Annotated in this window: 44 protein-coding genes (1 of these 44 running past the window's edge); 22 read left to right on the top strand and 22 right to left on the bottom strand. The window is 67.7% G+C overall.

Annotation, left to right across the window (positions count from 1 at the left end; all coding sequences use genetic code 11):
- Positions 1-388: 388 nt before the first annotated feature.
- On the top strand, positions 389-1,336 hold the full coding sequence (locus DES47_RS24550; RefSeq protein WP_133703414.1) for a DUF3616 domain-containing protein: 948 nt from the start codon (positions 389-391) through the stop codon (positions 1,334-1,336).
- A gap of 5 nt (positions 1,337-1,341) precedes the next feature.
- On the opposite strand, the gene DES47_RS24545 is transcribed toward DES47_RS24550, so the two are convergent.
- The 3 genes from DES47_RS24545 to DES47_RS24535 are packed head-to-tail and all read right to left on the bottom strand — an operon-like array spanning position 1,342 to position 4,483.
- Positions 1,342-1,995 carry a ferredoxin reductase gene (locus tag DES47_RS24545; protein WP_166652152.1) on the bottom strand — a complete coding sequence of 218 codons (654 nt, stop codon included), beginning with the start codon at positions 1,993-1,995 and terminating at the stop codon, positions 1,342-1,344.
- A gap of 30 nt (positions 1,996-2,025) precedes the next feature.
- On the bottom strand, positions 2,026-2,985 hold the full coding sequence (locus tag DES47_RS24540; protein ID WP_133703412.1) for a fumarylacetoacetate hydrolase family protein: 960 nt from the start codon (positions 2,983-2,985) through the stop codon (positions 2,026-2,028).
- Between the two features lie 22 nt (positions 2,986-3,007).
- Positions 3,008-4,483, bottom strand: coding sequence for a 4-hydroxyphenylacetate 3-hydroxylase family protein (locus DES47_RS24535; protein WP_133703411.1), 1,476 nt, complete (start codon positions 4,481-4,483; stop codon positions 3,008-3,010).
- Positions 4,484-4,634: 151 nt separating this feature from the next.
- Here DES47_RS24535 and DES47_RS24530 point away from each other — a divergent pair, with 151 nt between their 5' ends.
- A complete protein-coding gene (locus tag DES47_RS24530) occupies positions 4,635-5,468 on the top strand; it encodes an IclR family transcriptional regulator (RefSeq protein WP_133703410.1) in 834 nt (277 codons plus the stop codon).
- A 15-nt stretch (positions 5,469-5,483) separates the two neighbouring features.
- Here the strand turns inward: DES47_RS24530 and blaOXA are convergent, their stop codons facing one another.
- Complete coding sequence (gene blaOXA / locus DES47_RS24525) at positions 5,484-6,305, bottom strand: class D beta-lactamase (protein WP_133703409.1); 822 nt, start codon at positions 6,303-6,305, stop codon at positions 5,484-5,486.
- Positions 6,306-6,373: 68 nt separating this feature from the next.
- Entirely contained in the window at positions 6,374-7,822 is a 1,449-nt protein-coding gene (locus DES47_RS24520; RefSeq protein ID WP_133703408.1) for a hypothetical protein, read from the bottom strand.
- A gap of 189 nt (positions 7,823-8,011) precedes the next feature.
- On the opposite strand from DES47_RS24520, the gene DES47_RS24515 reads away from it, so the two are divergent.
- Positions 8,012-9,667 carry an FAD-dependent oxidoreductase gene (locus DES47_RS24515; RefSeq protein ID WP_133703407.1) on the top strand — a complete coding sequence of 552 codons (1,656 nt, stop codon included), beginning with the start codon at positions 8,012-8,014 and terminating at the stop codon, positions 9,665-9,667.
- Positions 9,668-9,673: 6 nt separating this feature from the next.
- Here DES47_RS24515 and DES47_RS24510 read toward each other — a convergent pair whose 3' ends face one another.
- Entirely contained in the window at positions 9,674-10,222 is a 549-nt protein-coding gene (locus DES47_RS24510) for a PaaI family thioesterase (RefSeq protein WP_133703406.1), read from the bottom strand.
- Positions 10,223-10,294: 72 nt separating this feature from the next.
- On the opposite strand from DES47_RS24510, the gene DES47_RS24505 reads away from it, so the two are divergent.
- Together DES47_RS24505 and DES47_RS24500 are read left to right on the top strand one after the other, a co-directional pair.
- Positions 10,295-10,756 carry a MarR family winged helix-turn-helix transcriptional regulator gene (locus DES47_RS24505; RefSeq protein ID WP_133703405.1) on the top strand — a complete coding sequence of 154 codons (462 nt, stop codon included), beginning with the start codon at positions 10,295-10,297 and terminating at the stop codon, positions 10,754-10,756.
- A complete protein-coding gene (locus DES47_RS24500; RefSeq protein ID WP_133703404.1) occupies positions 10,749-11,996 on the top strand; it encodes an MFS transporter in 1,248 nt (415 codons plus the stop codon). The genes DES47_RS24505 and DES47_RS24500 overlap by 8 nt, the downstream gene beginning before the upstream one ends.
- Here DES47_RS24500 and DES47_RS24495 read toward each other — a convergent pair whose 3' ends face one another.
- From DES47_RS24495 to DES47_RS24480, 4 genes are read right to left on the bottom strand one after another with little or no spacing between them, the layout of a single operon-like run.
- On the bottom strand, positions 11,997-12,890 hold the full coding sequence (locus tag DES47_RS24495; protein WP_133703403.1) for a LysR family transcriptional regulator: 894 nt from the start codon (positions 12,888-12,890) through the stop codon (positions 11,997-11,999).
- 6 nt (positions 12,891-12,896) lie between these two features.
- Positions 12,897-14,012, bottom strand: a complete 1,116-nt coding sequence (gene hisC, locus DES47_RS24490) for a histidinol-phosphate transaminase (RefSeq protein WP_133703402.1) — start codon at positions 14,010-14,012, stop codon at positions 12,897-12,899.
- A gap of 25 nt (positions 14,013-14,037) precedes the next feature.
- Positions 14,038-15,459, bottom strand: coding sequence for an aldehyde dehydrogenase family protein (locus DES47_RS24485; RefSeq protein WP_133703401.1), 1,422 nt, complete (start codon positions 15,457-15,459; stop codon positions 14,038-14,040).
- A gap of 16 nt (positions 15,460-15,475) precedes the next feature.
- Entirely contained in the window at positions 15,476-17,146 is a 1,671-nt protein-coding gene (locus DES47_RS24480; protein ID WP_208115106.1) for a thiamine pyrophosphate-dependent enzyme, read from the bottom strand.
- Positions 17,147-17,484: 338 nt separating this feature from the next.
- Here DES47_RS24480 and DES47_RS24475 point away from each other — a divergent pair, with 338 nt between their 5' ends.
- The 6 genes from DES47_RS24475 to DES47_RS24450 all read left to right on the top strand — a co-directional run bounded on the left by DES47_RS24475 (position 17,485) and on the right by DES47_RS24450 (position 23,516).
- Complete coding sequence (locus tag DES47_RS24475; RefSeq protein ID WP_133703400.1) at positions 17,485-19,056, top strand: ABC transporter substrate-binding protein; 1,572 nt, start codon at positions 17,485-17,487, stop codon at positions 19,054-19,056.
- A gap of 112 nt (positions 19,057-19,168) precedes the next feature.
- Entirely contained in the window at positions 19,169-20,146 is a 978-nt protein-coding gene (locus DES47_RS24470) for an ABC transporter permease (RefSeq protein WP_133703399.1), read from the top strand.
- Complete coding sequence (locus tag DES47_RS24465; RefSeq protein ID WP_133703398.1) at positions 20,143-21,054, top strand: ABC transporter permease; 912 nt, start codon at positions 20,143-20,145, stop codon at positions 21,052-21,054. Before DES47_RS24470 ends, DES47_RS24465 begins: the two co-directional genes overlap by 4 nt.
- The gene (locus DES47_RS24460) at positions 21,051-21,917 is read left to right on the top strand and encodes an ABC transporter ATP-binding protein (RefSeq protein ID WP_133703397.1); all 867 of its coding nucleotides are present in this window, start codon (positions 21,051-21,053) and stop codon (positions 21,915-21,917) included. Before DES47_RS24465 ends, DES47_RS24460 begins: the two co-directional genes overlap by 4 nt.
- Complete coding sequence (locus tag DES47_RS24455) at positions 21,914-22,981, top strand: ABC transporter ATP-binding protein (protein WP_243748448.1); 1,068 nt, start codon at positions 21,914-21,916, stop codon at positions 22,979-22,981. The genes DES47_RS24460 and DES47_RS24455 overlap by 4 nt, the downstream gene beginning before the upstream one ends.
- Before the next feature lie 40 nt (positions 22,982-23,021).
- Complete coding sequence (locus DES47_RS24450) at positions 23,022-23,516, top strand: MarR family winged helix-turn-helix transcriptional regulator (RefSeq protein WP_166652151.1); 495 nt, start codon at positions 23,022-23,024, stop codon at positions 23,514-23,516.
- A gap of 385 nt (positions 23,517-23,901) precedes the next feature.
- Here DES47_RS24450 and DES47_RS24445 read toward each other — a convergent pair whose 3' ends face one another.
- Positions 23,902-24,867: a porin gene (locus DES47_RS24445; RefSeq protein WP_133703394.1), complete on the bottom strand. Its 966-nt coding sequence runs from the start codon at positions 24,865-24,867 to the stop codon at positions 23,902-23,904.
- A 176-nt stretch (positions 24,868-25,043) separates the two neighbouring features.
- On the opposite strand from DES47_RS24445, the gene DES47_RS24440 reads away from it, so the two are divergent.
- The 8 genes from DES47_RS24440 (at position 25,044) to soxA (ending at position 31,176) form a co-directional block, all read left to right on the top strand.
- Positions 25,044-25,319: a 2Fe-2S iron-sulfur cluster-binding protein gene (locus DES47_RS24440; RefSeq protein ID WP_133703393.1), complete on the top strand. Its 276-nt coding sequence runs from the start codon at positions 25,044-25,046 to the stop codon at positions 25,317-25,319.
- Positions 25,319-26,497 carry an aromatic ring-hydroxylating dioxygenase subunit alpha gene (locus DES47_RS24435; protein WP_133703392.1) on the top strand — a complete coding sequence of 393 codons (1,179 nt, stop codon included), beginning with the start codon at positions 25,319-25,321 and terminating at the stop codon, positions 26,495-26,497. The genes DES47_RS24440 and DES47_RS24435 overlap by 1 nt, the downstream gene beginning before the upstream one ends.
- A 105-nt stretch (positions 26,498-26,602) precedes the next feature.
- Entirely contained in the window at positions 26,603-27,058 is a 456-nt protein-coding gene (locus tag DES47_RS24430; protein ID WP_133703391.1) for a (2Fe-2S)-binding protein, read from the top strand.
- Complete coding sequence (locus tag DES47_RS24425) at positions 27,055-29,229, top strand: xanthine dehydrogenase family protein molybdopterin-binding subunit (RefSeq protein WP_133703390.1); 2,175 nt, start codon at positions 27,055-27,057, stop codon at positions 29,227-29,229. The genes DES47_RS24430 and DES47_RS24425 overlap by 4 nt, the downstream gene beginning before the upstream one ends.
- Positions 29,230-29,299: 70 nt before the next feature.
- The gene (gene soxX / locus DES47_RS24420; RefSeq protein WP_243748447.1) at positions 29,300-29,647 is read left to right on the top strand and encodes a sulfur oxidation c-type cytochrome SoxX; all 348 of its coding nucleotides are present in this window, start codon (positions 29,300-29,302) and stop codon (positions 29,645-29,647) included.
- A 4-nt stretch (positions 29,648-29,651) separates the two neighbouring features.
- A complete protein-coding gene (locus DES47_RS24415; RefSeq protein ID WP_133703388.1) occupies positions 29,652-30,101 on the top strand; it encodes a SoxY-related AACIE arm protein in 450 nt (149 codons plus the stop codon).
- Between the two features lie 2 nt (positions 30,102-30,103).
- Positions 30,104-30,424, top strand: coding sequence for a thiosulfate oxidation carrier complex protein SoxZ (gene soxZ, locus DES47_RS24410; protein ID WP_133703387.1), 321 nt, complete (start codon positions 30,104-30,106; stop codon positions 30,422-30,424).
- Entirely contained in the window at positions 30,421-31,176 is a 756-nt protein-coding gene (soxA, locus tag DES47_RS24405; RefSeq protein ID WP_133703386.1) for a sulfur oxidation c-type cytochrome SoxA, read from the top strand. The genes soxZ and soxA overlap by 4 nt, the downstream gene beginning before the upstream one ends.
- A gap of 76 nt (positions 31,177-31,252) precedes the next feature.
- Here soxA and DES47_RS24400 read toward each other — a convergent pair whose 3' ends face one another.
- Both DES47_RS24400 and DES47_RS24395 read right to left on the bottom strand, forming a co-directional pair.
- Complete coding sequence (locus DES47_RS24400; RefSeq protein ID WP_133703385.1) at positions 31,253-31,720, bottom strand: cyanophycin metabolism-associated DUF1854 family protein; 468 nt, start codon at positions 31,718-31,720, stop codon at positions 31,253-31,255.
- The gene (locus tag DES47_RS24395; RefSeq protein WP_133703384.1) at positions 31,720-34,020 is read right to left on the bottom strand and encodes a cyanophycin metabolism-associated ABC transporter; all 2,301 of its coding nucleotides are present in this window, start codon (positions 34,018-34,020) and stop codon (positions 31,720-31,722) included. The genes DES47_RS24400 and DES47_RS24395 overlap by 1 nt, the downstream gene beginning before the upstream one ends.
- Positions 34,021-34,168: 148 nt before the next feature.
- Between DES47_RS24395 and DES47_RS24390 the strand changes: the two genes are divergently transcribed.
- Positions 34,169-36,391 carry a cyanophycin synthetase gene (locus DES47_RS24390; RefSeq protein WP_133703383.1) on the top strand — a complete coding sequence of 741 codons (2,223 nt, stop codon included), beginning with the start codon at positions 34,169-34,171 and terminating at the stop codon, positions 36,389-36,391.
- A gap of 43 nt (positions 36,392-36,434) precedes the next feature.
- Positions 36,435-39,002 carry a cyanophycin synthetase gene (gene cphA, locus DES47_RS24385; protein ID WP_133703382.1) on the top strand — a complete coding sequence of 856 codons (2,568 nt, stop codon included), beginning with the start codon at positions 36,435-36,437 and terminating at the stop codon, positions 39,000-39,002.
- Here cphA and DES47_RS24380 read toward each other — a convergent pair.
- The 6 genes from DES47_RS24380 to DES47_RS24355 form a co-directional block, all read right to left on the bottom strand.
- Positions 38,999-39,628 carry a protein phosphatase CheZ gene (locus DES47_RS24380; RefSeq protein ID WP_133703381.1) on the bottom strand — a complete coding sequence of 210 codons (630 nt, stop codon included), beginning with the start codon at positions 39,626-39,628 and terminating at the stop codon, positions 38,999-39,001. The genes cphA and DES47_RS24380 overlap by 4 nt on opposite strands.
- A gap of 230 nt (positions 39,629-39,858) precedes the next feature.
- Positions 39,859-41,253: a class II fumarate hydratase gene (fumC, locus tag DES47_RS24375; RefSeq protein WP_133703380.1), complete on the bottom strand. Its 1,395-nt coding sequence runs from the start codon at positions 41,251-41,253 to the stop codon at positions 39,859-39,861.
- A 71-nt stretch (positions 41,254-41,324) separates the two neighbouring features.
- Positions 41,325-42,575, bottom strand: coding sequence for a cytosine permease (locus DES47_RS24370; protein WP_133703379.1), 1,251 nt, complete (start codon positions 42,573-42,575; stop codon positions 41,325-41,327).
- A 3-nt stretch (positions 42,576-42,578) separates the two neighbouring features.
- Positions 42,579-43,664 carry a DUF917 domain-containing protein gene (locus DES47_RS24365; protein ID WP_133703378.1) on the bottom strand — a complete coding sequence of 362 codons (1,086 nt, stop codon included), beginning with the start codon at positions 43,662-43,664 and terminating at the stop codon, positions 42,579-42,581.
- Entirely contained in the window at positions 43,661-45,220 is a 1,560-nt protein-coding gene (locus DES47_RS24360; protein WP_133703377.1) for a hydantoinase/oxoprolinase N-terminal domain-containing protein, read from the bottom strand. Before DES47_RS24360 ends, DES47_RS24365 begins: the two co-directional genes overlap by 4 nt.
- A gap of 11 nt (positions 45,221-45,231) precedes the next feature.
- Complete coding sequence (locus tag DES47_RS24355) at positions 45,232-47,364, bottom strand: TonB-dependent receptor (RefSeq protein ID WP_166652149.1); 2,133 nt, start codon at positions 47,362-47,364, stop codon at positions 45,232-45,234.
- Between the two features lie 177 nt (positions 47,365-47,541).
- On the opposite strand from DES47_RS24355, the gene DES47_RS24350 reads away from it, so the two are divergent.
- A complete protein-coding gene (locus DES47_RS24350) occupies positions 47,542-50,214 on the top strand; it encodes a helix-turn-helix transcriptional regulator (RefSeq protein WP_133703375.1) in 2,673 nt (890 codons plus the stop codon).
- Positions 50,215-50,222: 8 nt separating this feature from the next.
- Here the strand turns inward: DES47_RS24350 and DES47_RS24345 are convergent, their stop codons facing one another.
- From DES47_RS24345 to DES47_RS24335, 3 genes are all read right to left on the bottom strand, one after another.
- Positions 50,223-50,645, bottom strand: coding sequence for a DUF6265 family protein (locus DES47_RS24345; protein ID WP_133703374.1), 423 nt, complete (start codon positions 50,643-50,645; stop codon positions 50,223-50,225).
- A 448-nt stretch (positions 50,646-51,093) separates the two neighbouring features.
- The gene (locus DES47_RS24340; protein ID WP_133703373.1) at positions 51,094-52,077 is read right to left on the bottom strand and encodes a peptide ABC transporter ATP-binding protein; all 984 of its coding nucleotides are present in this window, start codon (positions 52,075-52,077) and stop codon (positions 51,094-51,096) included.
- Positions 52,070-52,258 carry the 3' portion of an ABC transporter ATP-binding protein gene (locus DES47_RS24335; protein WP_133703372.1) on the bottom strand. The gene runs 810 nt beyond the window's last position, so 189 of the gene's 999 nt are visible here — the last part of the coding sequence; its start codon lies beyond the right edge, outside the window; the stop codon is at positions 52,070-52,072. The genes DES47_RS24340 and DES47_RS24335 overlap by 8 nt, the downstream gene beginning before the upstream one ends.

The following is a 52,258-nucleotide window of genomic DNA, read 5'->3' as shown; positions in this document are numbered from 1 at the left end:
GGCCGGCCACGACGGGCTGAAGCTTGGGCCGGTCCCTTCGGCCCGACCTCCAGCTTCTTTATGCCCGCCGTGGCCGGCCCCCCACCCCCTCTGCGGATACGCTGTTGGCAGCCAAACCAGAGTAGTGCCCGTGCCTTACGGATTGGCGAGCCTGCACGTCGGCTGCAGCAGGGGCGAGGGCGTGCCGGTCGCAGCGGGCATAGAGAAGCCGGAGTCCGGTCCGTCCAGGGTCGGGCAAGGCTTCAGCCGGCAGCGGCCGGCGCGCCCTCGGTCCTGCCGCCTCATGTTCAATGTGTCGAGTGTCGCGCGCAGCACGGTGGAGCAACTGAAGTGAGGCGGATCTAGCCGACAGTGGGCATACTGACAGGCCCCAGTGCTGGAGACCGCCATGTTCAATCGCCTTTGCTGTCTCGTTGCGCTGAGCGCCGCCCTGCAGGCCCAGGCCGCGCCCGAGGTCTATCGCGGCCTCTGCGACGCCTCGGCCGCGATGGCGCTGGACGCCAGGCACTTCGTCGTCGCAAATGACGAGAACAACATCCTGGCCATCTACCAGCGCGGTCGGCCCGAAGCGGTTTCGACGTTGCCGCTGGCCGACTTCCTGGCCAGCGGCGACAAGGAGTCCGACATCGAGGGCGCGGCCCTGGTCGGCAAGCGCATCTACTGGATCAGCTCGCATGGCCGCAACAAGAATGCCAAGGAGCGGCCCGAACGCTACCGCTTCTTCGCCACCGACATCGATGCCTCGACAAACCCGCCCAGCTTGAAACCGGCGCCCAAGCGCTACGAGAAGCTGCTGGACGATCTGGTCAAGGCCGACACGCTGAAGGCCTTCAAGCTCAAGGACGCCGCCAAGCTGGCGCCCGAGGCTCCCGGCGGGCTGAACATCGAGGGTCTGGCCGCCCTGCCCGACGGCCGGCTGCTGATAGGCTTCCGCAACCCGATACCGAACGGCAAGGCCCTGCTGGTGCCGCTGGAGAATCCGGCCGAGGTGCTTGAGGGGAAGGCCGCCAAGTTCGGCGAGCCGGTGCTGCTGGCCCTGCGCAACCGAGGGGTGCGCAGCATCGAGCGCGTGGCCAACGAGTTACTGATCGTCGCCGGGCCGACGGCCGACAAGGGCACGTTCTCGCTGTACCACTGGAGCGGCAAGCCCGGCGATGCGCCCAAGCTGGCCCAGGGCCTTGATCTCGCCGACCTGCGGCCCGAGGCCCTGTTCGACATCGGCGGCGGCCAGGCGCAGCTGCTCAGCGATGACGGCGGCATAGAGACCGGCGGCATGGCCTGCAAAGACAGAAAGCCTGCAGAGCAGGCTTTCCGAAGCATCACCGTCAAGCCCTGAAGGCCTCAGGCCGCGTGCGCCGACTCCTCGCGGTGGAAGCGCAGTTGGGGCCGCAGCGCGCGCTGGCGCTCCATCTCGGCCATCATCGGACCTGGCCCGCAGACATAGACGTGCGTGCCCTCGGCCGCCTGATCGAGCTGCTCGGCCAGCGACAGAAAACGCCCGGCCTCGTTGTCCACATGCAGCTGCACCCGCTCGCCATAGGCCCGCAGCGGCTGCAGAAAGGCCGCGCCGTCGCGTGAGCGCACGGCGTAGACCAGGCGCCAGTCGCGGCCCTGCTGCTGCAGCGCCTCCAGCATGGCCAGAAACGGCGTGATGCCGATGCCTCCGGCCACGAACAGCGTCGGCGCGCCATCGTCCTCATGCAACTTGAAGCTCTGGTGCGGCCCGCGAATGGCGACTTTCTGGCCCGCATCGAGCTGCTCGGTCAGCCAGGCCGAGCCGGCGCTGGCGCCCCGCTGCACGGCCACGCTGTAGCGCTCGCTCTGGCCCGGGCTGCTGACCAGCGAATAGCTGCGCCACTCGCCATTGGGCAGCGCGATCTCGATATGCGCGCCGCAGGCGCTGGGCGCGAACGGCTCGGCGGCACCGGGCCGCAGATGGATCAGGCGCACGCCGGGAGACTCCCAGCGCGTGTCGGCAACAATGGCATGGCGCATGGGCATCTCCATCCGAGGCTGGTGACCCGCTTACTTGCGGTTGTCTATGGTGTTGAACAGTCGGCCCAGGCCTTCGACCTCGACCTCGGTGTTCTTGTAGTCGGCCAGGAAGGTACCGATATTGCCCTTGGGGAATTTCTCGGTGCCCTTGCTGGCGGTGCCGCAGTGCACGCAGTCGCCCGGCTCCATCGTGAACCAGATGTTCGCCTCGGCCAGCACTCGCTCGACGCTGAAGTGGTAGTTGGCGGTGCTGTCCTCGCAGTACATCTCGCCGTCCACATAGCCGCGCATCATCAAGTTGTTCGGGTTGGCGATCTCGTCCTTGGTGGTCAGCCAGGGGCCCATTGCGGCGAAGGTGTCGGCCGCTTTGGAGCGCGAGTGGTAGACGAAGTAGAGGTAGTTGTCTTCCGCGCCGAACTTCTCGCGCCAGGCGAAGTGGTGCGGGGCGGTGAACTTGGGGTCCATATTCAGCGCGATCGAATCCTCGCTGAACTTGATGCCGCTGGCGGTGATGTCGTTGGTCAAGGTGTAGCCGAACACATGATCCATGATGCGGTCTTCCGGCACGTCCTTGGCCAGCTTGCTGAACACCACCACCGGCTCGGGCTCGGGGATCGAACGGCCATGGCGCGGCAAGATCACGATGGGCTTGTTGTGGCCGGTCAGCGCCGAGCGTGCTTTGGTGAAGAACATCGGCGACTTCATCGGCTTGAAGGCGTTCTTGTTCAGGTTGTTGTTGTTGACGGCGCAACCGAGGATCTTGGACGCCTTCGGGTTGGGCGCCATCCAGTCGGTGTTGCCGTCAAGCGCAATGACGGCGGCCTTGCCTTCTCGTGCGGCCGCTATCGCCGTGGCGGCCTTGTCCAGGCCGGCGTTGCCTGCGGTGATCAGGTCTTCCATATCGTGCACGGGCACGGCGACGGCGGTGTTGTCGTCCAGACGGGCGATGACGGTGGGTTTGCCGTTGAGGCGAATGGTGCCGAGTTTCATGTTCTTGTCTCCAGAATGAGGGTCAGGCCTTGCTGGCCTTGGCTTGCAGATCGGCCAGCAGATCCTTGATGCGGCCGGTCAGCGCGTCCTTCGGGTATTCGTTGTAGAGCAGGCCGGCCTTGCGCACCGGGTCGCCCTGGTAGTAGCGCTCGTACAGCGCCTGCCTGCCGGAGAAGGCCGAGATCGAGGCGTCGGCGGCCAGGCGCATCAGCGCGATGCGCTCGCCCGACTCCAGGGTCGAGGTGGCGAAGTACTCTTGCACCAGCGGCGCGATGTCGCCACTGAGCTCGGCGTACGAGGGCACGCCCACCAGGCTGCCGGCGCCAATCGTGCGTACCGTGTCAATCATCGTCGCGTAGCGGTCATAGAAGTGCAGCTGGGCGGCATGCAGCGGCCACTTGCTGGGCGCGAAGGTGCCGTAGCCGGTGGCGCCGGACTGCGCCTCAGCGCGCTCCACCATCGCCTTCTGCATCTCGATGAAGATCAGCATCTCCGCCAGTTGGCCCTGCACATTCGGGAAGCCATCGACCTTCACCGCCTTGGCCATATAGCAGGCCAGGCCGGCCATGAACTCGGCCTTGGCCAGCGCCCGCGTCATCGTCTGGTGCGAGTAGTGCTCGGACAGGAAGGTCTTCTTGTAGATCGCATTGCACATCACCGGGTCGCGATAGACGAAGGTGCGCTCCCAGGGCACGAACACGTTCTCGAACACGATCACCGCATCGCCCTCGTCGTACTGCGACGACAGCGGATGGTCGAGGAAGTGGCCGGCGTTCTGCGGCACGACGCTGGGCCGGCTGATGATCTTCACTCCCGGTGCCGCCACCGGCGTGGTGAAGGCGAAGGCGTAGTCGGCGGCCGAGGCGTCATTGGCCACCACCACCGAGGGCATGACGACGATCTCGTCGGCGAACTGGGCCAAGGTGCCCACCAGGCGCATGCCGTTGACATAGAAGCCGGCGTCGGTCTCCTTGACCACCTTCAGCGCGATGTCCTTGACCTGGTCGAACACCGCCTTGCTGCGGTCCACCTGCGGATTGACCTGCACATGGGTCATGGCCAGGTCTTCGCGGCAGCAGCGCGCGTAGAAGGCCTGGACATTGCGCGCCAGCTCACGGCCGCTGGCCGAGTTGTCGAACACCTCGCTGGCGGCGGCCAGCGCGGCCACGCCCAGGTTCATGAAGTCCGGCGTGCGGCCGAACATGCCGTAGGTGGCATCGGCCACCAGCTTCAGCGCCTGGCCGCGGCGCTGCACATCGGCCACCGAGCGCGGTTGCGCGTAGGAGGTGGCGATGCGCTGGTCGGTGGCCGGGTCCAGCGTGGTCAGCACCTCGCGGTAGCGCGGGTCGTGCTGCATGTCGTAGAGGGCCGCCACGCTTTGCGCGGCCGTGCCCAGGCGGGGGTCGTTGGTGACGTCCTTGACCAGATGGCCCTCCAGATAGACCTTGCGGTCGTCCCTCAGCCCTGCAAGGTATTGCGCGCCGGTTCTCAGTCCCATGAATCAGTCCTCATCAAGCCACTAGGGATGCGTCGCTCAGCTAAATTGTCTCGCTAAACGTGACGCGGTATCGCATAGTAGTTGTTTGATTCATATCAGATCGATCCGTGTTTACCCTATATTCACGGGCCGAGGCGCGATTGCACCCAGAATGGAGTCCGTCGCAAACCCCGAGATCAACGTGCCCTCCAGCCCCCCGACAGAAGCCGCCAAAGAAGCCCCCAGCTCAGCGCCCGCGCGCTCCTCCACCGTGCAAAGCGTCGAGGTGGCGGTGCAGATCCTGGAAGCGATTGCCGAGAGCGGCGGCGCGGTGCGCGTGACCGAGCTGTCCCGCGTGCTGCACATGACCAAGGCGCGGGTGTCGCGCCATCTGCAGACCTTGCTGAGCCTGGGCCTGGTCGAGAAATCGGCCGGCGTCGAGGGCTATACCTTTGGCTGGAAGCTGATGCAACTGGGCCGCGCCGCGGTGCGTGATCGCACCATCACCGAGCTGGCCAAGCCACATCTGATGGCGCTGCGCGACACGGTGGGCCAGACGGTGATTCTGTCGCTGCCGTCCAAGGATGGCAGCGTGGTCGTGCTCTGCGTCGAGAGCCACCAGGGTGCCTCGGTAGCCGTGCGGCCGGGCACGTTTCTGGAGTATCCGAAGTCACCGGCCGCGCGGCTGGCGATGGCACTGGCGGGCGATGCCGCCAAGTCGCTGGCCGGCAAGCGCGGCGCGAAAGACCCGCATGCGGCCGCGGCGCTGGCCTCGCTGGCCCGGCTCAACGAGGTCGGTGCCGACTACGAGCTCGACACCCAGGGCACCGGCCTGGGCGGTGTGGCCGCTCCGGTGTTCGATGACAGCGACAAGCTGGCCGGCGTGGTCTCGCTGGTGATGCCCACGCGCTTTGTCACGCCGGCACCGAGCGCCGAGATGCTGGCGGCACTGAAAGCCTGCGTCGAGGCGATCGAGGCCGAGTACAAGCGCGGCGGACCCGGCTGAGGCCGACTTGAAACCTCAGTCGAGATAGCCCAGATCCTTCAAGGCCGCCCGCACGATGGGCTCGCGCTGTTGGCCCAGCTCGTCGCGCGGCAGATCGATGTTCAGCGCGAAATAGGTCCGGCGCTCGCCCCGCTCCAGCCAGCCGACGAACCAGCCCAGGGCCGGGTCCTTGTCATTGCCGGCCCAGCCGGTCTTGGCATAGAGGCGGTAGCCGGGGCCGCTGTCGCGCAGCATCAGGCGGCGCGCCGCGGCCTCGGTGCGCGCCGAGATCGGCAGCCGGCCCTCGTTGAAACGGCGCAGGAAGTCGACCTGCTCGACCGCCGAGATGCGCAGATCGCCATCGAGCCAGAAGCCATCGACCTTGGGGCCGGCCACCGCATTGCCGTAGCGGAAGTCGCGCAGGTACTGCTGCATGCGCGCCTGCCCCACCGAGCGGGCGATGTGCTGGTGCACCCATACGGCCGAGACCTTGAAGGCCGAGGTCAGGGTCTGGTCGCGGTTCCAGTCCTTCAGCCAGCGTTCCTTGCCGTCCCAGGCGAAGACCTGGTTCTCGTCGGTGGCCACGCCCGACTCCAGCGCGATCAAACTGTTCGGGATCTTGAAGGTCGAGGCGGGCAGGAAGCGCTCGAAGGCACGCCTGGAGTCGGCCGCAATCCAGCGCCGATCCTGGCTGTCCAGCACCACCAGGGTGCCGGTGGCGCCGCGCGCCTTGAAGTGCTGCAGCAGGGCGGGTCGGTCGTCCCAGACCTCACGTTGATCGGCCGGCCCGGCATGGCTGGGTTTGCAGCCACCGAGGACCAGCAGCAGCGCAGCGAACAAGGGGCGAATGAAGGTCATGGCATCTCACTGAAGTTGGGGATATCCAGTGTCAGCGGCGCGGCCATTTCCGCCGCGCCGATCTGGCGTTACGCCTGTTGCCCGCGCTCGGCATTCAGACGGGCCTGCAGCGCATCGGCCTCGCGGCCATAGGCCTGGCGCGCAGCCACATCGCGCAGCTTGCGGCTCAAATGCCGGACCCGGTCGCACAGCTCCAGCGCGGCAAAGACATCGCCCTCGCGAGCGGCATGCTGGGCCCACATCAGGAAGAAGGCACAGCGCTGCGCCGCCGGAATCTGCGAATGCACGGCGCGGCAAGCGGCCCAGCGGCGCGCGGCCAGATCGGCAAAGCTGCTGCCCGGCAGGGCCTGGCCCTGGGCGGCCGCCAGCGCGGCGACCTCAGCAAAGTCAAGCGGCAGGGCCATGCGCAGCAGGAAGACCGTGTTCAGCAGCGAGCTGGCGCCCAGCTGCCAGCGTGCGCAGACGGCGTCACTGAGCAGCAGCCAGCCCAGGGCATCGCGCAGGTCCTGGCCGGCACCGCCGGCCAGTCCCGCCTCCAGCAGCTGCGCCAGCGCATTGGCCAGATTGGCGGCGGCGATCTGCAGCGCGTCCGGCAGGCCGGCTAAGGAGGCACAGCGCAGCGCCTCGGCCAGGCAGGCCAGTGCCTCGCCCGCCTGGGCCCGGCTCTGCCCGGCGATGGCCAGCTCGCGCAGCACCAGGCCGCGCAGGTTCAGGTATTCGCCACGCAGGCCCATGTCCCAGGCCAGCGCCTGTTCGCCCACCTGCTCCAGCTGCTCCAGCCGCTGCAGCGCGGCGCCGGCCTGGCCCAGGCTGCCATAGCAATGCCAGGCCCCCAGCACCTGCAGGCGCAGACCCAGCTGGGCGCGGGCCTGGGCCGGCATGCGCGCCTGGCGCAGGCTGGCACCGAGCTCGCGCAGCTCGTCCTGCAGCGCGGCCCAATCGCCCAGGCGCCGGGCAATGCGTGCGCGGCGCAGACCCAAGGTGACCGCCGCCATCGCATCATCGGTCGGCAGATGGGCGGCGGCGGCCTGCAGGGCCAGCCTGGCCGGATAGAGCTCTCCACGGTCGAGCAGGAAGTCGGCACGCGCCAGGCCCTCGACGCAGGCCAGCGGCAGGCACGCAGGCGCCGCCGGTCGGTGCGCCGCTTCACGGGCCTGGCCCAGCAGCGCCGCCAAACCGTCGGGCGTGACCGGCCGGCCGTCGATCAGGAACTCGCACTGCGCCAGCCGCTGGGCATCCAGCCAGAAAGGCCCGCTGCTGCGCGCCTCGGCCGCTATCAGCGCGGCCAGCGGCGTGGCCTCCAGCCGCTGCAGCAGCCGCCACAACTGGGTGCGGTGCAACTCGGCCAGGCCGCTGATGCGCTCTCGCAGATCGACCCGGCTGCAGGGCGCACGCAGCGTGGCCAGGCCCTCGCCATGGGCCTGCAACAGCGCGGCCAGCAGGCGCGACAACAGGCTGCCGCGCAACAGCAGCGCGTCAATTTGCAAGGCGTCGCGACGCAGATGGACCTGTATCAAGGGCGGCTCGATGGGGAGAAAAGCCCATTGTCGCGGCTCCGCCGGCGGCGGCTGCAACCCAGGCGCCGTAACAGGCGTTACACCGGGCTCAGACCTTGAGTTTTTCTCAAGCCGGCTGCAGAAAGCCTCGCCCCGCCGGCCACGGGCCTGCCTAGAATTTGTTGCACAAATCAATCAACTCGGAAGCCCATGCAGACCAAGACCCTGAAGACCGATGTGTTGATCGTCGGCGCCGGCCCGGTGGGCCTGACCCTGGCCATGACGCTGGCCGCCCGCGGCCTGCAGGTGCTGGTGGCCGAGCAGCGGCAACGCGGCGAGCCGCCCGAGGTCAAGTGCAATCACATCTCGGCGCGTTCGATGGAAGTCCTGCGCCGGCTCGGCGTGGCCGCCAAGCTGCGCGCCGCCGGCCTGCCGGAGGACTATCCGAACGACATCTCCTACCGCACCACGACCACCGGCACCGAGATCACCCGCATCAGGATCCCCTGCCGGCGCGACCGCTACACCGACACCAGCGGCCCCGACGGCTGGTGGCCCACGCCGGAGCCGCCGCACCGCATCAACCAGCTGTTCATCGAACCCATCATGTTTGCCCATGCCGAGGCGCAGCCGGGGCTGACGATACTGAACAGCACGCGCATCGAGGGCTTCGAGCAGAGCGCCTCGGAGGTGTTCGCCCAGGCCAGCGATCTGGCCAGCGGTGAGAGTTTCGCCATCGAGGCCCGTTACCTGGTCGGCTGCGATGGCGGACGCTCGGCGGTGCGCAAGGCGATAGGCGCCAGCCTGGTCGGCGACGCCGTGGTGCAACGCGTGCAGTCGAGCTACATCCGCGCGCCGGGCCTGATCGCTGCACTGCAGTCGCCACCGGCCTGGGCGATGTTCTCGCTGAACCCGGTGCGCAGCGGCAATATCTATGCGATCGACGGCCGCGAGACCTGGCTGGTGCACAACTATCTGCGCGATGACGAGCCCGACTTCGAATCTGTGGACCGCGACTGGGCGCTGCGCGCCATCATGGGCGTGGGCCCCGACTTCGAATTCAACATCATCAGCAAGGAAGACTGGTTCGGCCGCCGCCTGGTGGCCGACAAGTTCCGCGACCGCCGGGTCTTCATCTGCGGCGACGCCGCCCATCTGTGGGTGCCTTACGCCGGCTATGGCATGAACGCCGGTATCGCCGACGCCGAGAACCTGGGCTGGCTGCTCGCCGCGCGTCTATTGGGCTGGGGCGGTGAGGGCGTGCTGGACGCCTACGAGGCCGAGCGCCTGCCCATCACCGAGCAGGTCTCGCGCTTCGCGATGAACCATGCGCACGAGATGGCCAGGCGCCGCCGCGCCGTGCCCGCCGGCCTGGACGGCACCGGCCCCGAGGCCGAGGCACTGCGCGCCCAGGTCGGCCAGGACATCTACGACCTGAACGTGCAGCAGTACTGCTGCGCCGGCCTGAACTTCGGCTACTACTACGACAACTCGCCACTGATCGCCTACGACGGCGAGGCCGCGCCCGAGTACGGCATGGGCAGCTTCACGCCATCGACCGCGCCGGGCTGCCGCGTGCCGCATCTGTGGCTGGACGATGGCCGCTCGCTCTACGACGCGCTGGGCCAGGGCTATGCATTGCTGCGCGGCGATCCGGGCATGGACGTGCAGGCCCTGCTCGATGCCGCCGCGGCCAAGGGTGTGCCGCTGGCACTGGTCGATCTGCCGGCGCGGGACCGGCCGACGGAATACCGCCACAAACTGCTGCTGGCACGACCGGACGGTCAGGTCGCCTGGCGCGGCGATTCAATCGATGCGGCGCAGGCCAAGGCACTGATCGCGACGGTGCGCGGCGCCGCTCAGTGAGCCTCTCTACTTCAGATCGAAGATGAAGCAGGTCGTGGTCGCATGGGCATAGAGCTTGCCATCCGGGCCGACCAGGCGGCCCTCGGCCGTGGCCATGCGGTTGCCGCCATGAATGACGGTGCCGACGGCACGCACCAGCGGAATGCGCTCGCTCAAGGGCCGCACGATATTGATCTTCAGCTCGGCCGTGGTGTAGCTCTTGCCCACCGGCATCGTCGTGTGAACGGCGCAGCCCACCGCTGAATCGAGCAGGGTGGCGAACCAGCCGCCGTGCACCGAGCCCAGCGGGTTGTAGTGGCGAAACTTCGGCTTGCCCTGGAACACGGCGCGGCCGAAGTCCACCTCGATCAGACCAAAGTCCAGGGTGTCGGCAATCGGTGGGTAGGGCAGCTCGCCGGACAACATCGCGTTCATCACCTCCAGCCCGGTCTTGCCGGCCACCTGACTCGGCTCAGCCACGCCGCTGTGGCTCAGGCGTGCACGCACGACCGCCTCCTGCGCCTGCCATTGCTGCAGCACTTCGGCGGCATCATGTGTCTCGGTCACGGCTTGCATGGAAAACCCTTTCAGTTGTAGTTGCAACAATTGTAGCTACAATCATTTCCATTGTTCAAGCAGGGATCCGTCATGACGTCTCCGCCTCGCGCCGCCGCTCCGGTAGGCTGCACCAATCTGAAGCTGCGCCAGCTGACGCGTCGCGTCGGCCAGCACTACGACCACATCGTCGGCGCGGCCGGCGTGAAGACGACGCAGTACTCGCTGCTGTCCTATATCGTCAAGCTGGCGCCGGTGCGGCCCAGCGACCTGGCCAAGGTGATGGAGATGGAAGCCTCGACCCTGACCCGCAATCTGCAGCCGCTGGTCGCCGCCGGCTGGGTCGTGATCGGCCCCGGCGTCGATGGCCGCAGCCGCGTCGTCACCGCCACCGACACCGGCCGCGCCAAGCGCGCCGAGGCACAGGCCGAATGGAAGCGGGCCCAGCAGGCCCTGAACGAACGCCTCGGCGTCGACAAGGTGCTGCAGCTTCACGCCCTGCTCGACGAATGCCTGGGCTTGATGAGCGACACCTCCGGAGAATGCGATGACTGACACCCTCACCCCACAACGCCAGGTCGCCATCGGCCTGGTGCTGCTGGCCGCCGCCGGCACCTTCGCGCTGACCATGGGCGCACGCCAATCGATGGGCCTGTTCCTGGGCACGATCAACAGCAGCACCGGCCTGGGCCTGGGCAGCATCAGCCTGGCCTTTGCCTTCGGCCAGCTGTGGTGGGGCCTGACCCAGCCCTTTGCCGGCATGGTGGCCGACCGCGTCGGCGCCGGCCGGGTGATCTTTCTGGGCGTGCTGCTGGTGGCGGGCGGCACGGCGCTGATTCCGTTCATGCACACGACCTGGGGCTTGATACTGGCCATAGGCATGCTCGCCGCCGGCGGCGCCGGCATGGCCGGGCCCTCGGTGATGATGGCAGCGACCACGCGGCTGATACCGGCCGAGAAGCGGGGCATGGCCACCGGCATCGTCAACGCCGGCGGCTCCTTCGGCCAGTTCCTGTTCGCACCGCTGGCCCAGGGCATCACCGCCGCCGCGGGCTGGGTCGTGGCCCTGCAAAGCCTGGCCGCCATCACCCTGCTGGCCCTGCCCGCGGCCTGGATCCTGCGCGGCAACTCGCGCCATCTGGCGGCCAAGGCGGCACCCGGCGCCAAGGCGCAGACGACCCGCCAGGCCATTGCCGAGGCGTTGCGCAATCCGAGCTACCGGCTCCTGAGCCTGGGCTTCTTCGTCTGCGGCTTCCACGTCGCCTTCATCGCCACCCACCTGCCCGGCGTGGTCGCGGCCTGCCAGCTGCCGCCATCGGTCGGTGCCTGGTCGCTGGGCATCCTGGGCCTGTTCAATATCGTCGGCAGCCTGGCCATGGGCTGGGCGATCTCGTTCCAGGGCGGGCGCTGGCGCATGAAGTCGCTGCTGTCGCTGGTCTATGCGGTGCGGGCGGTGGCCGTGGCGCTGTTCATGGTGGCGCCCAAGACCGAGTTCACCTTCTTTGCGTTCGCGGCCGTGATCGGCGTCAGCTACCTGTCCACCGTGCCGCCGACGGCGGGCCTGGTGGCCAAGTTCTTCGGTCCGGCGAATATGGCGACGCTGTTCGGCGTGGTCATGCTGGCCCACCAGCTGGGCGGCTTCCTCGGCGCCTATCTGGGTGGCAAGGCCTTCGAATGGACCGGCAGCTATGACTGGATGTGGTACGCCGACATTGTGCTGGCCGTGGGCGCTGCCCTGGTGCACATGCCTATCCGCGAGGCGAGCAAGCCGCGCCTCGCTTCGGCAACCGCCTGATCAATCGCCGAGCTCGCGCTGCAAGGCCTGCATCAGCCCCACCGCCGCCGGCGGCAGGCTGCGCTCGGCCTTGCTGAGCAGGCAGATATTGCGGGTGATCACCGGGTCGATCAGCGGCAGGGCCACCAGGTCGGGGTGGCGGGCAAAGCCCAGCATGAAGGCCGGCAGTATGGCCGCGCCCAGGCCCTGCTCGGCCAGCGCGATGGCGGTGCTGAACATCGCCACTTCGTAGGCGAAGCGTACCGGGGTCAGGCTTTGCGACAGGGCCTGATCGACCAGATGGCGAATGCCATTGCCGCGCCGCACGGTGATCAGCGCATAGCCCTGCAGCTGCTGCCAGCTCAAACGCTCGCTGCGGGCCAACAGATGGTCGCGGCGCAGTATCAGGCTCAGCTGGTCGCGCAGCAGCACCTCGCTGCGCAGGGCCGGGCTCAGCGGCTGCTCGGGCGTGCCCAGCGCGAAGTCCACGCTTTCATCGAGCACGCGGGCCACGAGTTGGTCGGGCGCGCAATCGTCCAGCACGATCTGCAACTGCGGATGGCTGGCGGCAAAGCCGCGCATCACCGGCGGCAGCAGATAGCTGGCCAGCGCAGGCGTGGCGGCCACGGCCACGCGGCCCTGGTGCAGATTGTCCAGCGCGCTGACGGCACGGCCCAGCTGCTCTACCTCCATCAGCGCGCGCCGCGCCTGGGTGATGGTGGCGTGCGCCGCCGCGGTGGGCTGCAGGCCCTGCGGGCTGCGGTCGAACAGGCGCACACTCAAGCCATCTTCCAGCTGCTTGAGCAGCAGGCTGGCGGCCGAGGGGGTGATGCTCAGCGCCTGCCCGGCCGCGGCCAGCCGGCCCTCCTGGTAGATGGCCACGAAGGCGCGCAGCTGGCGCAGGCTGACGTTCATGGCCTCTCAGCTCAGCACTTGCTTGAGCGCCCCCAGGAAAGCCACATTGTCTTCGGGCAGGCCCACCGTCACGCGGATGAACTGAGGCAGCTGGTTCGCCCCCAGCGGTCGGATGATGACGCCGGCAGCCAGCAGCTGCTGCGCCACCTCGGCGCCGCTGCGGCCGGTGCTGCTGACGTCGATGGCAATGAAGTTGGCGTGCGAGCGGATGAAGGGCAGCCCGAGCGTCTGCAAGCCCTGCTCCAGCTGCGCCATGCCCTGTGCGTTGTTGCCGCGGCTGCGTTGCAGAAAGTCGGCGTCATCAAACGCCGCCTCGGCCGCCGCCTGGGCCATCGCGCTGGTGTTGAAGGTCAGACGCAGCCGGTTCAGCAGATCGGCCACGGCCGGATGCGCCACGCCATAGCCCACACGCATGCCCGCCAGGCCATAGGCCTTGGAGAAGGTGCGCAGCACCAGCAGGTGCGGATGCTCGGCGATCCAGTCGCAGCTGTGCAGTGCATCGGCGTCGGGCAGGAACTCGCCATAGGCCTCGTCCAGCACCACCAGGATGTGGCGCGGCACCGAGGCAACGAAGCGCTGCAATGCCGCGGCATCGAGCAGGGTGCCGGTGGGGTTGTTCGGATTCGCGATGAAGACGAGCTTGGTGCGCTCGGTGATGGCGGCGCGCATCGCGTCGAGGTCATGGCCGTAGTCGCGTGCCGGCACGCAGACCGGCGTGGCGCCGACGGCATGGATGGCGACCGGATAGGCCTGGAAGGCATATTGCGAATACACCGCCTCGTCACCGGCGCGCAGAAAGCAGCGCGCGGCCAGGTCCAGCAACTCGCTGGAGCCATTGCCCAGCACCAGCTGCTGCGCCTCGACGCGCAGCCGCGCGCTGAGCCGAGCCTTCAGCTGATGGCCGCTGGGGTCGGGGTAGTTGGCGGCGTCGGCCATCACTGCCTGCATGGCGGCCAGGGCCTTGGCGCTGACCCCCAGCGGATTTTCGTTCGAGGCCATGCGGTGCAGGCGCAGCGGCTTGGCCTGCTCGCGCTTGACCTCGGAGGCCGGCTTGCCAGGCACATAGCGCGGCAGGTTGCGGATGTAGTCGGGTGCCGAATCGGCGGGATTGCTGAGACTCATTGAGGATTCCGGTTGATGCTTGTGTTCAAGCCGCGCCTTGCAGCGACTTGAGGTGGAAGAATTCTTCTAGGCCCACACGGCCATACTCGCGCCCCAGGCCCGATTGCTTGACGCCACCGAACGGCGCCAGCAGATTCAGCGGGCTGCCGTTGAGCACCACCTGGCCGGTGTGCAGCCGGCGTGCCACACGCTCGGCCTGGGCCAGATCGGCCGACCAGACACCGCCCGACAGGCCGTACTCGCTGTCATTGGCCAGACCCACGGCCTGGTCTTCGCCGTCGTAGGCGATCACGCAGATCACCGGGCCGAAGATCTCCTCGCGCGCCACGCGCATGTCATTGCGCACATCGGTCAGCAGCGTCGGCCGGACATAGGCGCCGCGCTCCAGGCCCTCGGGGGCCGCCACGCCGCCGGTCAGGCAGCGCGCTCCCTGCGCCAGGCCGGAGGCGATCAGCCCGCGCACGCGGTCGCGCTGGGCCAGCGAGGCCACCGGCCCGAGCTTGACGCCCTCGGCCAGCGGATCACCGACGACCCAGTCGCGGGCCAGCTCAACCAGCAGATCTTGCACGCGCGCCAGCTGGCTGCGCGGCACGAGCAGTCTCGACAGGCAGGCGCAGGCCTGGCCCGAATTGGCCCAGCCCTGCTTCAGCACCACCGGCAGCGCCTCTTCCAGCTTGGCATCGGCCAGCAGCAGATTGGCCGACTTGCCGCCCAGCTCCAGCGCCACCTTCTTCAAGGTCGGCGCGGCAAGTGTGGCGACACGTCGGCCGGCACCGGTCGAGCCGGTGAAGCTGACCATGTCGACCTCGCGGTGCGAGACCAGCGGCTCGCCGACCCGCGCGCCGGTGCCCATGACCAGATTGAACACGCCCGGCGGCAGGCCGGCGGCGGCAATCACCTCGGTCAAGAGGCAGGCGTCCAGCGGCGTCAGCTCGCTGGGCTTGAGCACCACGGTGCAGCCGGCCAGCAGGGCCGGCGCGATCTTGGCAGTGATCTGGTGCAGCGGAAAGTTCCAGGGCGTGATGGCGGCCACCACCCCGACCGGATCACGCACGACCCGGGTGCTGCCCAGCACCTCTTCCTCCATTGCCTCCAGCGCGCGGGCGGCGAAGTCCAGGTTCTTCAGCGGCATGCCCAGCTGGGCCATGCGCGAGAACCACAGCGGCGCGCCCATCTCGGCGGTGATCAGCGCGGCCGCCTCCTCAGCCCGCGCCTGTAGGCCGGCACGGATGTGGTCCACCAGCGCGATGCGTTCCGCGCGTGGCAGGGCGGCCCAGCCGGCCTGTGCACGGCGGGCCGCCTGCACGGCCAGCTCGACGTCCTCCGCGCAACCGGCCGGCGCGCGGGCGATGACCTGCTCGGTGGCCGGGTTGACGACGTCAATCAGCTCCTTGCTGGCCGAGGGCCGCCAGGCGCCATCGACATAAATCAGGCTCTGTGTTTGCATGGTGGGCTCCCGGGGTTCAGGCCGCCACCAGCGGCTCGCCCAGCGGATTGGGCGGCGCCGGATGGGGGGCCTTGGAGAAGCTGTGTATCAGGTGCCAGGCGCCCGGCATGGCCGAGACCTTGACCTCGATGAAGGCCGGGCCATCGCTGCGCAAGGCCGCGGCCAGCTCGCTCTCCAATCCCTCGGGTGAGTCGACACTCACCGCCGGCAGGCCGAAGGCACGGGCCAAGGCCACGAAGTCGGGGTTGTGCAGATCGGTGCCGATCTCGCGCTTGAACACATTGGCCTGGATGCGCCGCACATTGCCGAAAGCGCCGTCGGCAAAGACGATGGTCACCAGGCGCGGGCGGTACTTGGCCACGGTGGCCAGCTCCTGCAGGTTCCAGCCGAAGCCGCCGTCACCGTTGATCGACACCACAGGCCGGTGCGGATTGCCCAGCGAGGCGCCGATGGCGGTGGCAAAGCCATAGCCCAGCGTGCCCTGATAGCCCGGAGTGATCAAGGTGCGGCGCTCGTAGATCGGGTACGAGATATTGGACATATAGCCCACCTGGGTCAGCTCACTGACCAGGATGCCGTTCTCGGGAATCAGCCGGCGCAGTACCTGGGCGTAGGCGCGCTGCGGCTGGATCTGGTCGAACTGCTGTTCGCACCAGGCCTTGACCTGGGCGACCGCGCCCTCGCGCGATTCGCGGGGCTTGTGGCCTTCGACCAGCTCGGCCAGTGCCGCCAGCACCGCGCGGGCATCGCCGCTCAGCGCCGTGCCTGGCTGGCGCGGAGCGCCGAGGTGGGCGGCGTTCAGGTTCACATAGGCATAGCGGCAGGAGGCCGACGCATGCGTGGGCCGGCCCATGCCATCGACAAAGCGGCTGCCGACGACCAGCACGAAGTCGGCGTGGGGGAACAGGCAGCGGCTGCCCAGCAGGGTGGTCGCCAGCGGATGGCGGCTGGAGATAGCTCCGCGGCCGTTCTCGCTCATCACCACCGGGGCACTGAGCCGCTCGGCCAGACGCTGCAGCGCTTCGCCTGCCTGAGCGGCCAGCGCACCGCCGCCGACATAGATGACCGGGAAGCGCGCCTGCTTAAGCTCCTGGGCGAGCTGCTCCAGCACGGCCGGCTCGACATCCAGCGTGGCGTCACCAACGGCCGGCGCCAGCAGTTCGATATCCGCACGGGCCTGCAGCACATCGGGCGGCACCTCGATGCCCACCGGCCGCGGCTGGCCGGTGCGCATCTGGCGGAAGGCCTCGTTGACCAGACCGGGAATGTCCTGCGGCTTGGTCGCCAGCGCATGCCATTTGGTCACTGTACCGAGCGTGGCCGACTGGTCGCGCACCTCGTGCAGCATGCCCAGATCGCGGCCGATATGGTGCGAGGGAATCTGGCCCGAGATGCACAGCACCGGCGAGTTGCAGGCATAGGCGGTGGCCAGGCCCGACATCGCATTCAGCAGGCCCGGGCCGGGCACCACCATGCACACGCCCTCGCGGCCCGAGGTGCGGGCATAGCCGTCGGCCATATAGGAAGCCGCCTGCTCGTGGCGGGGGGTGTAGTAGCGCAGCTTGTCGGCCACGTCCAGCAGGCCGTCGGTGGCCCAATCCAGCTGCACACCGGGAATGCCGAACATATCGCGCACACCCTCAGCCACCAACTGCCTGGCCAATGCCTGGCCGCCTGTCATCTCCATGCCTATCACCTCTTGTTGACTGTCATTCTTGAACTGCAGTGAGGGCGATGCGCGCACCAGCGCCGCACCGCCCTGAACCCCGTATGAACCCCTAGATGAAGTGCCCTCAAAAAAGTTGACACAGTTAAGGAGTTGCATAGAATCATCGTCAAGGTGCTTAACTTTGTCAAGCATACTGGCGGGCAGAAGCAGAAAGGCTTTGCGGTATCTTTCTGGCTGCTACGACGGAACTTGCAAGCGAGTACAGCAGTCACTCGCGGCACCCCAACAAGGCGCGCGGCCTGAAGTCACAAGAGGCCGGCGCAAGCCAGAACATCAATCAGACAGGAGACCCGTCCATGCATTCCAGAATTTGCGCCAAACCCCTGCTCGCGGTGCTGCTCGGCGCCGCCGGCCTGCTCGGCAGCGCCCAGGCCCAGGAAGTGAAGTACGCGATCGCCGCCGAGGTGGCGTCGATGGATCCGCAGTTCGCCAATCTGCCCGGCAATATGATGGTGGCCAAGCAGATGTTCGAGGCCATCAGCGATGTCGATGGCGATGGCCGCCTGACGCCCAAGCTGGCCGAAAGCTGGAAGCGCGTCAGCGCCAATGTCTGGGAGTTCAAGTTGCGCCGAGGCGTGACCTTCCATGACGGTTCGGCGCTGACCTCCGAGGACGTGGTCTATTCCTATGCCCGCCCGGCCATCATCCCGCCCGGACCAGCCACCCTGAACGGCTTTCTGACCAATATCGTCAAGACCGAGGCCATCGATGCGCTGACCGTGCGCATCACCACCGACAAGCCGGTGGCCGTGCTGCCCAATTTCCTGTCGGCCATACCCATCGTGTCGAAGAAGATCTCGCAGAACCTCAAGCCCGAGGACTTCGAGGCCGGCAATGGCGTGATCGGCACCGGCCCGTACAAGTTCGTCAAGTTCCTGCGCGCCGACCGCGTCGAGCTGGTGCGCAACGAGGCCTATTGGGGCAAGAAGCCCTTCTTCGCCAAGGCCACGATTCGCTTCATCCCGAACCCGCCGGCGCGCACCGCGGCCCTGCTGTCGGGCGAAGTGGATGCGATCGCCCAGGTACCGCCGGCCGATATGGCGCGGCTGAAGCAGACGGCCAATATCGAGGTCATCACCAAGCCGCTGGGTCGCTACTCCTTCCTGGTGCTGAACCAGGCATCGGACGCGCTGCCGCTGGCCACCGATGCCGCCGGCAAGCCGCTGACCACCAACCCGTTCAAGGATGTGCGCGTGCGCCGCGCGATCTCCAAGGCCATCGACCGCTCGGCAATTGCCTCGCGGGTGATGGAGGGCATGGGCGTGCCCACGCAGAACCCGATTCCCAGCACCATGTTCGGCTACAACAAGGACCTGCCGCCCGAGCCTTATGACCTGGCCGGTGCCAAGAAGCTGATGGCCGAGGCCGGCTATCCGAACTGCTTCACCTTCTCGCTGCTGGCGCGCAATGACAACCACCCGACCGACTCGGCCCATGTGCAGGCGATCGGCCAGATGCTGTCGCGCCTGGGCTGCAAGGTCAATGTCGAGGCCCTGCCGACCAGCGTGACTATGAGCCGCGCCAACAAGCTGGAGCTGCCGATGTTCCTGCAGTCCTCGGGCGCCGATCATGGCGACGTGGGCGTGGCGCTGGAGTATGTGTTCAGCCATCCGAAGAACAACCCCTTCCGCAAGGTCAATATGCAGACCTATGACTCGGAGCGCTTCTTCAAGCCGCTGTACGAGGCCCTGGCCGCCACCGACGACAGCCAGCGCGAGGCGCTTTACCGCGACACGCTGAAGGTGATGCATGAGGAAGTCGGCGTGATCCCCTCGCAGCTGATGATGGGCACCTGGGCGGTGCGCAAGGGCTTCAAGCTGGCCGGCCGCTTTGACGAACGCCTGTACGCCACCGATCTGTCGCAGTAATTATCATTGTCAACAATGATTGAAAGTTTGGCTGTTTGAGAGCGAGCCTTCCGTGGCCGACCTTCTGGGCGGCCACGGTTTTTTCTGATTTGACTTGGAACGTCCCGGCCCCATGCTTGGTTTCTTGATTCGACGCGTGCTCCAGAGCATTCTGGTGCTGATGCTGGTGTCCATGCTGGTGTTCATGGGCATCTATGTGGTGGGCGACCCCACCGCGATGATGATCCCCGACAACGTCACGGCCGAAACGCGGGCCGCGATGATTGCCTCGCTGGGCCTGGACAAGCACCCGCTGCTGCAATACCTGGATTTCGCCCAGCGCCTGCTGCACGGCAGCCTGGGCCGCTCCTTCGCCACCGGCCTGCCTGTGGAGGAGCTGATCGCCTCGCGCTTCCCCGCCACCCTCGAGCTGGCCTGCGCGGCCATGGTGCTGGCCACCGTGGTCGGCCTGCCGCTGGGCCTGGTGGCTGCCGTCAAGCCCGAGAGCTGGGTCGGCCGCGCCATCACCGCCTGCTCCAGCCTCGGCTTCAGCGTGCCGACCTTCTGGGTCGGCCTGGTGCTGATCATGGTATTCGCCGTCACCCTGGGCTGGCTGCCGTCCAACGGTCGCGGGCCGACGCAGTCGCTGCTGGGCGTGCAGGTCAGCTTCCTCAGCTGGGAGGGCCTGCGCTACATGATTCTGCCGGCCTGCAATCTGGCCCTGTTCAATGCCGCGATGATCATCCGACTCACGCGTTCATCCGGCGGCGAGGTGATGCTGATGGACTACATCCGCTTCGCCCGCGCCAAGGGTTTGAACGAGCGACGCGTCATCGGCGTGCACCTGCTGAAGAACATCCTGATCCCCATCATCACCGTGATGGGCATCAACTTCGGCGGCATCATCGCCTTCTCGGTCGTGACCGAAACCATCTTCGGCTGGCCCGGCATGGGCAAGCTCTTGATCGACTCGATCAATGCGCTGGACCGCCCGGTCGTGCTGGGCTACCTGATGTTCGTCGTGGTGATCTATCTGGTCATCAACTTCGTCGTCGATCTGATGTATTCCTGGCTGGACCCGCGCGTCACGCTGGTGGAGGCCAAGGCATGAGCGCCGTGATCAACAGCACTGTCAGCAGCCCCATCAACAGCCCCATGCGTGAGCTCTGGCGCGACTTCATCTCCAGCCGCATGGCCTGCATGGGCCTGGCCTCGTTCGCCCTGGTGTTCGCACTGTCGCTGCTGGCGCCCTGGATCGCGCCGCAGAACCCCTACGACATGCAGCAGCTGAGCGTGCTCGATGCGCGGCTGCCGCCGGGCGCCCAATCGGGCGACGGGCTGATGACCTTCTGGCTGGGCAGCGACGAGCAGGGCCGCGACATGGTCTCGGCCATCCTCTACGGCCTGCGCATCAGCGTCTTCGTCGGCCTGCTGTGCACCCTGCTGGCCTTTGTCGTCGGCACCACGCTGGGCCTGCTGGCCGCCTATTTCGGCGGCGCGGTGGACAGCTTCATCATGCGGCTGACCGATGCCCAGCTGTCCTTCCCGTCCATCCTGATCGCGCTGATCTTCCTGGCCCTGTTCGGCAAGGGCGTGGACAAGATCGTCATCGCGCTGGTGCTGGTGCAATGGACGTTTTACGCCCGCACCGTGCGCAGCTCGGCCATGGTGGAGTTGCGCAAGGAGTATGTCGAGGCTGCACGAGGGCTCAAGTACTCGCACCTGCGCATCATGTTCCGCCATGTGCTGCCCAACTGCATGCCGCCGCTGCTGGTGGTGGCCACGCTTCAAGTGGCCATCGCCATCGGCCTGGAGGCCACGCTGTCCTTCCTCGGCCTGGGCCTGCCCATCACTGAGCCCTCGCTGGGCCTGCTGGTCGCCAACGGCTATGCCTACATGCTGTCCGGCAACTACTGGATCAGCATGTTCCCCGGCCTGGCCCTGGTCTGGGCCGTGCTGAGCATCAATACCGTCGCCGACCGCCTGAGCGACCTGCTGAACCCGAGGTTGCGCAAATGAGTACCCCTCCCCTGCTGGAAGTCAGCAACCTGCGGCTGCAGTTCGACACCCCGCGCGGCCTGGTGCAGGCGATTGACGGCATCAGCTTCACCCTGGACAAGGGCGAGATCCTGGGCCTGGTCGGCGAATCGGGTTCGGGCAAGTCTCAGACCGGCAACACCATCATGGGCCTGCTGGACCGCGGCGCCCGCATCACCGAGGGCAGCATCAGGTTCAAGGGCCAGGAGTTGCTGGGCCTGCCGCAGGAGCAACTGCGGCGCATTCGCGGCAACAAGATCGCAATGATCTTTCAGGATCCGATGATGACGCTGAACCCGGTGCTGCGCATCGACACGCAGATGGTCGAGGCGGTGCTGGCGCATCAGAACGTCGGCCGCGAGGCGGCCCTGAAGCTGGCCCTGCAGGCGCTGGAGCGCGTCGGCATTGCCGCGCCCGAGGAGCGGCTGAAGTGCTACCCGCACCAGCTGTCGGGCGGCATGCGCCAGCGCGTGGTGATCGCCATCGCCCTGCTCAACAGCCCCGAAATCTTCATCGCCGACGAGCCGACCACGGCGCTGGACGTGACGATTCAGAGCCAGATCCTGTTCGAGGTGCAGAAGCTGTGCCGCGACACCGGCGCAGCGCTGATCTGGATCACCCACGACCTGGCCGTGGTGGCCGCCCTGGCCGACCGCGTGTGCGTGATGCACCGCGGCAAGATCGTCGAACAAGGCACGGTAGATCAAATCTTGGACACCCCCCAACACCCCTACACCCGCGGCCTGATGGACGCCATTCCCAGCCGCAGCAGCCGCGGCCAGCGCCTGCGCACGATGCAGCCGCAGGACGGCAGCGCATGGAGCGCCGGGAGCGCAACCACATGAGCGCCCCCCTGCTTCAACTGGACGGCGTCTCCAAGACCTTCCACCGCCCGAATGACCTGGTCGGCCGCCTGCTCGACAAAATGGCCGGCCGCAGCGCTGGCGGCGCCGTGCAGGCCTTGCAGCACACCGACCTGAGCCTGCGGCAGGGCGAGGTCGTCGGCCTGGTCGGCGAGTCCGGCTGCGGCAAGTCCACACTCGGCCGCATTGCCGTCGGCCTGCACCGCGCCAGCAGCGGCCGCCGGCTCTGGCAGGGCCAGGATCTGGCCCTGGTTCCCGAGGCCGAGCGCAAGCGCCTGGAGCTGGGCATACAGATGATCTTCCAGGATCCGCATGCCTCGCTGAACCCGCGCATCCGCGTGGCCGACGCGATCGGTGAAGGCCCGGTGATCCACGGCTTGATCGAAGCAAGCCAGAAGCGCGAGCTGGTCGAGAAGCTGTTCCGCCAGGTCGGCCTGGACCGCGCCAGCATGGACCGCTTCCCGCACCAGTTCTCCGGCGGCCAGCGGGCCCGAGTGGGCATTGCCCGGGCGCTGTCGGTGAACCCCAAGTTGCTGGTCTGCGATGAATCGGTGGCGGCCCTGGACGTGTCGATCCAGGCCCAGGTGCTGAACCTGTTCCTGGACCTGCGCGAACAGCTGCAGCTGACCTATCTGTTCATCAGCCACGATCTGAGCGTCGTGCACCACATCGCCGACCGGGTGGTGGTGATGTACCTGGGCCGCATCGTCGAATCCGGCCCCACGGTGGAGCTGTATGCCGAGCCTGCTCACCCCTACACCCGGGCGCTGATGGACGGCGTGCCGCGCATCGACATGCGGCGCAAGGCCTTTGTGCCGGTGCAGGGCGAGATTCCGTCGCCGCTGAATCCGCCCACCGGCTGCCACTTCCACCCGCGCTGCGGCGATGCGATGCCGCGCTGCCGCGACGAGGTGCCGAAGCTGCAGGAAGTGGCACCGGGGCGGCAGGCCGCCTGTCACCTACATGACACCGGCGCCGTGACTTGGCACAAAAAAGCCAGCGCCGCACCCTCGCAAACGCTGGGGTCCATGGCCGCCGCAGCCTGAGAAAATGGCAAGAGCGCAGCGATCCACTTCCAACATCACGATGAGTTCACCAGCCCCCAAGAAAGCCGTACCTGAGGCGCCAACGATCCGGGAACTGGTCACCTACCGCCTGCTCAAGGCCACCTACTACACCACCAAGCCGGCGTACATGCTTTACAGCCGCAAGTACAAGGTGACTGGTGTCGAGTGGCGGCTGATCGGCAATCTGTTCACCGACGGCCCCCTGACCCTGGTCAAGCTGGCCGAGGAGGCCGACATCCAGCTGGCCCAGGCCAGCCGCATGATCACCGCCCTGATCAAGCGGGGCCTGGTGCTGGGCGTGGCCAACGAGAACGACGGCCGCAGCGTCAAGCTGTCGCTGACCACCGAGGGCAAGGCCCTGTACCGCAAGATCTTCGCCGAGGCCCAGAGCCGCCACAACCGCCTGCTCGAGGGCCTCAACAAGACCGAGCAGCAGTACCTGTATCAGGCGCTGGACAAGCTGGCCGATATCGGCCGCGAAATGCTGGAGGAAGAGCGGCTGGCGGACAAGTAGCCACCCTTCGCCCTCACTGCAAGCAGCGCCGCGTCTCACGATGTGGCGCTTTTTTCTTTCCCGTATGAAGCGGCAGGGACGAGGGCGCGCCGGCCGCTGCGGGCTGAAGCCTTGTCCGGGCCTGGACGGACCCAGACTCCGGCTTCTTTATGCCCGCTGCGGCCGGCACGCCCTCATCCCTGCTTCAACGGGGGTGCAGGCTCGCCAAACCGAAAGACACGCGCTGCTCGATATTGGCGGCCACCAGCGCATCCGCAGAGGGGGTGGGGGGCCGGTCACGGCGGGCATAGAGAAGCTGAAGGTCGGTCCGAAGGGGCCGGCCCACGCTTCAGCCCGCCGTGGCCGGCCCCACGCCCCTCTGCCACCACCAAACAGCGAGCAAAGATCAGAAGTTGTGGCGAATGCCCAAAGCCAATGAGCTCTGCGACTCACCCGCCTTCAGGCTGCCGAACGCCGCGTAGGTGGCCTTGGCATCGTTGTTGACGCCGGTGTAGAAGCCATAGACCTTGGTGCGCTTGGACAGCTTGTAGTTGTAGCCCAGCGTGTACTGGCGGGCACCGGTGTCGGCGCCTCCTCGGTCGCCGGCAGCGCCGAAGTTCAGGTGGAACTCATGCTGGTCCATCGCATACATGCCGGCCAGGCGGAAGTTGCTGCGCTTGACACCGTTAAAGCTGTCGCGCTCATAGTAGCCGCCGACGGTGAAGGCGCCCATCTCGTACAGCCCGCGCGCCACAAACATGCGGTTGACATCGCGCTTGGCCACACCAAAGCCCAGGTGCAGGGGGCCGGCGTCGTAGTTCAGCACCGCATTGGTCGAGCCGAAGGCGCCGTCTTCCTTCAACGCATGGCTGATCTCGGCCTGAAAGCCGTTGACCACCGGCGTCGCATAGGCAATCGTGTTCTGCTTGGCGCCGAAGTTCACGCCGAAGGCGAACAGCGTGTCCGACGAGGTGCCGGTGTCATGGTTGTGCATGCTCACATAGTCGGCCGAGGTCAGGTAGGTGATATTGGTCAGGTTGCCGATGCGCACCTTGCCAAAAGCCCCCTCGATCGCCAGCCAGGACTCGCGGCCCCAGAAGGTGCCGGCGGCCGTGCCGTTGCTGGCGTCGAAGCCGCTCTCCAGCTTGAACGAAGCCTTCAGGCCGCCGCCCAGGTCTTCCACGCCGCGCAGACCCCAACGCGAGGAGCTGTTCTCCAGCGCGACGAAGTTGCCGGCGCTGCCGCGCTTTTGCGACTCCACGCTCAGATTGACACGGCCATAGACGGTGACGCTGCTCTGCGCCCAGGCCGAAGAGGCGGCCAGGCTCGCCAGCAGGCCGATGGCGGCCCAGGTGTGATGCTGTGATTTCATGTTTTGTCTCTTGTGAGTAGGGGTATGAGGCCAAGCACCCATGCTTGGGCACCAACGCAACATTACTTAACATCATCAATTAATTGCATGAGTGCAAGTCCCTCTTGCGCAAAGCCGCAATTTGTTTATATGTTCATGGTTGTCAAAGTCAATTACAGACCAAGGAAGCCACCACCATGAACAACACCCCCCTGGTCCTGCACCTGGCGCACAGCCGGCGCAGCATTGAGGTTGCGGCCACGCAAAGCCTGCTGGACGCATTGCTGGAGGCCGGCATCGACGTGCCCCACTCCTGCCGCATGGGCATCTGCGGCACCTGCGAGACCGTCGTGCTCGATGGCGTGCCCGACCATCGCGACCAGCTCCTCAGCGCCGACGAGCGCGCCGCCGGCCTGACCATGATGCTGTGCTGCTCGCGCGCAAGCACCCCCAGCCTGACCCTGGACCTCTGATGACGACCACCATTCCTATCCGCAGCGCCTACGACCTCCCCGCCCCAAGCAGCCGCGACGATCTGACCCGTGTCGGCCGCGGCACGGCCATGGGCGAACTGCTGCGCCGCTACTGGCACCCGGTGGGCCTGAGCAGCGACGCCACGGCCACGCCCAAGGCGGTGCGCGTGCTTGGCGAAGACCTGGTGCTGTTTCGCGACGGCGCGGGCCGCGCCGGCCTGCTGCATGCCCGTTGCGCCCACCGCGGTGCCTCGCTGTTCTATGGCCGTGGCGAGGCACAAGGCATACGCTGCTGCTATCACGGCTGGCTGTTCGATGTGCAGGGCCACTGCCTGGACCGCCCCTGCGAGCCCGCCGGCACCACGCACGAGTCGGTGCGCCAGCCCTGGTATCCGGTGGAGGAGCGCTACGGCCTGGTCTTCGCCTATCTGGGCCCGCTGGACCGGCAGCCGCTGCTGCCCCGCCATGGACTGCTGGAAGAGAACCTGCAGCCCGGCGAGTTGATCGAGGCCGACGATCAGAGCATTGGCAGCGGCGGTCCGGCCATCGTGCCCTGCAACTGGCTGCAGCATTTCGAGAACGTGATGGACCCCTTCCACGTGCCGATACTGCATGGCTCGTTCAGCGGCCCGCAGTTCGTGCCGCAGATGGGGCTGATGCCCGAGGTGACGTTCGAATACCACGAACTCGGCGTGCGCAGCACCCAGCTGCGCCGGCTGGAAAATGGCCAGGTGCACCGCCGCATCACCGAGACGATGGCGCCGACCCTGCGCGTGGTCGCCAGCCCGCGGGTCGAGCACTACGGGCCCTGCACGATGATTGGCTGGGTGCTGCCGATGGACGACACCCACTTCCGCATCTACTCGGCCGGCCGCGTCAGCGAGCCCGGCGCCTTAGGCAAGCTGCGCGCCAGGCTCAACGGCAAGGCCTGGCAGGAGCTCAGCGAGGCCGAGCACCAGGCCTTCCCGGGCGACTATGAGGCCCAGGTCGGCCAGGGCCCCATCACACTGCACTCCGAGGAGCATCTGGCCAGCAGCGATCGCGGCGTGGCCATGCTGCGGCGCTTCCTGGTTAGGCAGCTGGCCCTGCTGCAGCAGGGCGGGGATCCGGCCGGGGTCACCCGCAGCGAGGGTCAGCAGTGGCTGCGCTCTCTGGCGGGTAACTTCCTGGATCTGTAACAAACGCACTGCGCACAGGACCAAGCGCCAAGGTGCGGAACGCCTAGCATTGCCGGCCGCTCGCTGCTACGCTGCGCCCACGATCCCAACCGGTGGAGAGTGCTGATGAGCAAGCTGATGGTGAATGGTCAGGTGCGTGAGTTCGAGGCCGAGCCCGACACACCGCTGCTGTGGGTGCTGCGCGAGCAGCTGGGGCTGACGGGCACCAAATACGGCTGCGGCATCGCCCAATGCGGTGCCTGCACCGTGCACATCGATGGCGTGCCCACACGCAGCTGCGTGCGGCCAGCGTCCACGGTGACGCCGACGCAGAGGATCATCACCATCGAGGGCCTGTCGCCCGACAGCTCGCACCCGATACAGAAGGCCTGGGCGGCACTGGATGTGCCGCAATGCGGCTTCTGCCAGAGCGGCATGATCATGGCGGCGGTGGCGCTGATCAAGGCCAAACCCAAGCCCACCGATGCCGACATCGACGCGGCGATGAGCAATATCTGCCGCTGCGGCACCTATAACCGGGTGCGCGCCGCGATCAAGCAGGCGGCGGGGGTGCAATCATGAGCGGCGCAGCTGTTTCACGCCGCGGATTTCTGGCCAGCAGCGCCGCCACTGCCGGCAGCCTGGTGATCGGCTTCCACATCCCCTCGGCCCTGGCCCAGGGGGCGGCGGCCAGGCCGGATGAGATCAACGCCTGGGTGGTCATCAAACCCGATGACACGGTGGTGGTACGCATTGCCCGCTCCGAGATGGGCCAGGGCACCCTGACCGGCCTGGCCCAGTTGGTGGCCGAGGAGCTGGAATGCGACTGGGCCAGGGTCACCACCGAGTACCCGACGCCCGGCCAGAACCTGGCCCGCCAGCGCGTCTGGGGCAGCTTTTCGACCGGCGGCAGCCGCGGCATTCGCGAGTCCCACCAGTACGTGCGTGAGGGCGGGGCCAAGGCCCGCATGCTGCTGGTGCAGGCCGCCGCCAACGGCTGGGGTGTACCGGCCAGCGAATGCACGGCGGCCAGCAGCCGTGTGACCCATCAGGCCAGCGGGCGCAGCGCCAGCTACGGCCAGTTGGCCGCCGCCGCGGCCCAGCTGCCGGTGCCGGCCACGGTGACCCTGAAAGACCCCAAGGACTGGCGCGTCGCCGGCAAGCCGGTAAAGCGCCTGGACACCAAGGACAAGCTCAACGGCGCCCAGATCTTCGGCATGGACTTGACCATGCCCGGCATGCTCAACGCCGCCATCAAGGACTGCCCGGTGTTCGGCGGCAAGCTCAAGAGCTTCGACGCGACGGCCGTGTTGCAGCGGCCAGGCATCAAGAAGGTGTTGCGCGTGGGTGACAGCGCCGTGGCCGTGGTGGCCGACACCTGGTGGCGCGCCAAGACCGCGCTGGACGCCCTGCCCATCGTCTGGGACGAGGGCGAGCACGCCAAGGTCAGCAGCGCCAGCATCGCGGCGATGCTGAAGGCCGGTCTCGACGCGCCCGATGCCGCGGTGGGCACCAGCAGCGGCGACGCCAAGGCCGCCCTGGCCAGTGCAAAGCGCGTGGTCGAGGCGGTCTACAGCTACCCCTTCCAGAACCACGCGACGATGGAGACCATGAACGCCACCGCGCGCTGGACGCCCGAGCGCTGCGAGGTCTGGACCCCGACGCAGAACGGCGATGCGGCGCTGGCCGCGACCGCGGAGGCCTCGGGCCTGCCGCCGGCCAAATGCGAGGTCTACAAGCTGCATCTGGGCGGCGGCTTCGGCCGGCGCGGTGCGGTGCACGACTGGGTGCGCCAGGCGGTGGCCATCGCCAAGGAGCTGCCCGGCACGCCGGTCAAGCTGATCTGGTCGCGCGAGGAAGACATGCTGCACGGCCGCTACCATCCCGTCACACAGTGCAAGCTGCGCGCCGCGCTGGACGACGCGGGCAATCTGAGTGCGCTGCATATGCGCATCTCGGGCCAGTCCATCATCGCCGGCATCTTTCCGCAGAACATCAAGGACGGCAAGGACCCGGTGGTGTTTCAGGGCCTCACGGCCGAAGGCGCCGAGGGCCGGCTGGGCTACCGGATTCCGAACCTGCTGATCGACCATGCGATGCGCAACCCGCACGTGCCGCCGGGCTTCTGGCGCGGCGTCAATCTGAACCAGAACGCCATCTATCTGGAGTGCTTTCTCGACGAGGTGGCCCTGGCCGCGAAGAAGGATGCGCTGGAGTTCCGCCGCGCGATGCTGGCCGAGAACCCCAAGCACCTGGCCGTGCTCAACGCCGTGGCCACGCGCGCCGGCTGGGGCAAGCCGCTGCCCAGGGGCCATGCCTTGGGCCTGGCCCAGATCATGGGCTTCGGCAGCTATGTGGCGGCCTGCGCCGAGGTGTCGGTGACCAATGGCAAGCTGAAGATACACCGCATCGTCGCCGCCACCGACTCCGGCCATGCAGTCAATCCGCAGCAGATCGAGGCGCAGGTCGAGGGGTCGTTCGTCTATGGCCTGTCGGCGGCGCTGTTCGGCGCCTGCACGGTCAAGGACGGCCGCATCGAGCAGGACAACTTCGGCACCTATCCGGTGATGCAGATGGAGCATATGCCCAAGGTCGAGACCATCGTCATGCCTTCGGGCGGCTTCTGGGGCGGTGTCGGCGAGCCGACGATCGCGGTGGCCGCACCGGCGGTGCTGAATGCGATCTTTGCCGCCACCGGGGTGCGCATCCGCGATCTGCCGCTGAAGGACCAGAGCCTGGTGAAGAAGGGCTGATGCCGTGTGGCGCCGGCTCGCCTGGATCTTGCTGGCCATGGCGCCGACCACGCATGCGATGAACGACGCGATGCCAGAACCGCTGGCGGCAGCTCCCGGCGATGCCGCCCGCGGCCGCGCCATCGTCGCCAGCCGCCAACAGGGCCTGTGCCTGCTGTGCCACCCCGCGCCGATCGCCGAGGAGCGCTTCCAGGGCAATCTGGCGCCCGATCTGGCCGGCGTCGGACGGCGGCTGAGCGCCGGCCAGCTGCGCCTGCGCCTGATCGACAGCCAGCGCCTGCGGCCTGACAGCATCATGCCGGCCTACTACCGCAGCGAGGGCCTGAACCGGGTCGCGCCGCAATGGCAGGGCAAGACGGTCTTCACGGCCCAGCAGGTCGAGGACGTGGTGGCCTATCTGCAGACGCTGCGGGAGTGATGACATGAAGCCCGCCGATCGCCGTCGCTGGATGCTGCACACCACCGGTCTGGGCCTGGCTCTGTGGGTGCGCCCCGCCAGCGCCACACCCGAGGCGATGGCGGCCGCCGTGCGCGAGCTGACCGGTGGCTCACGGCCGCAGACCGGCAAGGTCAAGCTCGACCTGTCCGAGCTGGTGGAAAACGGCAATGCGGTGCCGGTGACGGTGACGGTGGACAGCCCCATGACCGCCAGCGATCACGTGCGCCGCATCGCGCTGTTCACCGAGCGCAACCCGCGGCCCGAGGTGGCGGTGTTCCAGCTCGGCCCCGCCGCCGGCCGCGCGCGGGTGGACACGCGCATCCGCCTGGCCACTTCGCAGCAGGTGCTGGCCTTGGCCCAGCTGGGCGATGGCAGCTGGTGGCAGCATCGCGTCGATGTGATCGTGACGCTGGCCGCCTGCATCGAGGCTTGACCATGGCCCGCACCGTGATCACCCTGCCCGAACGCGCCCGCCGCGGCGACATCGTAGAGGTGCGCTGCCTGATCGCCCACACGATGGAGACCGGCTACCGCAATGATGACCAGGGCCAGCGCCTGCCCGCCGATCTGATACGCCGCTTCAGCTGCCACTACCGCGGCGAGCTGGTGTGCGGCGCCGAGCTGTTTGCGGCCATCTCGGCCAATCCGCTGCTGGTGTTCTTCGTCCGCGCCACCGAGTCCGGCCCGCTGGACTTTGTCTGGGAAGGCGACAACGGCTTTGTGCAGCGCGAGACCCGGACGCTGACGGTGACATGAGGCTGCCGCTCGGAGCGTTGCTGCTGTGCGCGCTGGCCGCGCAGGCGCAGCCCGACACCCGCCGCTCGGGCTTTGCCGACATGAGCCCGGCCACCCAGGCGATGCAGCGCGACGATGGCCTGAATCCGGCCTGGCTGTGGGTCAAGGATGGCGAGGCGCTGTGGACCACCGCCGCCGGCCGCAGCAACAAGGCCTGCGTCAGCTGCCACGGCGAGGTCAGCACGATGCGTGGCGTGGCGGCACGCTACCCCGTCTGGGACGCGGCCCTGAGCCGTGCGCTGAACCTCGGCCAGCGCATCCAGCAATGCCGCACGCAGCACCAGCAGGCGGATGCCTGGCCGGCCGAACACGCCCAGTTGCTGGGCCTGGAGGCCTATGTGGCCGTGCAGTCGCGCGGCATGCCCATAGCACCGTCCAAGGCGCCGGAGTTGCAGCCTCTGCGCGAGCAAGGACTGGCCCTGTTCACCCAGCGCATCGGCCAGCTGAACCTGTCCTGCGCCCAATGCCATGACGGCCTGGCGGGCGGGCGTCTGGCCGGCAGCGTGATTCCGCAGGGCCATCCGACAGCCTATCCGCTGTACCGGCTCGAATGGCAGGGCCTGGGCTCGCTGCAGCGGCGGGTGCGCAACTGCATGACCGGCGTGCGGGCGCAAGCCCCGGCCTACGACTCACAGGACCTGCTGGCGCTGGAGCTCTATCTGAAGCAGCGCGCCGCGGGAATGGCCTGGGAGGCGCCGGGGGTGCGGCCTTGATGCTTGATTGACCCGGATTGCATCCGGGCTACAAATACCCCGGGTGCAATGCGGGACCGCCGTCAAACCCGCAAGGTCACAGGAATCGTTCGAGCAGCCGCCGCGACGCCTTGTCCAGCGCCCAGCGATCCCGCACCAGGAACTGGATGCCATGGCTGTCGGTGATCAGCAGATCCGGGCCCTCCAGGCGGCGGATGTCCTCCTCGGCCTTGAGCACGAACTGGGTCTCGCCGCGGTCGGTTTCGACCTGCCAGATGCTGGGTGTCGAGAAGGTGGAAACGCTCTGGATGCGCCTGACCACCGGCACGAACTCGCGCTGGGCCAGCTCCTCATCGAGCAGCGTGCGCGCCGCGGCGGGCAACTCGGCCAGCCGCGCTATCCAGGCCAGCTCCCGGCCATCGGCGCTGATCAAGGAAAGGCCCTCGTCGGGTGCGGCGATCGGAAAGGCGCGCACCGGCACCACGCCCTCGTGGCGCTGGCCGGCGGCGTCGATCAACACCAGGCGACCGAAGCTGTTGCGTTCGAGTTCGAAGTCCATGTCCATCAGTCCTTCGCCGCCGAATGGGCGGGCGCGGTGGGCAGCGGCCCCGCCGCGTCCTCATCGCCATCGCTGTCCACCCGGCGCAGCTGGGCCTCGTACAGGCGCCAGTAGGCCCCCTGCTTGGCCATCAGTTCCTCGTGCGGGCCGACCTCGACCACCTGGCCGCGGTCCATCACCACCAGGCGGTCGGCCTTGCGCAGGGTCGACAAGCGGTGGGCGATGGCAATCGTCGTGCGGCCCTGGACCAGATTGTCCAGCGCCTTCTGGATTTCCTTCTCGGTCTCGGTGTCGACCGACGAGGTGGCCTCGTCGAGTATCAGGATGCGCGGATCGATCAACAGCGCGCGGGCAATCGAGATGCGCTGGCGCTCGCCCCCCGACAAGCCCTGACCCCGCTCGCCGACCAGCGAGTCATAGCCCTGCGGCAGACGCAGGATGAACTCATGCGCATGGGCGGCCCGTGCAGCCGCCACGATCTCGGCACGCGTGGCATCGGGCTTGCCGTAGGCGATGTTCTCGGCGATCGTGCCGAAGAACAGGAAGGGCTCCTGCAGCACCAGGCCGATATGGCGACGGAAGTCAGCCAGGCCGATACGGCGCAGGTCGACGCCATCGACCTTGATAGCACCCTCGGTCACGTCGTAGAAGCGGCAGATCAGGTTCACCAGGGTGCTCTTGCCCGAGCCGCTGTGGCCCACCAGGCCTATCATCTCGCCCGGCTTGATATCCAGGCTCAGGCCACGTATCACCGCGCGGTTGCCGTAGCGGAAGCCGATGTCCTGGATCTGGATGCCGCCCTCGACCTTGGGCAGGGGCAGCGGGTTGACCGGGTCGGGCACGTTCGAGTGGTGGTCGAGGATGTCGAAGATGCGCTTGGCACCGGCGGCGGCCTTCTGCGTCACCGAGACGATGCGGCTCATCGAGTCCATGCGGCCGTAGAAGCGGCCGATGTAGGCGATGAAGGCGGTCAGCACGCCGACGGTGATGTCGCCATCGGCGACCAGGTAGATGCCGAAGGCCCAGACCACCAGCAGGCCCATCTCGGTCAGCAGCGAGACGGTGGGGGTGAACAGGCTCCAGGTCTTGTTGAGCTTGTCGTTGACGTCCAGATTGTGCTTGTTGGCATCGCGGAAGCGCTGCGCCTCGCGCTTCTCCTGGGCAAAGGCCTTGACGACGCGTATGCCGGGAATGGTATCGGCCAGCACCGAGGTGACCTCGCCCCAGACGCGGTCTATCTTCTCGAAGCCGGTGCGCAGCCGGTCGCGCACCAGATGGATCATCCAGGCGATGAAGGGCAGCGGCACCAGGGTGGCCAGGGCCAGCCAGGGGTTGATGGAGAACAGGATGGCGGCCGTCATCAGCAGCATCAGCACGTCGGTGATGAAGTCCAGCGCATGCAGGGACAGGAAAACGCTGAGCCGGTCGGTCTCGGAGCCGATACGGCTCATCAGGTCGCCGGTGCGCTTGCCGCCGAAATAGTCGAGTGACAGTTGCAGCAGATGCTCGAAGGTGGCGGTGCGCAGGTCGGCGGCGATACGCTCGGACACCAGGGCCAGGATATAGGTCTTGGCCCAGCCCAGCAGCCAGGACACCAGGGCCGCGCCGAACAGGCCGCTGAGATAGAGGGTGACCAGCATCGGGTCGATGCGCTGGCCGCTCTGGAACGGAATCAGCACCTTGTCCATGATGGGCATGGTCAGGTAGGGCGCCACCAGGGTCGCCCCGGTCGAGCCCAGCATCAGCAGAAAGCCCAGCAGCAACTGACCCTGATAGGGCTTGGCAAAACGCCACAGGCGCAGCAGCACCCAGGTGGACGGCGGTGTGTGCAGCTCGCGCGCGCAGCTGGGGCATTCCTCGCTGTCGGGCGGCAGCGGGGCCTTGCAGGAGGGGCACAGCAGCAGTTCGTCGGCGGCCGACACGATCGCCCCACCGGCCTGCAAGCGCAGCTGCTGCTGCTCGAAGGCCGTCGTCCAGCGCAGTGCCAGCACATTGGCGCCCAGCGTGAAGCGCCACAGGGCCAGCCGCTGGTTGGCGTCATGCAGCTCGATGCTGCCCACCCCGCCATGATCGGCATGGCGCAGGCTCAAGCCCGGGTGCAGCGGCCACTCGGACCAGGGGCCCTGCGCGCTTTCGCGTGACAAAAGTCGCTGATTGGTCAGCAGCAGCTGGCCCCGGCCATAGCGCAGCCGGGCATCCAGGTCAACGTCCAGGCTGGCGACGACGTTCTCGTCGGGCGCAAGCCGTGCCTGCAAGGCGCTGTCGGCGCTAGGATCAGTGACCGTGACGGGGGGGTGAGATTGCATTTTCTTTGATTGCCCTGGGCGGGACTCCGAACCGGATTCTCGCCGAAGCACGGCGCCAACCAGCCTCGACGCTGCAATATTTGCCACTCCGGGCGCACAATTGAGCCCAGCCTCCCCCGAACTCCACGGCTCGCACCACCTCGCAAACATGAACCGACACGACGACATCAAGCTGCTGCGCATCAACTATCTGCGGGGCCCCAATGTCTGGACCTACCGCCCGGTGCTGGAAGTCTGGCTGGACCTGGGCGAGCTGGAGCACTTTCCGTCCAATCTGCTGCCGGGCTTCACCGAGCGCATCACCACCCTGCTGCCGGCACTGGCCGAACACCATTGCGGCGTCGGCGAGCGCGGTGGTTTCCTGCAGCGCCTGATCGAGGGCACCTGGTCCGGACACACTTTGGAACATGTGGTGATCGAGCTCTTGAATCTGGCCGGCATGCCCACCGGCTTCGGCCAGACCCGCTCGACCAGCCAGCATGGCATCTACCGCATGGTGTTCCGCGCCCGTGACGAACAGGTCGCCCGCACCGCGCTGGAGCAGGGCCACGCACTGCTGATGGCTGCCATCAACGGCGACAGCTTCGATGTGCCGGGCGCCGTGGCCAAGGTGCGCGACAAGGTGGACGACTGCTATCTGGGCCCATCGACGGCCTGCATCGTTGCCGCCGCCACCGACCGGCGCATTCCGCACATCCGCCTGAACGACGGCAATCTGGTGCAGCTGGGCCATGGCGCCCGCCAGCGCCGCATCTGGACGGCGGAGACCGACCTGACCAGTGCCATCGCCGAGGGCATTGCCAGCGAGAAGGACCTGACCAAGAGCCTGCTGAAGGCCTGCGGCGTGCCGGTGCCCGAGGGCATAGTCGTCGCCGACAAGGCCGCCGCCTGGGCCGCGGCCGAGGACATCGGTCTGCCGGTGGTCGTCAAGCCCACCGATGGCAACCATGGCCGCGGCGTGACCCTGGACCTGCGCGAGCGCACCGATATCGAGGCCGCCTTCGAGCTGGCCGCACGCCATGGCAGCGAGGTCATGGTCGAGCGCTATGTGCGCGGCCATGAGCACCGGCTGCTGGTGGTGGGCGGCAAGGTGGTGGCCGCGGCACGCGGCGAAACCGCCTGGGTCACCGGCGACGGCCACTCGAACGTGGTCGAGCTGGTCGACCACCAGATCAACAACGACCCGCGACGCGGCACCACCGAGGACTTCCCGCTGGGCCGCATCTACGCCGACAGCGACGGCGCCGTGCTGCTGGACCTGCAGCGCCAGGGGCTCAAGCCGACCGACATCCCTGCCGCAGGGCGCCAGGTGCTGATACAGCGCAACGGCAACGTGGCCATCGACTGCACCGATGAAGTGCACCCGGAGGTAGCCCATGTGGTGTCGCTGGCCGCCCGTGTGGTCGGCCTGGACATTGCCGGTGTCGATGTCGTCGCCGAGGACATCTCCAAGCCTTTGCAGCAGCAGGGTGGCGCGGTCGTCGAGGTCAATGCCGGACCCGGCCTGCTGATGCATCTGAAGCCCGCCGAGGGCATGCCGCGCCCCGTGGGCCGGGCCATCGTCGATCACCTGTTTCCAGAGGCCGAGACGGGAGAAAAGTACGGCCGCATTCCCATCGTCGGCGTGGCCGGCAGCCGCGGCACGCACACCATCGCCCGCCTGGTCGCCTGGCTCCTGCACCTCAGTGGCCCCAAGGTCGGCCTGGCCTGCCGCGACGGCCTGTTTCTGGACCGCCGCCTGCTCGAGCGTGGTGACTGCGCCCACTGGGAGCCCGGCCACCGCCTGCTGATGAACCGCGCCGTCGAAGCCGCGGTGTTCGAGAACGGCGCCAAGACGATTCTGCGAGACGGCCTTGTCTATGACCGCTGCCAGGTCGGCGTGGTCACCGATCTGGCCCGTTCGGCCGATCTGGCCGAATTCGACGTGCTCGAAGACGACCAGATGTACAAGGTCATGCGCACCCAGGTCGATGTGGTGCTGTCCTATGGCGCGACGGTGTTGAACGTGAACGATCCGCTGCTGGTGGACATGGCCGAGCTGAGCGACGGCGAGGTCATCTTCTACGGCCTGGACGGCAACGACACGACTCTGCAGGCCCATGCGGCGGCCGGCCGGCGCGCGGTGTTCCTGCACCAGGGCCGCGTGGCGCTGGCCACCGGCGGCAATCTCGAAACCCTGGACGAGCTGGGCGACATCACGCCCTGGCTGGCGCACACCCGGGCCGACTCGGCCGACACCCTGCTGGCCGCGATTGCCGCCGCCTGGGGCATGGGCCTGTCGGCCGATCTGATCACCGCCGGCATCGAGACCTTCGACCCCGATATGCAGGCCCCGCGCGGCACCCAGATCAGCCCGGCCAAGGCGCACTGAGCGTCCTCCCCGCTTGCACAGCGAAAAGCAGAAAGAACTAGCGATGGAAGTTTCACGCATACGCGCCCTGCGCGGCCCGAATCTCTGGAGCCGCCACACCGCCATCGAAGCGGTGGTCAACTGCCCGGCGGCCGAACGCAGCATGGCCGATCTGGCCAATTTCGAATCGGCTGTGCGCGCGCGCTTTCCGGCCATAGGCGCGCTCGAGCCGGTCGGACATCAAGGCCCGATCTCGATCGCCCATGTGCTGGAGGCCGCGGCCCTGGCTCTGCAGGCCCAGGCCGGTTGCCCGGTCACCTTCAGCCGCACCAACATCACCTCCGAACCCGGCATCTACCAGGTCGTGGTCGAGTACAGCGAGGAAGACGTCGGCCGCCTGGCCTTCGATCTGGCCATCGGCCTGGTCAACGCCGTGCTGGGCGATGAGCCCTTCGATGGTGCCGCCGCCGTGGCCCAGCTGCGCGAACTGGATGAAGACGTGCGCATGGGCCCCAGCACCGGCTCCATCGTCGAGGCGGCCGTGGTCCGGGGCATCCCGTTCCGCCGGCTGACGCAGGGGTCGCTGGTGCAGTTCGGCTGGGGCTCGCGCCAGCGCCGCATCCAGGCCGCCGAGATGGACACCACCAGCGCCGTGGCCGAATCGATCGCCCAGGACAAGGACCTGACCAAGAAGCTGCTGCACGCCGCCGGTGTGCCCGTGCCCCATGGTCGGCCGGTCTCCAGCGTCGATGACGCCTGGGCCTTGGCACAGCAGATCGGCTTGCCGGTGGTGCTCAAGCCCCAGGACGGCAACCAGGGCAAGGGCGTGACCGTCAATGTCGCCAGCCGTGAGCATCTGGAGGTGGCCTACAAGGCCGCCGAGGAGATCGGCGAGGTGATGGTCGAAAAATACCTGCCGGGCAACGACTTCCGCCTGCTGGTGGTCGGCGAGCGCCTCGTGGCCGCGGCGAGGCGTGACCCTCCCCATGTGATCGGCGACGGCAAGCACTCGGTGCGCGAGCTGGTGGACATCGTCAACAGCGACCCCAAGCGCGGCAGCGGCCACGCCACCTCGCTGACCAAGATCCGTTTCGACGATATCGCCGTGGCGCGGCTGGGTCTGCAGGGGCTGGTGCCTGAGTCGGTGCCCGACAAGGGCCGGCGCGTGATTTTGCGCAACAACGCGAACCTGAGCACCGGCGGCACCGCCACCGACGTGACCGATGACGTGCACCCCGAGGTCGCGGCCAGCGCCGTGGCGGCGGCGCGCATGGTAGGTCTTCATATCTGCGGCGTTGACGTGGTCTGCGAAAGCGTGCTGATGCCGCTGGAGGAACAGGCGGGCGGCATCGTAGAGGTCAATGCCGCGCCGGGCCTGCGCATGCACCTGAGCCCGTCCTATGGCAAGCCGCGCCACGTCGGCGAGGCCATGGTCGGCAATCTCTACGGCTATGGCGACGATGGCCGCATTCCGGTCGTGGCGGTCACCGGCACCAACGGCAAGACGACGGTGTCGCGGGTCATCGCGCACCTGTTCGCCACCAGCGGCCTGCGCGTGGGCATGACCAATACCGACGGCGTCTATGTCGATGGCCGGCAGATCGACAGCGGTGACTGCTCTGGCCCGAAGAGCGCCCGCAATGTGCTGATGCACCCCGATGTGGATGCGGCGGTGTTCGAGACCGCCCGCGGCGGCATCCTGCGCGAAGGCCTGGGCTTCGACCGCTGCCAGGTGGCCGTGGTCACCAATCTGGGCGCCGGCGACCATCTGGGCATGAACTACATCAACACGGTCGAGGAGCTGGCACTGCTCAAGCGCGTGATCGTGCAGAACGTCGCCCCCAGCGGCTATGCCGTGCTCAATGCCGCCGACCCTATCGTTGCTGCCATGGCCTCGGTCTGCCCCGGCGAGATCATCTATTTCGCCGCCGATCGCCACCATCCGGTGATGGCCACGCACCGCGCCCAGGGCAAGCGCATCGTCTATGTCGAGGGCGACTGCCTGATCGCCGCCCAGGGCGCCTGGCGCGAGAGCGTCAACCTGCGTGACATCCCGATCACCCGCAACGGCAGCATCGGCTTCCAGGTCGAGAACGTGATGGCGGCCATGGCCGCCGCCTGGGGCGCGGGCCTGAACTGGGATGCGGTGCGCCGCGGCCTGTCCAGCTTCGTCACCGACGCCGACAACGCGCCGGGCCGCTTCAATGTGATGGACTACCGCGGCGCCACAGTGATCGCCGACTACGGCCACAACGCCGATGCGATGCGCGCCCTGGTCGGCGCCGTGCAGGCCATGCCGGCCACGCGCCGCTCGGTGGTGATCAGCGGCGCCGGTGACCGCCGCGACGAGGACATCACCGAGCAGACCGTGATACTCGGCGGCGCCTTCGACTCTGTGATTCTGTTCGAGGACGCCTGTCAGCGTGGCCGTGAAGACGGCGAGGTCGTCGCCCTGCTGCGCAGGGGCCTGGAGGGCGCCACACGCACCAGCCGGATCGACGAGATCCGCGGCGAGTTCATCGCCATCGACACCGCGCTGTCACGGCTGCAGCCGGGCGAGCTGTGCCTGATACTGGTGGATCAGGTGGAGGAAGCCTTGGCGCATCTGGCCAAGAGGGTGCAGGAAGGCTAAAAGCCGAGAGAGGCAAGCAGGTCGTCCACATCGTCCTGCTTCAGCGCCTTGTCCGGCACCTGAGGACCTTGCAGGTCTTCGGTGCTGCCGGCCTCGGCCTTGACTTCTATCTTCTCGGGGGCGGTGTCCACCAGCACCATCACCAGCTGTTCTTCGGTGCGGGTGATGATGTCTATGACCTTCTTGATCACCTGGCCGGACAGGTCCTGGAAGTCCTGGGCCATCATGATCTGGGTCAGTACCGAGTTCTGCTTCTCCATGAAGTCGGAGGACTTGCTCAGGTAGTCACCGCACAGCTTCATCATCGCCCGGGCACGCTCGACGCTGATGTCGGGCGAGGTGGACAACCGCGCCAACGCCTCTGACAGCTCGCGGCCGCGGCTGGTGACGCTGTCGAACTCGGGCTTGGCCGACTCGACTAGGCTCAGCACCTTGTTGGCCGCGTTCTCGGTCATCCGAGACACATGGTCGAGCCGCTCGCGCGCGTTCGGGATCTCCTGCATGACACGGTGCAGCTCGGTGTCGGCGCCCAGCGTGCGCAGGCCCTCGTGCAGTTCGCGGGCAATGCTGCCCAGGCGCGCACGGGTGTCCGGCTGAATCATGGCCGCTTCGTTCGGGGAGGACATAGTGAAACCCTGGCCTTTCTAGTGCGATGGGGTGGCGCAGCAGCGCCGCTTCGGCCCGAGCATTCCGGTACCGGCAGACCACGCCGCCAACCCCGCTCAGACCTGATTGACTGCCATCATAGAGGGCTTTCCCGTACCCAAAGTGACAAAGCTCGGCGCTTCGCTGCCAACTGCACAGGTGCATGCCATTTGATGTTGACAGCCTCCGGCGGCCATCGCCCGAACGGGTGTCAGCCCGGCCCGGTCATGCGCGCCGCCTGCACCCAGACATCGAAATCGCTGCCACTGACATAGCCCAGCCGCAGCGCCGCCTCGCGCAGGCTGCTGCCGTCCTGGTGGGCCCGCTGGGCGATCTTGGCCGCACGTTCGTAGCCGATGTGCGGCGCCAGCGCCGTCACCAGCATCAGCGAGCCCTGCACCAGGGCCGCAATGCGCGCTTCGTTGGCCTGCAGGCCACGCAGGCAGTGGGCCTCGAAGCTGAGGCAGCCATCGGCCAGCAGGCGTGCGCTCTGCAGGAAGTTGTGTATCAGCAGCGGCTTGTAGACATTCAACTCGAAATGCCCCGAGGCACCGCCGAGGCCGATGGCCACGTCATTGCCCAGCACCTGGGCGCAAAGCATGGTCAGCGCCTCGGCCTGGGTCGGGTTGACCTTGCCCGGCATGATGGAGCTGCCCGGCTCGTTCTCGGGAATCTGCAGCTCGCCAAGGCCCGAACGCGGGCCCGAGGCCAGCCAGCGTATGTCATTGGCAATCTTGGTCAGCGCCACCGCCAAGGTCTTCAGTGCGCCATGGGCAAACACCAGCGGCTCATGGCCGGCAAGGGCGGCGAACTTGTTGCGGGCGGTGACGAAGGGCAGCTCGGTCGCCTCGGCAATCGCCCCGGCCATCAATCCGCCAAAGCGGGCGTCGGTGTTCAGGCCCGTGCCTACCGCCGTGCCACCAATGGCCAGCTCGTACAGCCCGGCCGCGCTGGCCTGCAGCGCCGCATCGGCATGGCGCAGCTGGGCTGCGTAGCCGGAGAACTCCTGGCCCAGGGTCAGCGGCGTGGCGTCCTGCAAATGGGTGCGCCCGAGCTTGACGATAGCGGCAAACTCGGCGGCCTTGGCATCCATGGTCTGCAGCAGCTGCAGCAGCGCCGGGCGCAGGCGCTGCTGCACGGCCCGCGCGGCGGCGATGTGCATCGCGGTCGGGAACACATCGTTGGACGACTGCCCCAGGTTCACGTCATCGTTGGGGTGCACCAGACGGGCCGAGCCGCGCTCACCGCCCAGCAGCTCCGAGGCGCGATTGGCCAGCACCTCGTTGACATTCATATTGCTCTGCGTGCCCGAGCCGGTCTGCCACAGCGAGAGCGGAAACTCCTCGCGATGGCCGCCCGCCAGCACCTCGTCGGCGGCCCGCTGTATTGCCCCGGCCTTGGCCGCATCCAGCAGGCCCAGCTCGGCATTCACCCCGGCCGCCAGGCGCTTGACCAGCACCAGGGCCTCGATCACGGCCAGCGGCATGCGCTCGTCCGAGATGGCGAAGTACAGGAGGCTGCGCTGGGTCTGCGCGCCCCACAGGCGGCGGGCATCGACCTCGATCGGCCCCATCGAGTCTTTTTCGGTGCGGGTGGGCTGGGTCATGGGAGGCTCTCTTGGCTGGCACGTCCGTCTTGTATCCCATATCTCCATGCACACAGAGCCAGGGAGGACATTCAGCCTGCTGGGTCGGTCCCCGCCGGCATCACGCCCTGGTGTGGCGACGACAGCCTGCGCAGCAGCGCGTAGCTCAGCGCGGCCACGGCAATCGAGTCCAGTGCCGGCACCGGCGTCAAGGCCAGGCCCCAGCGCGGCGCCAGGGCCGCCCAGCCGCTGCCCAGAGCCCAGGCGATCAGCGCATCGGCGCGCCAGTTCGATGCCGTCTGCGAGCCACGCGGCGCGAGTACGACGTTGACCAGGTAGATGCCTGCAATCGGCGGTATGCACACGCCCAGCCACAGCAGATAGGGCACCAGCATGTCGCTGATGCCCGCCAGCCCCAGCACCGTGCCGGCGGCACCGGCGATCAGGGTCAGCTGCCAGGGCGGTTGGCGCGGCCTCAGGGTGCTGCCGACCAGGGTGGCGGCATAGAGGTTGAAGCTGTTGGTGGACCAGGCCGTCAGTGCGACGATCAGCAGGGCCGGCACGCCCAGGCCGAGGGCCAGCATGATGCGCACCAGGTCCTTGTCACCACTGGCCAGGCTGGGGAAGCCGGCCAGCATCAGCACCAGCGGAAAGCCCAGGCCATAGGCCAGCGCACAGGCCAGGGCGGCATGGCCCGGTGACCTGGCGAAGCGGCAGATGTCGGGCGACAGCACGGCACCGACCATCAGGCCGCCCGCGACCATGGACACGCCAAGACCCAGCGGCATTACGCCGGCGGGCACAAAGGCCCAGACCGGATCCAGCCCGCCGCGCAGCGCGGCGACAAAGGTCCAGACCAGCAGCAGCAACTTCAGCGGCGTGGTCACGGCGGACAGCAGATCGAGCGCACGAAAGCCGACCATCGTCGTCACCGTCGTCAACACGCAGCCGCCCAGCGCCAGCAGCCACAACGGCGTGCTGGCCAGGGCCGGGCTGACCGAGGCCAGCGCATGGCCGAACATCATTGCCACAACGCCATACCAGCCGAGCAGGCTCAGGCCCAGCACGCCATTGGCGAGCCGTGCGCCCTGCGGGCCGAAGGCATCGGTGATCAGCTCGTAGGTGGTCTTGCGCGTGTGCGCGCCGGCAGCACCCGTCATGGCCGAGATCAGCGCCAGGATGGCCGCGCCGGCAAGGCTGGCCCGGATCGCGCCGACGGCCCCCAGCGCATGGCTCAGCTCGGCGCCCATCACGAAGGCCGGCAGCGCGATCATCACCGCCAGCAGTATCAGCACGATGCGCCAGGCGCCGACACGGGGGGAGGTGGTAGCGATGATCTGCATGGCTCAGCGGTCCATCACCGTCTGCTCCACCGGCTTGTAGTCGTGGTCATAGCCGAAGTAGCGTGGCCCGACCAGGGCAATCGCCTCCGGCGTGCGCCAGGCCGGCACGCAGGGCAGGCCCAGCACCGCGGCGCGCAGGCCGAAGCGGGCCTGCTCCGCGGTGATCGGTTCGCCGGTCTCCAGATCGACCAGCACGATCAGATCCGGCGTCGTGCACAGCACGGCATCAAGGGTGCGGGCCATCAGGAACTCGTTCTGGAACAGCAGCTGCAGACGCTGGCCGGCGTAGTCGTCCAGGCCCTGCAGCTGGGCCACGCCGCGGCCGAAGCGACCGTCCGTAGTGCGCTGCACATCGGCGAGCTTGCCCTTGAACAGGCAGAAGCCCTCGGTCACGCGCACCAGCTCGGCCACCGGGTCGAGGTGGCGGGCGCGGGCATCGAACAGCGCCTGGCCGGCCCGCTGCGTCATCGTGATCGAGCCGCGCACCATCGCCTTGCGCGCCTGGGCCACCGTCATAGGGTAGATGGCCATGCAGCAGGAGCCGCCCATGTCCATCGTGATGCTGCGCACAAAGCGCTCGGTGAAGGCGTTGCTGATCGTGTTCATCGTCAGCGCATTGCCCTTCTCGTCGGCCAGGGCCAGCGGACTGGCCGCGATACCCTGCAGGGTGCACAGCGTCATCTGGATCTCGGGGAAGGCGCGGCCCATCGTGTCGCCATCGACCAGGGGCAGACCGGTGGCGCTGGCGATGCTGAACGGTATCGTCGAGTTCAAGCCGCCGACCTCGATAGACATCACGGCCTTAGCCTTCTTTCCCAGCAGCGCTTCGAGGCTGCGCAGCGCGGCCATCATCGGGCCGATCTCGGGCAGCTTCTCCAGCATCACGGCCGGCGCGCCGGCCATGGCCACCGGCACGATCAGGTCGTCGTCATCGAGCTCGTCGATGTCGATCAGCCGCACGGGGCCGTGCTCGCGGATCGCGCGCTGCGCCAGCAGCTTGCCGAGATAGGGGTCGCCGCCGCCACCGGTGCCGTAGACCGCACCGCCGATGGCGATGGCCTCCATGTCTGTTGCTTCTATCAGTGTCATGCCGCAGTTCCAGTCGCAGGGTCAAACAGGTCGCCGATCACGCGCACGCGGATGCGGGTGGAGTTGCCACCGATATAGGCCAGCGGCACGTCCTCGACGTCGAGCAGGGTCAGGGTTTGCGGGTTGGCGCCGGCCTGCACCGCCTTATGTTCAGCATCGGCGCGCACCTGGGCAATCGCCTGCTCGCGGGTCAGGCCTTCAAGGCGCACGACGCGGTCGATCTCGCCGCTGACCTGGGCCATCGCAGCGCCGACCGCATTGGCCACGCCGAAATGCGGGGGTATCGTCACAGCCGCATCGCCGACGCGCTCGCGCAGCAGGATGCTGCCGCCACCCACCACCACCACGGGCAGCACCGTCGCCGAGGTGCGCATGCGCTCGACCGCATCAAACACCATTTGCTGCAGCCGGGCGTGGCAGCGCTGTACCGCCTCGGTTGGCAGATGGGCCACCTTGGCCGCATCGCCCAGGGTGGCCACACCGGCCGCCACGGCGATGTCGGTGGCCGTCAGGGTGCGGCCACCGAACACCAGGGCCTCGGTGTGGATGTTGTAGCCGACGCTGCGCGGGCCCAGCGTCGTCATGTCGGCATTGACCAGGGACCCGCCACCCAGGCCTATGCTGTAGACGTCGGGCATGCGGAAATTGGTGCGCACGCCGCCGACCTCGACCGCGATGCCGGCCTGGCGCGGAAAGCCGGCCTGCAGCACGCCGACATCCGAGGTCGTGCCGCCGATGTCGACGACGATGGCGTCACTCAGCCCCGACAGAAAGGCCGCGCCGCGCATCGAGTTGGTCGGGCCCGAGGCCACCGTCAGGATGGGAAAGCGCGCCGCCTGCTCGGCGCTCATCAAGGTGCCGTCGTTCTGCGTCAGGTAGAACGGCGCGCTGATGCCGCTGTCCGTCAAGGCCTGCTCGAAGGCGGCCACCACGTCCAGGCCCAGCGGCCCGAGGCAGGCGTTCAGGATGGCCGCGTTCTCTCGCTCCAGCAGGCCGATGCGGCCGATCTGCGACGACAGCGTGATGCGCGCGTCGGGCATCACCTCGCGCACCAGACTGGCGGCGAGGTGCTCCTGAGCATCGTTGATGAACGAGAACGCGCCGGAGATGGCCACATCGCAAAGGCCCAGGGCCGCGAACTCGGTCGCAAAGCCACGGATCTGCTCAGGCTGCAAGGTGCCCAGCTCGCGGCCATCGAACTCGTAGCCGCCCTGGGCCAGACGCCAGTGCATGGCGACTGCTGCCAGCATGTCCTCGGGCCAGGCCGAGGTAGGCGGCAGGCCGCTGGTAGCGGGCAGACCCAGGCGGATCATGCCCACCGGCGCGAGCCGTCTGCGCTCGATCAAGGCATTGGTGAAGTGCGTCGTGCCTATCATCACCGCGCCGATGCTGGAGCGCTCGATCGCGGCGCCGGCCACGACCTCCTTCAAGGCATTGACCACACCGCTCATCACATCGGCGGTGGTCGCAGTCTTCAGCCCGAACAGCACCTCGCGGCCGCGCATCACCACGGCGTCGGTGTTGGTGCCACCGACGTCAATTCCCACTCGAATCATCACGCTCCCCCTTACAACCGGAACTTGGCTTCGAGCCCGACCGTGCGGCCGGTGGCCAGCGAGCCTATGTCATAGGGCAGTCCGCTGTAGCGGGATGAGTTGTAGTCGGCGTAGTAGCGCTTGTTGCCCAGATTGCGGCCGACCAGCGTCACCGACCAGCGGTCCCTGGCATCGCGCACGCCTATGCGCAGGCCCAGCAGGTCCAGTGCCGGCGAAACCGCCACGTTGTCCGGGTGCCAGTACTTCTTGTCGCGGTGCTCGTAGTCGGCGCGCAGCAGGCCTTCCATGCCATTGCCCAGCGGCTGCGTCCATTGCGCGCCGAAGTTGATCTTGAAAGGCACCGTCTTCGGCGTGTGGTTGCCCACCGTGCCTGGCTCGGCCGTGCTGCGGCGGATGCTGCTGTCGGTAATACCCAGACCCCCGTCGAACTCCAGGCCCTTCATCGGCAGGAAGCGGAAGTCCAGATCCAGGCCCTTCAGCGCCACCGAGTCGATATTGGTGATGACCTGAGAGCCGGTGGCGATGTCCACCTTGAAGAACTGGAAGTCCTTGGAGCGGGAGAAGAACACGGCGGCGTTGAACAGCAGCCGGCCGTCCATCAGTATGGTCTTGGCGCCAATCTCGGCATTGCTCAGGGTCTCGGCCTTGAAGTCCGGGATGCCCGGCGCATTGAAGCCGCCGGAGCGAAAGCCCGTGCTCAGGGTCGCATAGGCCAAGGTGTCGCGGCTGAACTTCTGTGTCAGGGTGAACTTGGGCTGCCACTTCGAGTAGCTGGCCGAGCGCACGGCGCCGTTGAGCACATTTGTCTGCTCCCGCTGGTCGCGGTCGTAGCGCAGCGCGCTGGACAGGGTCAGTTGCTTGCTGAGGTCCACATCGACCTGGCCGAACAGGGCCGAGGCGCGGTTGTGGTTGGACTCCTGCAGGTGGACGATGGTCTTGCCGGCCTCGTCCCACTGGCCGGTCGAGCCGTCGACATCGACGAAGGCGCGTGTCTCCAGATCGCGCTTGGTGTCCAGATAGTAGACGCCGCCAATCCAGCGCACGGCCTGGTCGTCCGGCGAGGTCAGGCGCAGCTCCTGGCTGGCCATGCGCACACCCAGGTTCTGGCCCTGACCGGCCTGGAAGCCCAGGCCCAGAAAGCCGCCGGGCGAGTCGGTCGGGTTGGAGAAATCGACATCACCGCGGTAGCGCTCGGTCAGCTTGGTGTAGCCGGTGATGGCCGTCAAGGTGCCGACATTCAGCTCGTACTGGACCTTGGCGCTGAAGTCATCGGTATGGCCCTCGGTGGTGCCCAGGATGTTGGAGCGCGGTGCCAGTATGGTGGCCGGATTGCTGCCCGTGACGATGCTGTCCCAGGTGGCGCCGGCGCTGTAGTCGATCACGTTGGCGCGCAGATCGACCTGAAGGCCGGTGCCGGCCTTCAGCAAGAGCTTGGCGCGCAGCGAGTTGTCGTGATCGACGGCATCGACCTTGGCGCCGCTGAAGGTGTTGGTGATCAGGCCGTCCGTGCTCTTGGTCTGCGCGACGACGCGGAACATCGCCGTGTCCGGCACCAGCGCGCCGCTGACACCACCCGACAGCTCACGCGCGCCGCCGTTGCCCAGCTCCAGGCCGACAAAGCCCTCCAGCTTGTTGCCGGGCGCCTTGGTCTCGATATTGATCGCCCCGCCGATCGCGTTGCGGCCGTACAGCGCGCCCTGCGGGCCCTTCAGCACCTCGATCCGTTCGACGTCGAACAGATTCATCTTCAGCTGCTTCTGGTTGTTCTGCGGCACGCCATCCACCACCACAGCCACCGGCGAGTCGGCATTGTTGATCTGGGTCACGCCGCGCAGCACGACAAAGGAGTTGCCGTAGGTGAACGAGTTGTCGAAGGACATATTCGGCGTCAGGTTCACGAAGTCCTGCGTGCTGCTGATGCCCATGTTCTCGATCTGCTTGGACGAGAAGGCCTTCACCGCTGCGGGCACATCCTGAAGGCGTTCGAGCCGGCGCTGCGCACTGACGACCACGGTCTCCAGCTTGGCGGGGTCGGCAGCGGCCGGCGGCTCGCTGCTCTGGCTCCAGGCGGCCGTGCTGGCCAGGGTCAGCGCGGCCAGGGTGACCGGCGTGAGCCGGTGGCGGGCTTGCGTCGCGTGCTTCATGCGAGAGTCCTTTGGAGAGTGTGAGGGAGTGGCTTTGGGATGGATCAAGTCTCGGCGACCGCCCTCACAGCCGCAACGCAAACGGCGGGGGGCACGGGCGGCAAAAACGGGGGATGGGGCAAACCCGGCCGCTATTCGCACGTCGGCCCATGGGGGTGCCATGCACAATCAACCGTCATGACCCTGTCCGCCGACCCCGCCCTGCGCTTCGAGCCCATCGTGCATGTCGACGAGGCCCTGTGGCGCCAGCGCGTGATGGATCGACTGCTGGCCGCCGCGCCCAGCTCGGCGCGGCTGACCCTGCTCAGTGCCCCGGCCGGCTTTGGCAAGACCACCGTGCTGGCCCAGCTGGCCGAGCAGAAGCGCCGCGAAGGCGCGCAGGTGGCCTGGCTGAACTGTGATGAGCGCGACAAGGACCCGGCGCTGTTCGCCGAGAACCTGCTGGCCGCGCTGGGCCGCTGCACCTTGGACCGCGGCACGACCCAGGCTTCGCCGCCGGCACTCCGCCTGGCCGAGCTGCGCGAGCCACTCTTGATCTGCATCGACGACTACGAATGCGCGTCCAGCGTCGCCGTGGACGACATCGTCGAGGAAATGGCCCTGGCCGCGCCGCCCAATGTGGGCATCGTGCTGGCCAGCCGCGAGGCCCCCCATCAACACCTGACCCGGTTGCAGCTGGCCGGCAAGGTGCGTCTGGTCGATGCCGAGCTGCTGCGCTTCACCCGCGACGAGTCGGTGCTGCTGCTGGGCGACGCCTTGCCCGAGGCCGCCGCACAGCAGGTGGCCGCCTATGCCGACGGCTGGCCGTTCGCGCTGCAACTGGCCCGGCTGCGCGCCAGCGGAGGCGCTTCCACCACCGACTGGACGGTGGACGCCCGTGCCAAGATCCCGCGCCGCCAGATCTTCGACTATCTGGCCGAGGAGGTGCTGGCGACCTTGCCGCCGGCGATGCTCGAGTTCCTCGGCGATGTGGCGGTGCTGGACACGGTCGACGTGGCCAGCGCCAACGCGCTGCGCGGCCGCGATGACGGGCTGGCCCTGATACAGCAGCTGGCGCGCATCAAGCCGATTGCCGTGGTCGAGGAGACCCCCTGGTCGGCTCGCTTGCATCCGCTGCTGCGCGACTATCTGGTCGATGCCGCCGAGCTGAGCGCACCGGGCCGCATGGCCGGCCAGCATCTGCGCGCCGCGCGGCACCTGGCCGAGCGCGGCCAGCTGCACGAGGCGGTGGCCCATGCAGTGGCCGGCGGGCGGCTGGACATGGGCGCCGACCTGATCGAGGAGGCGGGGGGCTTTCTGCTCGTTGCCAACGAGGGCGCCGTCCGCTCGCGCCTGTTACTGCAGCAGCTGCCCGAGGCGACGATACGCAAGCGCCCTCGCCTGCGCCTGCTGCAGCTGGTGCAGCAGGTGCTGGAGGCCGATCCGGCCAGCGCGGCACTGGAGTTCGAGCGGCTGGAGCAACAGATCCGTGAGGCCGACACCGGCCCCGATGATCCGGCCCGCTTCGACCTCGAGGTCTCGCGCTGCATGATGCAGATGAACCCGGCCGAGCACCATCTGCGCTTCTCGCCCTGGTCGGTGCTGGAGCAGGCGCGGCAGCTGGCGCGCAACCATGCCGGCCAGGACCAGCGGCCACTGGGCTGCACGGTGCCGATCGAGATCTTCTTCCTGCACCGCTACGGCCCGGTCGAGCGCTGCGAGCGCCGCATACGCGAGGTCGAGGAGGTGTTCGCCAGCGGCGCCTACACCTACAACAGCCCCTGGATCTGGACCTATCACGCCCGCAGCGCGCTGGCCCGCGGCGACCTGGAGCAGGCCGAGCGTGACATTCGCCAGTCGCTGCAGCAGGACGCCAACTTCCTCAACTTTCGCCAGGGCTCGCTGAGCCGGCTGGTCAGCAGCCTCCTGGGCCATATCGCCCGGCTGCGCGGCGAGACCGAGGCGGCGCTGGAGCATTTCTCGGCGATGGCGCCCTGGGAGCCGACACGGCTGCTGGAGGTGCTGCATGCCGGCCATGTGGAGACCGCGCTGTGCGAGTTCGCCTTGGGCCATGCCGATCGTGCGATGGAGCTGCTGGAGAGCGCCCGTCACCTCGCCTTCGAGGAGAACCTGCCGCATCTGGAGGTGCTGGCCGGGGCCGCGCAGGTGGAGCTGCTGGCACGGCTGGGCGATGTGGCCGGTGCCCAGGCCCTTGCGGAACGGGTCAAGCTCGACGAGCTGTGGGTCCTGGCCCAGGAGCCCTTCGCCCTGCCCTGGATCTCGGTCGAGGCGCTGGCGCGGGCCAGCTTCTTTGTGCAGATGGGGCTGGGTGATGCGACGGCGGCCAATGGGGTTGCTGCGGCGCTGCTGGCTTCGGCCCGGCGCTCCGGCCATCGACTGTCCGAGCTGTGCGCCCACCTGATGGCCGCCCGCGCGCGCGAATTGCTGGGTGACGCTGCCGGCGCGCAGCGCGCGCTGTTGCAGGCGCTGGCCCTGGCCGCACGCAGTGGCGCCGTCCAGCCCTGCCTGGACTTCGGCGCCGAGCTGATCGCCCAGGTGCGCGTCTGGCTCTCCGGCACGCCGGCCGCAGGCCATGTGCCCGAGGTGCAGTGGGCGCAGACGCTGGTGCGAACCTGGGAGCAGCGCTTCCGCACCCGTGCGCTGGGCGCGGCGGCCAGCCCGCTGACGCCACGCGAGGTCGATGTGCTGTGCGAGCTGGCCAAGGACCACACGACCAAGCTGATCGCCAAGAACCTGCTGCTGTCGCCCGAAACCGTCAAGCACCACCTGAAGGCGATCTTCTCCAAACTGGGTGTGCGCACCCGCGAGGACGCGATCCTGGAAGCGAGGCGGCGGGCCTTGATGCCTTGAAGCCCGCTTCAGCAGGGCATCTTCTTCATAGCAAAGTCGATGCCGCGCAGCTGGCCATTCCTCATGCCCTCGATGCGGGCCGCAAGGCGATCGTCGGGAAGCAGCCGGTAGATCACCCGCTGCGGAAAGTCATGCTGCGGGTTCTCGAAGGTGACCTCACCCTCGGCCGCGCTGTCCAGCGTGAAGGTGGTTTCCTTCTGACCCGACGGCAGGGCGATATAGACCAACCTGCCCTCGGCACTGGCACGTATCTGCATGAACTCATGCGCGACGGTCTTGCCCTTCTTGACCGTGCGGCTCAGTCCCAGCATCGTCCCCCCGGCGGGCGGCAACCAGTGCTCGACCGAGCCAGGCTCGCCGCCCTCGGAGGCCCAGCAGCCGCTGAGCCAGGAGAGTGAGGCAAGTTCGGTCTGTTGGGCTTCAGCCGGCAAGGCGAATACCACCACAACTGCGGCGACAACTGAAGCGAAACGGATCGAATCGCCACTGAGTGTCGGTGCTTGGCGCCTTGCGTTGTTGGCGCGACAGAGGGGGCGGGAGGCCGGCCACGACGGGCTGAAGCTTGGGCCGGTCCCTTCGGCCCGACCTCCAGCTTCTTTATGCCCGCCGTGGCCGGCCCCCCACCCCCTCTGCGGATGCGCTGGTGGCCTCCGACCCAGACCACGGAGCGAACTCTGCGGTTGGCGAGTGGGCGCATTCGTGACAGCAGGGGCGAGGGCGTGCCGGCTGCTGCGGGCATCAGGAAGCCGGAGTTCGACCCGTTCAGGGGCGGGCAAGGCTTCAGCCCGGAGCGGCCGGTGCGCCCTCGTTCCTGCCGCCTCAGCTTCATGTAGTGTGTCGCGTCCAGCGAGGTGGAGAACTGATATGAGCGCCATCTCGTCACCCCTCAATCCGCTCCACATGATGGCAAGCCACCTGATGCCCGCCAATGGGCCGCAGCTCCGGCACCTCGGCGCTGCAGCGCTCGTCGGCGTAGGGGCAGCGCTTGTGGAAGGTGCAGCCGCTGGGTGGATCCAGCGGCGAAGGCAGTTCGCCGACGATGCGGATCTTGTTCGCGCGGCGGGCGGGGTCGATGCTGGGCGTGGCCGACAGCAGGGCCTTGGTGTAGGGGTGCAGCGCTTGGGTGAACAGCGTGGCCTTCGGTGCGAACTCGACCACGCGGCCCAGGTACATGACCATCACCCGATTGGCGATGTGCTCGACGACGCTCAAGTTGTGCGAGATGAAGACGTAGGCGATCTGCGTGCTCTGCTGCAGGTCCATGAACAGGTTCAGGATCTGCGCCTGTATGGACACGTCCAGTGCCGAGGTCGGCTCGTCCGCCACCAGCAGCTTCGGAGCCAACATCATCGCCCGAGCGATCGCGATGCGCTGGCGCTGGCCGCCGGAGAACATATGCGGATAGCGCTGCGCGTGCTCGGGGCGCAGGCCGACCTGATTCAGCATCGCGGCCACGCGCTCGCGGCGCTCTGCCTTGCCGGCCTTGATGTTCAGCTTCAGCGGCTCGTCAAGCATCTGCTCAATGCGCTTGCGCGGGTTCAGCGAGGCGTACGGGTTCTGGAACACCATCTGCACCGTCTGGCGCAGCGCGCGCAGGTGAGCGCTGCTGGCATCGGCCACGTCGGTGCCGTTGATGCGCAGGGCGCCGCCGGTGGGCTTCTCGATCAGGGTCAGCGCGCGGGCCAAGGTGGACTTGCCGCAACCCGACTCGCCGACCACAGCCAGCGTCTCACCGCGCTGCAGAGTAAAGCTGACGCCATTGAGCGCCTTGACCATCGCCGGCGGCTTGAACATGCCGCGCTGCACCGCGTAGTGGCGCGACAGGTTCTGCGCCTCCAGTAGAGGCTGTTGCGGCTCAGTCATCGTGGGCGGGTGCGGCGGCAACGGCCTGCACATGGATCGGTTTGAGGCAGCGCACCAGGGCGCCGTCATTGAGCATACCCAGCTGCGGATGGGTGGTGCGGCAGGTCTCCATCACATAGGGGCAGCGTGGCGACAGCAGGCAGCCCACCGGCCGCTCATGCTGGCCCGGCACGACACCGGC

The sequence above is a fragment of the Roseateles toxinivorans genome, assembly GCF_004362525.1.
In the GTDB taxonomy this organism is placed as follows: Bacteria; Pseudomonadota; Gammaproteobacteria; order Burkholderiales; family Burkholderiaceae_C; genus Paucibacter; species Paucibacter toxinivorans.
Note: the sequence above shows the minus strand (reverse complement) of the source record. Positions and strands in the feature narration are given on the sequence as shown.

Excerpts from the sequence above, each read along its gene's own strand:
- DES47_RS24360 (WP_133703377.1), bottom strand. The coding sequence starts at position 45,220 with ATGATTCGAGTGGGAATTGACGTCGGTGGCACCAACACCGACGCCGTG.
- DES47_RS24395 (WP_133703384.1), bottom strand. The coding sequence starts at position 34,020 with ATGCAATCTCACCCCCCCGTCACGGTCACTGATCCTAGCGCCGACAGC.
- DES47_RS24550 (WP_133703414.1), top strand. The coding sequence starts at position 389 with ATGTTCAATCGCCTTTGCTGTCTCGTTGCGCTGAGCGCCGCCCTGCAG.
- DES47_RS24540 (WP_133703412.1), bottom strand. The coding sequence starts at position 2,985 with ATGAAACTCGGCACCATTCGCCTCAACGGCAAACCCACCGTCATCGCC.
- DES47_RS24380 (WP_133703381.1), bottom strand. The coding sequence starts at position 39,628 with ATGTCCTCCCCGAACGAAGCGGCCATGATTCAGCCGGACACCCGTGCG.
- DES47_RS24485 (WP_133703401.1), bottom strand. The coding sequence starts at position 15,459 with ATGCAAACACAGAGCCTGATTTATGTCGATGGCGCCTGGCGGCCCTCG.
- DES47_RS24470 (WP_133703399.1), top strand. The coding sequence starts at position 19,169 with ATGCTTGGTTTCTTGATTCGACGCGTGCTCCAGAGCATTCTGGTGCTG.
- DES47_RS24460 (WP_133703397.1), top strand. The coding sequence starts at position 21,051 with ATGAGTACCCCTCCCCTGCTGGAAGTCAGCAACCTGCGGCTGCAGTTC.
- DES47_RS24400 (WP_133703385.1), bottom strand. The coding sequence starts at position 31,720 with ATGGACATGGACTTCGAACTCGAACGCAACAGCTTCGGTCGCCTGGTG.
- DES47_RS24445 (WP_133703394.1), bottom strand. The coding sequence starts at position 24,867 with ATGAAATCACAGCATCACACCTGGGCCGCCATCGGCCTGCTGGCGAGC.
- DES47_RS24425 (WP_133703390.1), top strand. The coding sequence starts at position 27,055 with ATGAGCGGCGCAGCTGTTTCACGCCGCGGATTTCTGGCCAGCAGCGCC.
- DES47_RS24355 (WP_166652149.1), bottom strand. The coding sequence starts at position 47,364 with ATGAAGCACGCGACGCAAGCCCGCCACCGGCTCACGCCGGTCACCCTG.
- DES47_RS24475 (WP_133703400.1), top strand. The coding sequence starts at position 17,485 with ATGCATTCCAGAATTTGCGCCAAACCCCTGCTCGCGGTGCTGCTCGGC.
- DES47_RS24530 (WP_133703410.1), top strand. The coding sequence starts at position 4,635 with ATGGAGTCCGTCGCAAACCCCGAGATCAACGTGCCCTCCAGCCCCCCG.
- DES47_RS24505 (WP_133703405.1), top strand. The coding sequence starts at position 10,295 with ATGACGTCTCCGCCTCGCGCCGCCGCTCCGGTAGGCTGCACCAATCTG.
- DES47_RS24440 (WP_133703393.1), top strand. The coding sequence starts at position 25,044 with ATGAACAACACCCCCCTGGTCCTGCACCTGGCGCACAGCCGGCGCAGC.
- cphA (WP_133703382.1), top strand. The coding sequence starts at position 36,435 with ATGGAAGTTTCACGCATACGCGCCCTGCGCGGCCCGAATCTCTGGAGC.
- DES47_RS24480 (WP_208115106.1), bottom strand. The coding sequence starts at position 17,146 with ATGGAGATGACAGGCGGCCAGGCATTGGCCAGGCAGTTGGTGGCTGAG.
- fumC (WP_133703380.1), bottom strand. The coding sequence starts at position 41,253 with ATGACCCAGCCCACCCGCACCGAAAAAGACTCGATGGGGCCGATCGAG.
- DES47_RS24535 (WP_133703411.1), bottom strand. The coding sequence starts at position 4,483 with ATGGGACTGAGAACCGGCGCGCAATACCTTGCAGGGCTGAGGGACGAC.
- DES47_RS24415 (WP_133703388.1), top strand. The coding sequence starts at position 29,652 with ATGAAGCCCGCCGATCGCCGTCGCTGGATGCTGCACACCACCGGTCTG.
- DES47_RS24435 (WP_133703392.1), top strand. The coding sequence starts at position 25,319 with ATGACGACCACCATTCCTATCCGCAGCGCCTACGACCTCCCCGCCCCA.
- DES47_RS24370 (WP_133703379.1), bottom strand. The coding sequence starts at position 42,575 with ATGCAGATCATCGCTACCACCTCCCCCCGTGTCGGCGCCTGGCGCATC.
- DES47_RS24500 (WP_133703404.1), top strand. The coding sequence starts at position 10,749 with ATGACTGACACCCTCACCCCACAACGCCAGGTCGCCATCGGCCTGGTG.
- soxX (WP_243748447.1), top strand. The coding sequence starts at position 29,300 with ATGCCAGAACCGCTGGCGGCAGCTCCCGGCGATGCCGCCCGCGGCCGC.
- DES47_RS24340 (WP_133703373.1), bottom strand. The coding sequence starts at position 52,077 with ATGACTGAGCCGCAACAGCCTCTACTGGAGGCGCAGAACCTGTCGCGC.
- DES47_RS24510 (WP_133703406.1), bottom strand. The coding sequence starts at position 10,222 with ATGCAAGCCGTGACCGAGACACATGATGCCGCCGAAGTGCTGCAGCAA.
- soxA (WP_133703386.1), top strand. The coding sequence starts at position 30,421 with ATGAGGCTGCCGCTCGGAGCGTTGCTGCTGTGCGCGCTGGCCGCGCAG.
- DES47_RS24350 (WP_133703375.1), top strand. The coding sequence starts at position 47,542 with ATGACCCTGTCCGCCGACCCCGCCCTGCGCTTCGAGCCCATCGTGCAT.
- blaOXA (WP_133703409.1), bottom strand. The coding sequence starts at position 6,305 with ATGACCTTCATTCGCCCCTTGTTCGCTGCGCTGCTGCTGGTCCTCGGT.
- DES47_RS24450 (WP_166652151.1), top strand. The coding sequence starts at position 23,022 with ATGAGTTCACCAGCCCCCAAGAAAGCCGTACCTGAGGCGCCAACGATC.
- DES47_RS24495 (WP_133703403.1), bottom strand. The coding sequence starts at position 12,890 with ATGAACGTCAGCCTGCGCCAGCTGCGCGCCTTCGTGGCCATCTACCAG.
- DES47_RS24465 (WP_133703398.1), top strand. The coding sequence starts at position 20,143 with ATGAGCGCCGTGATCAACAGCACTGTCAGCAGCCCCATCAACAGCCCC.
- DES47_RS24545 (WP_166652152.1), bottom strand. The coding sequence starts at position 1,995 with ATGCGCCATGCCATTGTTGCCGACACGCGCTGGGAGTCTCCCGGCGTG.
- hisC (WP_133703402.1), bottom strand. The coding sequence starts at position 14,012 with ATGAGTCTCAGCAATCCCGCCGATTCGGCACCCGACTACATCCGCAAC.
- DES47_RS24455 (WP_243748448.1), top strand. The coding sequence starts at position 21,914 with ATGAGCGCCCCCCTGCTTCAACTGGACGGCGTCTCCAAGACCTTCCAC.
- DES47_RS24430 (WP_133703391.1), top strand. The coding sequence starts at position 26,603 with ATGAGCAAGCTGATGGTGAATGGTCAGGTGCGTGAGTTCGAGGCCGAG.
- DES47_RS24390 (WP_133703383.1), top strand. The coding sequence starts at position 34,169 with ATGAACCGACACGACGACATCAAGCTGCTGCGCATCAACTATCTGCGG.
- soxZ (WP_133703387.1), top strand. The coding sequence starts at position 30,104 with ATGGCCCGCACCGTGATCACCCTGCCCGAACGCGCCCGCCGCGGCGAC.
- DES47_RS24365 (WP_133703378.1), bottom strand. The coding sequence starts at position 43,664 with ATGACACTGATAGAAGCAACAGACATGGAGGCCATCGCCATCGGCGGT.
- DES47_RS24515 (WP_133703407.1), top strand. The coding sequence starts at position 8,012 with ATGCAGACCAAGACCCTGAAGACCGATGTGTTGATCGTCGGCGCCGGC.